General features: G+C 61.4%; 54 protein-coding genes (1 of these 54 running past the window's edge). 18 read left to right on the forward strand and 36 right to left on the reverse strand.

What is annotated here, in order from left to right; genetic code table 11:
- Positions 1-61: 61 nt before the first annotated feature.
- From EX00_RS31270 to EX00_RS23650, 3 genes are all read right to left on the reverse strand, one after another.
- Positions 62-424: a hypothetical protein gene (locus EX00_RS31270; RefSeq protein ID WP_051696832.1), complete on the reverse strand. Its 363-nt coding sequence runs from the start codon at positions 422-424 to the stop codon at positions 62-64.
- A 265-nt stretch (positions 425-689) separates the two neighbouring features.
- On the reverse strand, positions 690-1466 hold the full coding sequence (locus tag EX00_RS23645) for a tRNA1(Val) (adenine(37)-N6)-methyltransferase (RefSeq protein WP_047463588.1): 777 nt from the start codon (positions 1464-1466) through the stop codon (positions 690-692).
- An 8-nt stretch (positions 1467-1474) separates the two neighbouring features.
- Positions 1475-1705, reverse strand: a complete 231-nt coding sequence (locus EX00_RS23650) for a putative signal transducing protein (RefSeq protein WP_047463590.1) — start codon at positions 1703-1705, stop codon at positions 1475-1477.
- 108 nt (positions 1706-1813) lie between these two features.
- On the opposite strand from EX00_RS23650, the gene EX00_RS23655 reads away from it, so the two are divergent.
- From EX00_RS23655 to moaB, 4 genes are all read left to right on the forward strand, one after another.
- The gene (locus tag EX00_RS23655; RefSeq protein WP_047463592.1) at positions 1814-2830 is read left to right on the forward strand and encodes a polyprenyl synthetase family protein; all 1017 of its coding nucleotides are present in this window, start codon (positions 1814-1816) and stop codon (positions 2828-2830) included.
- Between the two features lie 125 nt (positions 2831-2955).
- A complete protein-coding gene (locus EX00_RS23660) occupies positions 2956-4812 on the forward strand; it encodes a tetratricopeptide repeat protein (protein ID WP_047463866.1) in 1857 nt (618 codons plus the stop codon).
- A gap of 8 nt (positions 4813-4820) precedes the next feature.
- Complete coding sequence (locus EX00_RS23665; protein WP_047463594.1) at positions 4821-5735, forward strand: 4-(cytidine 5'-diphospho)-2-C-methyl-D-erythritol kinase; 915 nt, start codon at positions 4821-4823, stop codon at positions 5733-5735.
- On the forward strand, positions 5735-6289 hold the full coding sequence (gene moaB, locus EX00_RS23670; RefSeq protein WP_047463596.1) for a molybdenum cofactor biosynthesis protein B: 555 nt from the start codon (positions 5735-5737) through the stop codon (positions 6287-6289). The genes EX00_RS23665 and moaB overlap by 1 nt, the downstream gene beginning before the upstream one ends.
- Positions 6290-6333: 44 nt before the next feature.
- On the opposite strand, the gene EX00_RS23675 is transcribed toward moaB, so the two are convergent.
- Together EX00_RS23675 and EX00_RS23680 are read right to left on the reverse strand one after the other, a co-directional pair.
- Positions 6334-6648 carry a hypothetical protein gene (locus EX00_RS23675; protein ID WP_047463599.1) on the reverse strand — a complete coding sequence of 105 codons (315 nt, stop codon included), beginning with the start codon at positions 6646-6648 and terminating at the stop codon, positions 6334-6336.
- A gap of 182 nt (positions 6649-6830) precedes the next feature.
- Positions 6831-7349, reverse strand: coding sequence for a glycosyltransferase family 2 protein (locus EX00_RS23680; protein ID WP_047463601.1), 519 nt, complete (start codon positions 7347-7349; stop codon positions 6831-6833).
- 229 nt (positions 7350-7578) lie between these two features.
- On the opposite strand from EX00_RS23680, the gene EX00_RS23685 reads away from it, so the two are divergent.
- Both EX00_RS23685 and EX00_RS23690 read left to right on the forward strand, forming a co-directional pair.
- Positions 7579-8736 carry a PA0069 family radical SAM protein gene (locus tag EX00_RS23685; RefSeq protein WP_047463603.1) on the forward strand — a complete coding sequence of 386 codons (1158 nt, stop codon included), beginning with the start codon at positions 7579-7581 and terminating at the stop codon, positions 8734-8736.
- 105 nt (positions 8737-8841) lie between these two features.
- Entirely contained in the window at positions 8842-9498 is a 657-nt protein-coding gene (locus tag EX00_RS23690; protein WP_047463605.1) for a ribonuclease HII, read from the forward strand.
- Positions 9499-9504: 6 nt separating this feature from the next.
- On the opposite strand, the gene EX00_RS23695 is transcribed toward EX00_RS23690, so the two are convergent.
- The 12 genes from EX00_RS23695 to EX00_RS23750 all read right to left on the reverse strand — a co-directional run bounded on the left by EX00_RS23695 (position 9505) and on the right by EX00_RS23750 (position 21590).
- Positions 9505-10275: a phosphotransferase enzyme family protein gene (locus tag EX00_RS23695; RefSeq protein WP_234709098.1), complete on the reverse strand. Its 771-nt coding sequence runs from the start codon at positions 10273-10275 to the stop codon at positions 9505-9507.
- Between the two features lie 131 nt (positions 10276-10406).
- Positions 10407-10898: a F0F1 ATP synthase subunit B gene (locus EX00_RS23700; RefSeq protein WP_047463607.1), complete on the reverse strand. Its 492-nt coding sequence runs from the start codon at positions 10896-10898 to the stop codon at positions 10407-10409.
- A 3-nt stretch (positions 10899-10901) separates the two neighbouring features.
- Positions 10902-11495, reverse strand: a complete 594-nt coding sequence (locus EX00_RS23705; protein WP_047463609.1) for a F0F1 ATP synthase subunit B — start codon at positions 11493-11495, stop codon at positions 10902-10904.
- 81 nt (positions 11496-11576) lie between these two features.
- Positions 11577-11804: a F0F1 ATP synthase subunit C gene (locus EX00_RS23710; protein ID WP_004109844.1), complete on the reverse strand. Its 228-nt coding sequence runs from the start codon at positions 11802-11804 to the stop codon at positions 11577-11579.
- Between the two features lie 68 nt (positions 11805-11872).
- Entirely contained in the window at positions 11873-12625 is a 753-nt protein-coding gene (locus EX00_RS23715) for a F0F1 ATP synthase subunit A (protein WP_047463613.1), read from the reverse strand.
- A 79-nt stretch (positions 12626-12704) separates the two neighbouring features.
- Positions 12705-13049, reverse strand: coding sequence for an AtpZ/AtpI family protein (locus tag EX00_RS23720; RefSeq protein WP_047463616.1), 345 nt, complete (start codon positions 13047-13049; stop codon positions 12705-12707).
- Positions 13050-13361: 312 nt separating this feature from the next.
- Positions 13362-14540, reverse strand: a complete 1179-nt coding sequence (locus EX00_RS23725; protein ID WP_047463618.1) for a cell wall hydrolase — start codon at positions 14538-14540, stop codon at positions 13362-13364.
- A gap of 171 nt (positions 14541-14711) precedes the next feature.
- Positions 14712-16577, reverse strand: coding sequence for a potassium transporter Kup (locus EX00_RS23730; RefSeq protein WP_404944037.1), 1866 nt, complete (start codon positions 16575-16577; stop codon positions 14712-14714).
- 53 nt (positions 16578-16630) lie between these two features.
- Complete coding sequence (locus EX00_RS23735) at positions 16631-17608, reverse strand: magnesium transporter CorA family protein (protein ID WP_047463622.1); 978 nt, start codon at positions 17606-17608, stop codon at positions 16631-16633.
- A 410-nt stretch (positions 17609-18018) separates the two neighbouring features.
- Positions 18019-19176: an Mrp/NBP35 family ATP-binding protein gene (locus EX00_RS23740; RefSeq protein ID WP_047463623.1), complete on the reverse strand. Its 1158-nt coding sequence runs from the start codon at positions 19174-19176 to the stop codon at positions 18019-18021.
- Between the two features lie 617 nt (positions 19177-19793).
- On the reverse strand, positions 19794-20534 hold the full coding sequence (locus tag EX00_RS23745; protein WP_404944038.1) for a helix-turn-helix transcriptional regulator: 741 nt from the start codon (positions 20532-20534) through the stop codon (positions 19794-19796).
- Between the two features lie 318 nt (positions 20535-20852).
- Positions 20853-21590: an IclR family transcriptional regulator gene (locus EX00_RS23750; RefSeq protein ID WP_080761323.1), complete on the reverse strand. Its 738-nt coding sequence runs from the start codon at positions 21588-21590 to the stop codon at positions 20853-20855.
- Positions 21591-21815: 225 nt separating this feature from the next.
- Between EX00_RS23750 and EX00_RS23755 the strand changes: the two genes are divergently transcribed.
- From EX00_RS23755 to EX00_RS23775, 5 genes are all read left to right on the forward strand, one after another.
- Positions 21816-22586: an SDR family NAD(P)-dependent oxidoreductase gene (locus tag EX00_RS23755; RefSeq protein ID WP_047463625.1), complete on the forward strand. Its 771-nt coding sequence runs from the start codon at positions 21816-21818 to the stop codon at positions 22584-22586.
- Positions 22586-23518: a 2-dehydro-3-deoxygalactonokinase gene (locus EX00_RS23760; protein ID WP_047463627.1), complete on the forward strand. Its 933-nt coding sequence runs from the start codon at positions 22586-22588 to the stop codon at positions 23516-23518. Before EX00_RS23755 ends, EX00_RS23760 begins: the two co-directional genes overlap by 1 nt.
- Positions 23518-24153 (forward strand): 2-dehydro-3-deoxy-6-phosphogalactonate aldolase, encoded by a 636-nt coding sequence (locus tag EX00_RS23765; protein WP_047463629.1) that lies wholly within the window; start codon positions 23518-23520, stop codon positions 24151-24153. The genes EX00_RS23760 and EX00_RS23765 overlap by 1 nt, the downstream gene beginning before the upstream one ends.
- 4 nt (positions 24154-24157) lie before the next feature.
- The gene (locus tag EX00_RS23770; protein ID WP_047463630.1) at positions 24158-25045 is read left to right on the forward strand and encodes an SMP-30/gluconolactonase/LRE family protein; all 888 of its coding nucleotides are present in this window, start codon (positions 24158-24160) and stop codon (positions 25043-25045) included.
- 321 nt (positions 25046-25366) lie between these two features.
- Positions 25367-25987: a PRC-barrel domain-containing protein gene (locus tag EX00_RS23775; RefSeq protein ID WP_047463870.1), complete on the forward strand. Its 621-nt coding sequence runs from the start codon at positions 25367-25369 to the stop codon at positions 25985-25987.
- A gap of 74 nt (positions 25988-26061) precedes the next feature.
- Here EX00_RS23775 and EX00_RS23780 read toward each other — a convergent pair whose 3' ends face one another.
- A complete protein-coding gene (locus tag EX00_RS23780) occupies positions 26062-27285 on the reverse strand; it encodes an argininosuccinate synthase (protein WP_047463632.1) in 1224 nt (407 codons plus the stop codon).
- Positions 27286-27418: 133 nt separating this feature from the next.
- Between EX00_RS23780 and EX00_RS23785 the strand changes: the two genes are divergently transcribed.
- On the forward strand, positions 27419-27886 hold the full coding sequence (locus EX00_RS23785; RefSeq protein WP_047463871.1) for an Lrp/AsnC family transcriptional regulator: 468 nt from the start codon (positions 27419-27421) through the stop codon (positions 27884-27886).
- A 40-nt stretch (positions 27887-27926) separates the two neighbouring features.
- Here EX00_RS23785 and EX00_RS23790 read toward each other — a convergent pair whose 3' ends face one another.
- Together EX00_RS23790 and EX00_RS23795 are read right to left on the reverse strand one after the other, a co-directional pair.
- Positions 27927-29252: a putative bifunctional diguanylate cyclase/phosphodiesterase gene (locus tag EX00_RS23790; RefSeq protein ID WP_047463872.1), complete on the reverse strand. Its 1326-nt coding sequence runs from the start codon at positions 29250-29252 to the stop codon at positions 27927-27929.
- Between the two features lie 114 nt (positions 29253-29366).
- Positions 29367-31109 carry a response regulator gene (locus tag EX00_RS23795; RefSeq protein WP_047463634.1) on the reverse strand — a complete coding sequence of 581 codons (1743 nt, stop codon included), beginning with the start codon at positions 31107-31109 and terminating at the stop codon, positions 29367-29369.
- Between the two features lie 345 nt (positions 31110-31454).
- Here EX00_RS23795 and mutL point away from each other — a divergent pair, with 345 nt between their 5' ends.
- Both mutL and EX00_RS23805 read left to right on the forward strand, forming a co-directional pair.
- Positions 31455-33272: a DNA mismatch repair endonuclease MutL gene (gene mutL, locus EX00_RS23800; protein ID WP_047463636.1), complete on the forward strand. Its 1818-nt coding sequence runs from the start codon at positions 31455-31457 to the stop codon at positions 33270-33272.
- An 83-nt stretch (positions 33273-33355) separates the two neighbouring features.
- A complete protein-coding gene (locus EX00_RS23805; RefSeq protein WP_047463639.1) occupies positions 33356-33586 on the forward strand; it encodes a DUF2093 domain-containing protein in 231 nt (76 codons plus the stop codon).
- A 25-nt stretch (positions 33587-33611) separates the two neighbouring features.
- Here the strand turns inward: EX00_RS23805 and lpxK are convergent, their stop codons facing one another.
- The 6 genes from lpxK to EX00_RS23835 form a co-directional block, all read right to left on the reverse strand.
- A complete protein-coding gene (gene lpxK / locus EX00_RS23810) occupies positions 33612-34709 on the reverse strand; it encodes a tetraacyldisaccharide 4'-kinase (RefSeq protein WP_047463641.1) in 1098 nt (365 codons plus the stop codon).
- A 95-nt stretch (positions 34710-34804) separates the two neighbouring features.
- Positions 34805-35533, reverse strand: a complete 729-nt coding sequence (locus tag EX00_RS23815) for an HAD family hydrolase (RefSeq protein WP_047463643.1) — start codon at positions 35531-35533, stop codon at positions 34805-34807.
- 17 nt (positions 35534-35550) lie between these two features.
- The gene (gene waaA, locus EX00_RS23820) at positions 35551-36870 is read right to left on the reverse strand and encodes a lipid IV(A) 3-deoxy-D-manno-octulosonic acid transferase (protein ID WP_047463873.1); all 1320 of its coding nucleotides are present in this window, start codon (positions 36868-36870) and stop codon (positions 35551-35553) included.
- Positions 36871-37050: 180 nt separating this feature from the next.
- Positions 37051-37290, reverse strand: coding sequence for a DUF4170 domain-containing protein (locus EX00_RS23825; RefSeq protein WP_047463645.1), 240 nt, complete (start codon positions 37288-37290; stop codon positions 37051-37053).
- A gap of 61 nt (positions 37291-37351) precedes the next feature.
- Entirely contained in the window at positions 37352-38161 is an 810-nt protein-coding gene (locus EX00_RS23830; protein ID WP_047463647.1) for a 3'(2'),5'-bisphosphate nucleotidase CysQ, read from the reverse strand.
- Between the two features lie 80 nt (positions 38162-38241).
- Positions 38242-39591 (reverse strand): TldD/PmbA family protein, encoded by a 1350-nt coding sequence (locus EX00_RS23835; protein ID WP_047463648.1) that lies wholly within the window; start codon positions 39589-39591, stop codon positions 38242-38244.
- A gap of 150 nt (positions 39592-39741) precedes the next feature.
- On the opposite strand from EX00_RS23835, the gene EX00_RS23840 reads away from it, so the two are divergent.
- Positions 39742-41562, forward strand: a complete 1821-nt coding sequence (locus EX00_RS23840; RefSeq protein WP_047463874.1) for a monovalent cation:proton antiporter-2 (CPA2) family protein — start codon at positions 39742-39744, stop codon at positions 41560-41562.
- A gap of 47 nt (positions 41563-41609) precedes the next feature.
- Here the strand turns inward: EX00_RS23840 and EX00_RS23845 are convergent, their stop codons facing one another.
- From EX00_RS23845 to EX00_RS23855, 3 genes are read right to left on the reverse strand one after another with little or no spacing between them, the layout of a single operon-like run.
- Positions 41610-42476 (reverse strand): patatin-like phospholipase family protein, encoded by an 867-nt coding sequence (locus EX00_RS23845; protein ID WP_047463651.1) that lies wholly within the window; start codon positions 42474-42476, stop codon positions 41610-41612.
- A gap of 18 nt (positions 42477-42494) precedes the next feature.
- Complete coding sequence (rsmD, locus tag EX00_RS23850; RefSeq protein ID WP_047463653.1) at positions 42495-43061, reverse strand: 16S rRNA (guanine(966)-N(2))-methyltransferase RsmD; 567 nt, start codon at positions 43059-43061, stop codon at positions 42495-42497.
- A 6-nt stretch (positions 43062-43067) separates the two neighbouring features.
- A complete protein-coding gene (locus EX00_RS23855) occupies positions 43068-45080 on the reverse strand; it encodes a pseudouridine synthase (protein WP_155294128.1) in 2013 nt (670 codons plus the stop codon).
- 72 nt (positions 45081-45152) lie between these two features.
- Between EX00_RS23855 and EX00_RS23860 the strand changes: the two genes are divergently transcribed.
- Positions 45153-45611: a nucleoside deaminase gene (locus tag EX00_RS23860; protein ID WP_047463655.1), complete on the forward strand. Its 459-nt coding sequence runs from the start codon at positions 45153-45155 to the stop codon at positions 45609-45611.
- A gap of 40 nt (positions 45612-45651) precedes the next feature.
- Here the strand turns inward: EX00_RS23860 and EX00_RS23865 are convergent, their stop codons facing one another.
- The 7 genes from EX00_RS23865 to chrA all read right to left on the reverse strand — a co-directional run bounded on the left by EX00_RS23865 (position 45652) and on the right by chrA (position 54794).
- On the reverse strand, positions 45652-46284 hold the full coding sequence (locus EX00_RS23865; protein ID WP_047463658.1) for a hypothetical protein: 633 nt from the start codon (positions 46282-46284) through the stop codon (positions 45652-45654).
- A gap of 133 nt (positions 46285-46417) precedes the next feature.
- The gene (ileS, locus tag EX00_RS23870; RefSeq protein ID WP_047463660.1) at positions 46418-49300 is read right to left on the reverse strand and encodes an isoleucine--tRNA ligase; all 2883 of its coding nucleotides are present in this window, start codon (positions 49298-49300) and stop codon (positions 46418-46420) included.
- 298 nt (positions 49301-49598) lie between these two features.
- Positions 49599-51074 (reverse strand): monocarboxylate uptake permease MctP, encoded by a 1476-nt coding sequence (mctP, locus tag EX00_RS23875; RefSeq protein ID WP_047463663.1) that lies wholly within the window; start codon positions 51072-51074, stop codon positions 49599-49601.
- A complete protein-coding gene (locus tag EX00_RS23880; RefSeq protein ID WP_007699805.1) occupies positions 51064-51261 on the reverse strand; it encodes a DUF3311 domain-containing protein in 198 nt (65 codons plus the stop codon). Before EX00_RS23880 ends, mctP begins: the two co-directional genes overlap by 11 nt.
- A 135-nt stretch (positions 51262-51396) precedes the next feature.
- Positions 51397-52380, reverse strand: a complete 984-nt coding sequence (locus EX00_RS23885) for a bifunctional riboflavin kinase/FAD synthetase (RefSeq protein ID WP_047463665.1) — start codon at positions 52378-52380, stop codon at positions 51397-51399.
- 15 nt (positions 52381-52395) lie between these two features.
- The gene (locus EX00_RS23890) at positions 52396-53244 is read right to left on the reverse strand and encodes a TIGR01459 family HAD-type hydrolase (RefSeq protein WP_047463666.1); all 849 of its coding nucleotides are present in this window, start codon (positions 53242-53244) and stop codon (positions 52396-52398) included.
- Between the two features lie 104 nt (positions 53245-53348).
- Entirely contained in the window at positions 53349-54794 is a 1446-nt protein-coding gene (chrA, locus tag EX00_RS23895) for a chromate efflux transporter (RefSeq protein ID WP_047463876.1), read from the reverse strand.
- Positions 54795-54961: 167 nt separating this feature from the next.
- On the opposite strand from chrA, the gene groES reads away from it, so the two are divergent.
- Positions 54962-55258: a co-chaperone GroES gene (groES, locus tag EX00_RS23900; RefSeq protein WP_034508496.1), complete on the forward strand. Its 297-nt coding sequence runs from the start codon at positions 54962-54964 to the stop codon at positions 55256-55258.
- Between the two features lie 75 nt (positions 55259-55333).
- On the forward strand, positions 55334-56431 hold the 5' portion of the coding sequence (groL, locus tag EX00_RS23905) for a chaperonin GroEL (RefSeq protein ID WP_047463669.1). The gene runs 543 nt beyond the window's last position; only the first 1098 of its 1641 coding nucleotides appear in the window; it begins with the start codon at positions 55334-55336; its stop codon lies beyond the right edge, outside the window.

Consider the following 56431-nt stretch of genomic DNA (forward strand, 5'->3'; position numbering starts at 1 on the left):
CGGACGGCCTGAGGCAGATGGAGATCTGCTTATTAATTCCGGGGGTGGATGCCCTCAGGAATTAGGCTGCTTCCATCATGCAGCACATCATCATATTGCCGCACATCATCATCATCGGCATGCCGGACGACATCATGCGCTTGCAGCATTCCATGAACATGTCCTTGTCCATGCCTTCCATCGGCATCATTTCGCAGACCATGCCCTTCGGTGTCATCTTGCAGGTCATCTTGCTCATCATCATCTGCATCATGGGCATCATGCCGTTCATCATCGGCATCTGACCCATCATCGGGTTCATCATCCCGCCCATCATGGGATTCATCATCGGCATCATCATGCCGTTCATCATCGGATTCATCATACCACCCATCATCGGGTTCATCATCGGCATCATGTTCATGGCGGGGTTCATCTGGGTCATCTCCGGTGCTCGGCCGTATTTCGGCTTTCAATGAAAATTGAGGTAGAACAACTAAAAATAACGTTCAAGATAAAAAAACGTTCCAATAATCTTTCCTCCAACAGAATGGAAACCTGTCCGCTTGATGTCGAACAACGTTCGTTATCACGGATATTCCTCCGCTATCACGGACTATACCAACGCCTTGGTCGAAATGAATGAAACCGGGAAAGATTATTCTTGCCGCGAACGAATCGCGTGGTCATCACCCGCCAAGGGCGACACGTCATTTCCGCGCGTAGGCGGCACGGCCATTGTTCAGATCATCGACGAAATCGGAGAACTTGTGCGTCCCTTCGCCATGCATGATCAGCGGCGCCCGCAGCGCCAGCCGCGCCCGTGAGCCCTTGATCGCCGTCACCAGGATGCGAACGGCGTTTTCGCCGTCGCGCGGATGGACCGGCGTGATCTCGATGCCGCCGAAGCGGCGGCCGCAGGCGGCGATGATCTCGTCGATCGATTGCGGCCGGGCAATCAGCGACAGCTGACCGCCGGGGATCGTAATCGCGCCCGCCGTGCGCACCCAGCTTTCGAAAAGGCCGGCGGTCATGGCATGCGCCTCGGCCTTCAGCGCGTCGGGCGTCAGCCGGTCGCTGGCGTCGTTGAAGGGCGGGTTCATGATGACATGATGGAAACTTTCGTCGATCAGGCCGGCGGCGTTGCGCTCCTTGCCGATCAGGGTCACATCGGCTTCGATCACCGAGACGCGGCCCGCGAATCGTGCATTTTCGGCAAGGACCAGGCTTTTGCGGGCGAACTCGGCCATTTCGGCGGAACGCTCGAACAGCACTACCTCGGCCAGCTCAAGCCGCGAGGCTACCGCCATTCCGGCCGCACCCGCGCCGGCGCCGAGATCGGCCACCTTGATGCCGTGCTCATCGGCCACCAGAGCCGCGAGCAGCATGGCGTCCATGCCGGAACGATGTCCCCGGCCCTTGGGCTGGACGACATGGAAAGCGCCACGATGAAAGGCGTCGATCGTTTCGGAGGAATGGCCGATCATCGCAAACCTCAGTCGCCCGCGGAGCGCAGCTCGTCGCCGAGACCGGCATCAGTGAGGATGCGCCGGGCTTGATCGGCGCGGTCGGTCTCCACCAGGAAGCGGCGCGGCAGCATGCCGAGTGAACCCTCGAGAATGCTCATGGCCTGATCCGCGACAAAGCAATGAATCCCGGCGTCCTTCATCAAGCTCTCGGCGAAAGAGAGGAGAACGGGATCGTTCGTGCGGATGAGTTCGTGCATAAGCCTCGGGTTTCCTGTCAAATTTACGCGACGAGACAATTCGCCTCTTGCCGCCCCCTGCGCCCCTTCTTATTGTGGTTCGCAGGAAATGAACAGGAGTCCGGACAGTTGGGCGTCGTGATACCGCTTGAAGAAAGCAAGAATAAACAGGCATCCATCAAGCCATTGGTGGACCTGACCAAGGCGGATATGGAGCGCGTGAACCAGCTGATCCTGTCGAAAGCCGGTTCCGACGTGCAGATGATTCCGGAAGTCGCGGAGCACCTGATCTCGTCCGGCGGCAAGCGCTTGCGGCCGATGCTGACCATCGCCTCCGCCGCGCTCTACAACTACCAGGGCGACAATCATATCAAGCTCGCGACCTCGGTCGAGTTCCTGCACACCGCGACCTTGCTGCACGACGACGTGGTGGATGAAAGCGATCTGCGGCGCGGCAAGTCCACGGCCCGCATGATCTGGGGCAACCAGGCCAGCGTTCTCGTCGGCGACTTCCTGCTCGGGCAGGCTTTCCGCATGATGGTCGAAGTCGGTTCGCTCGAGGCTCTCGACGTGCTGTCGTCGGCAGCCTGCGTCATCGCCGAGGGCGAGGTGCTGCAGCTCTCCGTCTCCAAGAACATGGAGACCACCGAAGACGATTATCTCTCCGTCATCCGTGCCAAGACGGCGGCACTTTTCTCGGCCGCCGCCGAAGTTGGCCCGATCGTCGCCAATGCCGGCAAGGCCGAGCGTAATGCGCTGAAATCCTACGGCACCAATCTCGGCCTCGCCTTCCAACTGGTCGACGATGCGCTGGATTATGGCGGCAAGGCCGCCGATCTCGGCAAGAATGTCGGCGACGACTTCCGCGAGGGCAAGATCACTCTTCCCGTTATTCTCGCCTATCGCCGTGGCACCGAGAAGGAGCGCGCTTTCTGGCGCGAGGCCATCGAGACCGGCGATAACAGCGACGAGAATCTGGAAAAGGCACTGGGTCTGATCACCAAATATGGTGCGCTCACCGACACCATTGCCCGCGCCGTTCACTACGGCACCATCGCCCGCGACGCGCTGGCGCCGCTTCCGGAAACGCCATGGAAATCCGCGCTCATGGAAGTGATCGATTTCTGCATCGAACGCGTGAACTGATCGGCAGCGGCCCGAATTTCTTGCGCGGCCGCTTCAAAAAAGCCATCCTGTTGTGAATCAGTTGACACGAACGACTTTGTGTCGCCGGCGTCCTCGCCGGCAATCCCTTGATGAAAGGCCTTCTCATGCGGCAGAGACTTGCCATCCGTTTCCTCTCGGGCGCAGCCTTGGTGGCGATCCTTTCGGTGGCGGCGCTGAATAGCGCGCGCGCGGAGGATGCTCCTGCGGCGCCGGACACCAAGAACGAGGTAGTCTTCGACGCGGAAGCCGTCGACACCTTTGCTGGCGCCTTCCTTGCCGCCCGTACCGCCGATGTGGACCATGATTACGACACCGCGATCGCGCTCTACAAAAAGGCCCTGATGCTCGAGCCGGGCAATCCGGAGATCCGGCAGCGGCTGATGATTTCGCTGCTGCTCAACGGCAATCTCGAAGAGGGCGTGAAATACGCCAACGAACTGAAGAGCGATCCTTCCGTCGAGCGCGTCACCACGATCGTCCGCGGCATGGATGCCATCCGCCGGCACGAATACAAGACCGCGCAGGAGATTCTCAAATATAGCGGTCCGAACGATCTCGACCGGATGATGAACAATCTGCTGCTTGCCTGGGCGCGCGCTGGCGCCGGCCGTGGCAAGGAAGCCATCGCCATGATCGACAAGATGAAGGGACCGGACTGGTTCAACATCTTCAAGAACTATCATGCCGGTGCCATCGCCATCACCATCGGTGATGTGCGATCCGCCCGTTCGCATCTGAACGACGCCATTCTCGACAAGGCCGGCGGCGCAACCGCCCCTGATACATTCATGCGCGCCGTCATGGCGCTAGCGCGCCTCGAAGCCAAGGCCGGCGACAAGCAGAAGGCACTGGACACGGTTTCGGTCGGCGACAACCTGATCAACAACTACGCGCCGCTGAACGCGCTGCGCGACAGCATCAACAAGGGCGAAAAGCCGGAGCAGCAGGTGACCGACGCCAGCCAGGGTGCCGCCTCCGTGCTCTTTACCATCGGCGCGGCATTGAACCGCGACGGCGCCGAAGATGTCGTCTCGCTCTATCTGCAAATCGCCAACACGCTTGATCCCAAGAGCGCCGATACGCTGGTTCTCCTCGGCGGGCTTGCCGAAAAGCAGGAACAGGTCGACCGCGCCATTTCCTTCTACAAGAAGGTGCCCGACAATTCGCCGATGGCGCGCATCTCCGAGCTGCAGCTCGGTCTCGCGCTGGCCCAGGCCGGCAAGGTCGACGATGCGCGCAAGCACCTGAAGACACTGATCGATTCCGACCCGAAGGATATCCGCAGCTACCTGGCCTATGGCAGTGTTCTCTCCGATGCCAAGGACTTCCAGGGCATGGCCGACAATTACGACAAGGCCGTTGAGATCATCGGTCCCGTGCCGAAGCGCAGCGACTGGGCCGTGTTTTTCCAGCGCGGCATCGCCTATGAGCGGCTGAAGAAGTGGCCGCAGGCGGAGCCGAATTTCAAGCGGGCGCTGGAGCTGAACCCCGACCAGCCGCAGGTGCTGAACTATCTCGGCTATTCCTGGGTCGACATGAACACCAACCTCGACCAGGGCCTCGACATGATCCGCAAGGCCGTCGATCTGAAGCCGGATGACGGCTATATCGTCGACTCGCTCGGCTGGGCCTATTTCCGCCTCAACCGCTTCGACGATGCGGTGACCGAGCTGGAGCGCGCCGCACAGTTGAAGGCCGGCGATCCCACGATCAACGACCATCTCGGCGATGCTTACTGGCGCGTCAACCGCAAGCTGGAAGCGGTCTACCAGTGGAACCGTGCGCTGGCCTCCAAGCCGGAGGAAACGGATATTCCGAAGATCAAGGAGAAGGTCGAAAAAGGCCTGCCGGCGCTCGATACCGACCCCAGGACGGTCGACAAGACCAAGCAGCCTGATCCGGCTCCGCCGCCGGCGGCAGACCCGAATACGAACACTCCGCCCGTCGATAAGAAGTCCTAAGACCACCGATGATCATGATCTCAGCGGCGGGCGATTTCAGCCTCACGGAGGAAGCGCCCGCCAAGATCAATCTGGCGCTGCATGTTACCGGCCAGCGGGCCGACGGATATCATCTGCTCGACATGCTGGTGACCTTCGCGCGGCATGGCGACCGACTTGGTTTTCGCGCCAGCGAGCGCGACGAATTCAGCCTTTCCGGACGCTTCTCCCCTCTTCTTTCCGCTGACGCGGATGTCGGCGGCAATCTGGTGCTGAAGGCGCGCGACCTGCTGCGGCAGGCCGCCCATAATGCCGGGTTGGACGCGCCACCGGTGCATATCCATCTGGAAAAGAACCTGCCGATCGCCTCGGGCATCGGTGGCGGCTCGGCGGATGCGGCGGCGACCTTGCGCGGATTGGCAAGGCTCTGGGGCGTTGCCCTGCCCTCCAATATGATGACGGTGCTTGCTCTGAAGCTCGGCGCCGATGTTCCCATGTGTCTCGCCGGCCGACCGCTGATTGCGCGCGGCATCGGCGAGGCGATCGAATTGCTCCCGGATTTCCCGTCCTTCGCCATGGTCCTCGGCAATCCCCTGGTCGGCGTTTCAACGCCGGAGGTGTTTCGCAAACTTGCCCGCAAGGACAATCCGCCGCTTGCGCTCACCTCGCGGACGTCAAGCAACCGCGCGCAATGGATCGCGGCAATCAGCGGGTTGCGCAACGATCTCGAGCCGTCGGCGCGGTCGCTCTGCGGCGAAATCGCAACGCTGTCGCAAATGATCAGCGATGAAGGCGCGCTTGCGACCCGCATGTCCGGCTCCGGCGCCACCTGTTTCGGCCTGTTTCGTAATCTTGAGCAGGCAACAGCCGCGGCTGCGGCGCTTCACAGGCTGCGGCCGGACTGGTATTTCCAGGCAACGGAAACAATCAAGGGAGATGCATGATGGCTGGCCCAGGTGAAGCAAGACCCTTCATTCCCGTCGGCATCGCCGTGCTGACCGTCTCCGATACACGCACGCTTGCCGACGACAAATCCGGCGACACACTTGTCGCGCGGATTGCGGAGGCCGGCCACAGGCTGGCTGCCCGCGCCATCGTCCCCGATGACAAGGAGCGTATCCGCAGCCAGGTGGAAACCTGGACGCGCGACAAGACAATCGACGTCGTCATCACCACCGGCGGCACCGGCTTTACCGGCCGCGACGTGACGCCCGAGGCGCTGGAGCCGCTGTTCGAAAAGCGGATGGACGGTTTTTCCGAAGTATTCCATCGCATCTCCTACGACAAGATCGGCACGGCGACCATCCAGTCGCGGGCAACCGGGGGCGTTGCCAACGCCACCTTCATCTTCGTGTTGCCCGGCTCGCCCGGCGCCTGCAAGGATGCCTGGGACGGGATCCTGAAAGCCCAGCTCGACTATCGGCATATGCCCTGCAATTTCGTGGAGATCATGCCGCGCCTCGACGAGCACCTGAAGCGTGGCTCCGCCTCCAACTGAGATTGGCGTTTCGCTGAGATAAAGTCGCTCGGCCTTCTGGACTGCTATGCCTTTGGCCCGCGAAGAACAGGAATAGAATCCCAATTCTGGCCGGTAAGAATGACGCAGCTGCGACCGGAGACATCGGTGATCATCATTGTCCAGCTGCCGCTTTCAGCGGCGAAGATTTCAACGATCGTCTTTGCATCGAGCTGACCGATGGCCGAAGGTTTCTCGGCATAGTTCCCGTCAAGGAAAGCGACAATCTCGGCGCGCTTGGCGCAAGCCAGTGTCGCCTGCGCGGCGGCTATATTGGGGAGAAGGATTGCCGTTGCCAGGACGGCCGTTCCGATAAGGCGGTTGAACATCGTGCGTTCCATGACGCACCTCCTTTCGCCGGAAATCCGGCAGAAGAGGAGAGTTCTGCTGACCTGTTCTGCCGCATACCGGCATCTTCATGGTCAACCGCCCGACGCGACACGCGAAAGCGGCCGCCACGAGAAAATTATGACAGCTATTCCAGTATTTACAAATGGAATCTGGATTGGCGGCACGGCAATGCCTACCGCGCCGAGCGTGCGACCCAGGAGGGGATGAGTTCGCTGGACAGGCGGCGCCCCTTCTGCCCCTTGGCGAATTCGGCAAGCCGCATGCCGGACTTTGCAACCGCAATGGCCTGTCGCTTGGAAAGCAGCAGCCCGAGCTCCAGCGGCGGCGAACTGCGGCCGATGCGCTGCAACAATGGCCGGCGATAGCCGCGCGAGGCGGTGAAGCGGGCCGGCACCTTGTTCAGCGAGACATATTCGGCGATCTCATCGATCCAGCCCGCCTGCGGGCGCGCGCCGGGCTCGACCAGAAGCAGCCACTCGCCCCGCGCCGAGCGCAATATGTCCTTGATATCCCACTGCGAATAAAAGCGGCAGCCGGCGGCGTCAGCAACCCGCGAGGTGCCATCGCGCGAGCCGTGATCAAGCACGACGACATCGGAGACGAGGCCTTCGATCGCCCCCACCACCAATGCCGCCAATGTCTGTGCCAACTCAGGTTCCTGATCCTGGCATTCTATGATGACCGTCAACATTGCCCATTTATAGAGCGCCGCACAATTTATTGCCAGCGGCTAAGCCGAAAACCAGAGCGTTTAAGAAAAGAATCATATGCAACTTTGAAAATGCTGTTCCGGCCTCCGGCCGACCCTCGAATGAGGGTAACCCTCTGCATTTTGTTCTTGCATTGTTCTCATTTGTCGGATAGGAATTTAATCAGCCTAGACGCGGCATGCAACGTCATAAACCGCCCCGGAGTTACCGATGAACGAGCAGTCCCTTGCAGGGCAGGCCGCGTTTGCGCCTGCCAATACGGCAGATATTGCCAACGCGTTGATCGCCGACACTGGTCTCAGGGTCGAGATCGACCGCAGGCGTGGCCGTGGCGCCGGGCTCAACCCGAGCGGCCGGTTCGAGCCGTTACAGCGCGAGACATTCGATGACGGCTGGCAGACCCTCGAAGATCTGCCGCCCTTCAAGACCGAGGTGCAGATCGAAAAGCCACGCACGGCAATCACCCGCAACGAATCCCCCGACATCCCATTCGACCGCTCCATCAATCCCTATCGTGGCTGCGAGCATGGCTGCATCTATTGTTTCGCGCGGCCGACGCACGCCTATATGGGCCTGTCGGCAGGGCTCGATTTCGAAGCGAAGCTGTTTGCCAAGCCGGATGCGGCGAAGCTTCTGGAACGAGAGCTGGCAAAGCCCGGCTACAAGCCGCGCGTCATCGCCATCGGCACCAATACCGACCCCTATCAGCCGATCGAGAAGGAATGGCGGATCATGCGTCAGATCCTCGAAGTGCTGAACAAGGCAAACCATCCGGTGGCGATCGTCACCAAGTCGGCGCTGGTCATGCGCGATATCGATATCCTGAAAGAAATGGCCGCCAAGAATCTGGTGCGGGTCGGCCTCTCCGTGACGACGCTCGACCGCAAGCTGGCCCGCACCATGGAGCCACGCGCGGCGACGCCGCAGCGGCGGCTGGAGGCGATCCGGGCGCTGAGCGAAGCGGGCATCCAGACCGCGATCATGGTGGCGCCGATCATCCCTGCCCTCAACGATCATGAGATCGAGCGCATCCTCGATGCCGGCAAGGCCGCCGGCGCCATGGAGGCGAGCTATGTCATCCTGCGCCTGCCGCTGGAGGTCAGCCCGCTGTTTCGCGACTGGCTGCTGCAGAACTATCCGGATCGCTATCGCCACGTCATGTCGCTGATCCGCTCGATGCGCGGCGGCAAGGATTACGACGCGGATTTCAGCAAGCGCATGAAGGGCGCAGGCCCTTATGCCTGGCAGATCAGCCGCCGCTTCGAAATGGCGACCAGGCGGCTGGAACTCACGCGCCGCAATATCGCATTGCGCGACGACCTGTTCGTGCCGCCGGATGGCAGCGGCGTGCAGCTCTCGTTGCTGTAACCCCTTTCCTCGCGGGTTTCCCTGCCCGCTGGAAGAGCCCCCCGGTTCGCCGCCATGATCCACCGGGGGCTTGCAGGAGATCGGGTGGTGTGCGAGCGTTGCCGCATGCCACGCAGACCACCCGATTCTCCCATGCTTTTCGACGAAGCCCCGATCGTTCCGAGCTTCGAGCTGGAGCTGATAGCCCGCCGTGCCGGACATTGGCCCGTTGCCGGCGCCGATGAGGCGGGGCGCGGCCCCCTGGCGGGGCCAGTCGTCGCCGCCGCCGTTATTCTCGACCCCGAGCGTATTCCTCAGGGATTGAACGATTCCAAGCAGCTTTCGGCTGCCCGGCGCGAAGCGCTCTTCATCGAGATCCTTGCTACAGCGACCGTCTCCATCGCCTCATCGAGCGCTACCCGTATCGACGTCACCGATATCCGCAAGGCGAGCCTCGATGCCATGCGCCGCGCCATCTGCGGGCTCGCCATGCCGGCAAGTTACGTCCTGACCGACGGGCTGGATGTGCCAGCCGGGCTCGCCTGCCCGGGCAAGGCCGTGGTCAAGGGCGATGCTCGCTCCTTTTCCATCGCGGCGGCCTCGATCGTCGCCAAGGTGACGCGCGACCGAATGATGACGCGTGCAGGCGACGTCTTTCCCGTCTATGGCTTCGCCGCCCATGCCGGCTACGGCACGGTCCAGCATCGCGCCGGCATCGAGAAGCATGGTCCCTGCTCGCTGCATCGCATGAGCTTTCGGCCCTTGCGAAGGGATGAAGCCTGACGGCTATCATCCGACAAGGCCAGCGACGATCCTCCCCCGGTTCTCGCTGACATAGGCGATATCGTTCCGGTAGATTCTATCGTGGCCGTCCTGAAGATCGCGACGATATTTCTCCACCCCGCGCATCGCTTCGCTTTCCATGAAACCGACCAGGGCATTCAGCCGTTCGACGATCATGTCCGGCAATGCCGGGCGCTGCTCCGCCTCCAAGCCATAAGCGTCGAGGAAGATGCGGGCACGGCGGATCTGCGCGTCCAGCCCGCCCAGGCTTTCCACCGCGATACCGGTGGAGAGAGGCGCCCAACGATAGAGGGCATAGGCCAGATCCCAGCCGCGCGGACCGGGATGAGCCGTCTCAAAATCGATGATGCCGGTCACGGCGCAGTCGTTCAGAACAACATTGTAGGGCGCGAAATCGCCGTGGCAGATGACCTCGATCGGCATGCGCGGCGACATTTGCCATTCCTGCTCCGTAGCCAGCGCCGGCAAAAATAATGTCGTACAGTCGTGATAGCGACGCAACAGAGCAGCCGCCGACCGCAAGGCCGTCTCGGATCTCATATCCTCGCTGTCATCCAGATCGCCGGTCAGGCCGGGAAGAAAGCTCACCCTCTCCCACACCGGGTCATATCCGGCTGGCAGCGGCGCATACGGAAAACCATGTCCATGAAGCGCCGCAAGCAATGCCTGCACGTCCGCCGTCCATGGACGAACGGGCCGAACGATGAAATCGCCCCTCCGAAACGGGCCGTCGCCCTCCTCCATCGTCAGCACCATCGCCTCTCCTGCCAAGCCTGCAATCTAGTTTCGATCGCCGGCCATCGTCAAACGTTGAGAAATGGAGAGTGGTCCGAAAACAAAAAAAGCCCCGCCGAAGCGGGGCCTTTCAAAAATGATCGCTTACGCGCTTAGTTCAGCCGGGTCTTCACTTCGCTGACAGCGGTGTTGAACAGCTCGGACTGGACCTTGCCGCCGGTCTTCTTGGCGAGCACGGATTCGGCGGCGGAGATGGCCAGGTCGACGGCAGCGGAACGAACCGCCTTCATCGCATCGGCTTCCGCCTGCTTGATCTTCTGCTCGGAGAGCGCCGTGCGGTTGGCGACGAATTCCTCGGTCTTCTTGCGGGCTTCCGTCGTCAGCATCTCGGCTTCGCGCTCGGCGGCGGCAACGATATTCGCCGCGTCCGCTTCGGCTTCCTTGCGCTTGCGCTGATATTCCGCCAGCAGATGCTGGGCCTCTTCGCGCAGGCGCTTGGCTTCGGCCAGTTCGTTACGGATCTGATCGGCACGGTCGTCCAGCGACTTTGCCATCATACCCGGAACCTTCAGGTAGACGACGAGGCCGATGAACAGGAGCAATGCAACGAAAGCAAAGAAAGTTTCGTCAAGAGCAAATGACATGGATCAACCCTCCCGCTTGGCGGATGCTTCGGCAACGGCCGAAGCGACATCAGCCTTGCCAGCGACGTTGCCGACGAGCTGCTCGACGACGGCCGAAGCCGTTTCTTCCGCAATCGCGCCGACGTCAGCGAAGGCTTTCGTCTTGATCTCGCCGATGCGCGCTTCAGCGGCTTTCAGCTTTTCGGAAAGGCTTGCTTCGATCGCCTTGCGATCTGCCTCAGCCTTGGCCTTGGCGGCATCGCGAGCGGTTGCACCGATCGAATTCGCCTTGGCGCGGGCTGCGGCCAATTCGCTTTCATAGGTTGCGACAGCTGCATCGGCCTCGGACTTCAAGCGCGAAGCTTCCTCGATATCCTGGGCGATACGGTCATGCCGGCTTTCCAGAATGTTGCCGACGCGCGGAATGACGATCTTCTGCATGGCTATGTAGAAGATGACGAAAGTGATCACCAGCCAAAGCAGCTGTGACGGATAGGTCGTATGGTCAAACGGCGGGAATACGCCTGCGTGATGGCCCTGTTCGGGCGCACCGGTTTCCGTATGCACCGCGCCGGCTGCCGGCGGTGCTTCGTCAGCGTAAGCCGGGGTCACAAACATGCTCACCTCCAGGTGGTCTGCAAATACAAAGAATCACGGCTCGCTGTCTCGCGAACCGTGATCTATTAGACGCCGCTGAAATCAGACGGCGAAGAGCAGAAGGAGAGCGATGAGCAGCGAGAAGATGCCCAGAGCTTCCGTAACGGCGAAACCGAATACCAGACGGCCGAACTGGCTGTCAGCGGCAGACGGATTGCGCAGTGCGCCGGACAGGTAGCTGCCGAAGATATTGCCGAGGCCGAGAGCCGTGCCGGCCATACCAAAGCAAGCCAAACCTGCGCCGATGAACTTTGCTGCTTCCGCGTCCATGTTGAACTCCTTTGAAATGGTTGTTGCGGTGAATGACTGACGCCCTGCAGACGCCAATGTCTTAATCCTTAGTGGCCGCCCGGATGGACTGCGTCGTTGAGGTACATGCAAGTCAGCACCGCAAAGACGTAGGCCTGAAGGAAGGCTACGAGGAACTCGAGACCGGTCAGGGCGACGGTCATAATGAGGGGAAGAATGGCACCACCGATGCCAAGCGCGCCAAGGGTTCCGAGCGAGGCGACGAAGCCTGCGAACACCTTGAGCGTGATATGGCCAGCGAGCATGTTGGCGAAAAGACGAACGGAGAGCGAAATCGGCCGGGACAGGAAGGAGATGATTTCGATGATCACCACCAGCGGCAGGAGAATGCCGGGAACGCCCTGCGGCACGAAGAGCTTGAGGAAGCCGAAGCCATGCTTGATGAAGCCGTAAAGGATGACCGTCAGGATGACCAGAAGTGCCAGCGCAAAGGTGACGATGATCTGGCTGGTAACGGTGTAGAAATAGGGAACCATGCCGAGCAGGTTGGCCGTCAGCACGAACATGAAGAGCGAGAAGACCAGCGGGAAGAACTTCATCCCCTTGGTTCCCGCCCCTTCTTTCAGCATCGAGGCAATGAACTCATAGGCCATCTCTGCGACCGACTGGGAGCGGCCCGGAATGACGCTGCGCGCCGAGGTGGCGAAATACAGGAAGCCGGCGGAAATCACTGCCGAAGCGACCATGAACAGCGAAGCATTGGTGAACGAAAAATCAATTCCGCCGATATCGATCGGGATAATCTTGAAGATCAGGAACTGATGGGTAGGACCGTTTGCCACCGCTTGTTCTCTTTCATTTTCCCGCTCGATCGAGCGGATGCCTCTCACCAGGAAACCACGCCTCAGCGCCGCCTCCGCCTCATTTTTTATCGAGCCCGTGCTTCTCGAGCATAGGTGTCGCCACCTTGCCCGCGGAGCGCAGAACATTCAGCACGCCGGCACAGAATCCGAGAAGCAGCAAAATAATCATGCCCCACGGCGCCGTACCAACAAAACGGTCGAAAACATAGCCCAAAACAGCACCAACGATGATCGCAGCGATAAATTCACTGGAAAGCTTCATTGCCTGGGCATAGCCTTTGCGGCTCACCTCGGCGCGAACTTCCGCGCGTTCATCATCTCTCATCTCGGCGCGCTTGCTTGCCAGCTCGGCTCCCAAGTGCTCCCGACGCTCTTCCAGACTTTCGTCGCGGTCGTCCGTCATGGTGATATCCTCCCCCTTTTCGCTGCGCGCAGTCCCATTTCCCCGGTCAACGCGTAAACGAACAGGAGGTTTCCCCACCTTTCGGCCCGTTTTGAAGTCGCGCGCAACATAGTTTTAGGAAAAAGCATAGTCAAGGCGTAGACGTCATCTGTCCAGCCATAAATTAGCCGAATTAAATCATAACCTTAGCGTGAAGGTGCGATGCAAGGCGAAATCTGAGCCGAAGAATCCTCTTCAGGCCGCGCATTACTGCGGCTTTTTTGCCTGCCGCCCATCACCTGCGGTGGCGGACAACCCTCTCCAGCAACCACTTCAACTCCAGCCGCCGCCATAGGTGCGATAGAAGATGTGCATGCCGATACGGCCGACCTTCACCATCTCCGCCGCCCATTTCGGCCTGACGTAGACCGCGTGATAGTGTGTGGCGGAACCGACTTCCGGCAACCAGATCTTGCCAGCGGTCACGGCCATCGCCACCTGACGGGCAATTCTCCAATGGTCCGTCGAATTGACCCGGTCCTTGACGTTGTCGCAAGCGAAGGAGAACTGGCAGGCATTGTGCCAGTCGTCATTCTGATAGACGACGCCGCAAATGGTCTTTGGATAGGCCGGATTGCGGACGCGGTTGAGGATGACCTGGGCGACGGCCGCCTGGCCCTTTACCGATTCCCCACGCGCCTCGAAATAGATGCCGGTCGCCAGGCATTGCTGCTCGTCGGAGGAAAAGACCGAGGGCGGCAAGACACTCGCGGCCCAGGCATGATCCTGTGGCCCAATCTGCGGCACGAAGCGACCGTCATTGTCCTGATCCTTGGCCAAAATCGAATCGAAGGGCGAAACATTGGCGTAGTCCGGCGACGGCGATGCATAGGCGGCGGCGAGAACATCGCCATCCTGGCTGGTCACTAGGCTCGCCAGATAGGATGGCACGCTGTCGTCCGGCTTCGGCGGCTGCTTCTTATAGAAGGCCGTGGCGATCTGGATTTCCTTGCCGCCCATTCTGGGCTTCAGGAAAGCGGTTCTGTCCCTGGTGTCAAACTCCGGGCGGAGCAACATGCTCTGACGCTGCAGCACGGAACCGGCGGAGAAATCCTTCGGCGGCTGCATCGGCGTAACGGCAACCACTCGGCTCTTCTTGTCCTCGCGATTGATGCGGTCTTCGTCCGGCCTGGGATCGCTCCCCTTCTGCTCCGACGTGAAGGCAACACGACCGCCGTCGGGCAGGACAAGACCGCCGTCACCAATGGCGGCCGCCGTCGATGCATCGCCGAAGGCAAGCTCGGCCTGATGCGTCGAGCCGGCCGGGGAATTGGTGATTACCATGCGCCAGTTGCTGCCGCCCCTATCGATGCCCGCCAGAAGGCCGGCAAGATCGGCATAGGCCGCGCTCGACGGAAAGACGAGCCACGCGCAAAACCCGAAGACGGCAGGAGACGTCCAGTTTTTCGGCACCAGGCCAAACTTGCGGAAAGCACGACGCGGACGAAACAATACCGGACTCCAAACGGCACTCGGGACTAGGAGCCGGAATAATCTCCCATTAACCTTGATGGATGGTTAATTCAGGCTTTTGCATGTCCACGAATACATTCGGAAAGATTGCAAGCAAAAGGCCCGGCGGAAATCCACCGGGCCTCTTTTAAGACAATGCTTTGGTTCGCATCAGATAATGACGTGCGAGCCCAATTCCACCACCCGGTTGGCCGGCAGGCGGAAGTAGTCGGAGGGATCGGTCGCGGCGTTGGCCAGCGCGATGTAGAGCCGGTCCTGCCAGTGCGGCATGCCGGATTTGGCGTCGGGCACCAGCTTGCGGCGGCCGAGATAAAAGGAGGTCGACATGATGTCGAACTTCAGCCCGGTCTTGCGGAGCGTCGCCAGCGCCTGCGAGACGTTCTGCGATTCCATGAAGCCGAAGCGCAGTTCGACGCGCGAGAAGCGGTCGGAAACCTTTTCGACCGAATAGCGGTCTTCCTGGGGCACGCGCGGCTTGTTGGTGGTGCGGATGGTCAGGATGACGTTCTTGTCATGCAGGACGTGGTTGTGCTTCAGATTGTGAAGAAGTGCGGCCGGCGCCGATTCCGGATCGCTGGTGAGGAAGATCGCCGTGCCCGGCACATGCGCCGGGGAATGATCGCTCTTGCGCTCGATCGAGCTGACGAAGGACGACAGCGGGATATCCGTATGCCGCGTCTTCTCCATCAGGATGGCGCTGCCGCGACGCCAGGTCCACATGATCACGGTGAAGGCGGTTGCGATCAGCACCGGAACATAGCCGCCGTCGTGGATCTTCAGCAGGTTGGCGCCGAGGAAGACGAACTCCAGCAATAGCAGCGGCGTCAGCACGGCAATCGCCATTGGCAGCGTCCAGTTCCAGCGAACCCGGACGAATTCGAAGGCCATGATCGAGGTAACGACCATGGCACCGGTCACCGAGATACCGTAGGCCGTTGCCAGCGCATCCGAGGTCTTGAAGCTCAGCACCAGGAAGATGACGCCGAAGAACAGCACGGCGTTGACCGAGGGCAGGAAGATCTGGCCGGTATTGGTTTCGGAGGTGATGAGGATTTCCATACGCGGCAGGAAGCCGAGATGGATAGCCTGGCGCGTCAGCGAGAAGGCGCCGGTAATGACCGCCTGGCTGGCGATGATCGTTGCCATGGTGGCGAGAATGACCACCGGCAGAAGCGCCCAATGCGGATACATCAGGAAGAACGGATCGGACATGGCGAGCGGCTCGCGCAGCACCAGCGCGCCCTGGCCGAGATAGTTCAGCGTCAGCGACGGAAATACCAGAACGAACCAGGCCCACTGGATCGGCCGCCGGCCGAAATGGCCGAGATCAGCATAAAGCGCTTCAGCACCGGTGACGGTCAGGAAGACCGCGCCGAGCACCACGACGCCCAGAAAGCCCTCGTTCATCAGAAAGTTGACCGCATACCAGGGATTGAGGGCCGCCAGGATGCCGAAATCATCGGAGATATGCATGATGCCGGCAATGCCCATGACGAGGAACCAGATCACCGTGATCGGGCCGAAGAAGCGCGCAACCGCGCCTGTGCCATGCGACTGGATGGCAAAGAGCAGTGCCAGGATCGCGACCGAGATTGGCACGATATAGTCCGACAGCGTCGGCGTGACCAGCTTCAGACCTTCGACGGCCGAAAGAACCGACAGGGCCGGGGTGATCATCGCATCGCCGAGAAAGAGCGCAGCACCCAGAAGTCCGAGAAGCATGAGAACGGCGGTATGGCCGTTCGCCGTCTTCATCAGCAGCGCCAGAAGCGACAGCGTGCCGCCTTCGCCGTCATTGTCGGCGCGCAGCAGAAAAAGGACATATTTCATGGTGACGATGATCGTCAGCGCCCAGAACATCAGCGAAACGAGGCTGATGACCTCACCACGCGTCAGGCCATCGGCGGCCACCGGCTTCAGCGCCTCGCGAAAGGCGTAAAGCGGGCTCGTACCGATATCGCCATATACAACGCCAACAGATCCGATGGCGAGGTAGGACAGTTTACGGATGCTCATTTTCCCGTCGGGAGAATGATGGGTTTCGTCAGACATTCAGGATCACTAGACTCTCAGAGCCAGCCTTTCCAGCGAAAAAAGAAAAACGGGACAACGGCGGACACCACCATCAACAACAACGATGCCGGGTAACCGTAGGCAAAACGCAATTCTGGCATGAGATCGAAGTTCATACCATAGATCGACGCCACAAGCGTCGGAGGCAGGAAAACCACGGAGGCGATCGAGAAAATCTTGATGATCGAGTTCTGCTCGATATTGATCAGGCCAAGCGATGCATCCAGCAGGAAGGTAATGTTGCCCGCCACGAAAGAGGCATGCTCCGAAAGAGACTGCACATCTCGCGAGACGTTGCGGCACAATTCCTTGGCCTCGCGGTCCTGCTGCATGGCAGGGATGGCATTGAGGAAGGTCAAAAGCCGCGACAATGAACTCAGGCTATCCCGCACCTTGCTGATCGTACGATGGTAGCCTGCAATGTCTTTCAGCTTCTCTTCCAGATAGTTCGCCGGACGACGTATTTTCTTCATGCGGTCGCCGAATACATGCGCTGACAATATATCGATGCCGGCGACCGTTTGTTCAAGAACCTCGGCGGTGCGATCGATAATTGTTTCGAGAAGTTTCGCCAGCAGCGAGATACCCGTCAGCCGATCTTGCTGAACTCGCTGCAGGGCGGCGATGAACAGTGCAAAGGATTTCGGCCGGGCATAGCGGATCGTGACCAGGCGATGCCCCGTCAGGATGAAGGCGACATCGGTCAGCGCCGGCAGATTGGTATCGGCCTTCCACAACAGCGAAGCCGTTAGGAAGACCGCGTCATTCTCGACATAGAGCCGGGCCGACGGCTCGATATCCTTCATATCCTCCCGGGTCGGAACCTCGAGCCCCAGCAGGCGCTCGATATTCGTCTCCTCTTCGCGCGACGGTTCGACCATGTCGATCCAGACGGCATTGTCCGGCAATTGGGCAAGCGTCGAAAGGTTTGCCAGTTCGAGCGAGGTACAGTCGGAACAGTAGGCCGTGATCAACGCATCGCTCCCGGCACCACGGAGACAAAGCTATAGCCAAGGCGCTTTATGCGCTCCGGCTGCAATCCTACCAATGGCCAATGAAGAAAGCTCATAAAACTCCGGGCGTATCCCGCCGATCCGGCTGGGAATCCGTGTCCATGCTGATTGCGCTGCTGTACCAATTCTTCGCTCGTCATAAACAACGCCGATCGCTCGGGCGAGACGAAGATACCATGCGGCGGGCGACCGTCATCCAATATGCCCGACCAAATTCACGTCGGCGGCGCATATGCAGCAAAGCGCGCAAAGAATCAAGCCACAACCCCTTCAATGCGCGTTTTCACGGCAACTTTCCGATTTGCGAAGTCATAGCACATGGCGCGTGCAAGGCAATCACACCGATCGTCGCCGGCACGAACCTTCACGAATTATTCAAAGACGATGGAGGGTGCGGCGCGCAGGGGCGTGTTGCTGACCTGCGCCCAGACCTTGGCGGCGATCTCGCGATAAATACCGGCGACGACGCCTTCGGGGTCGGAGGCGACCAGCGGCGTGCCGGCATCCGACGTCTCGCGGATGCCCATGGTCAGCGGCACTTCGCCAAGGAAGGGCACGCCGATGCGCTCCGCCTCCTTGCGCGCACCACCATGGCCGAAGATATCGTAGCGGGCGCCGGTGTCCGGAGCGATGAAATAACTCATGTTTTCAACGATGCCTAGGACGGGGACTTCCACCTTGCGGAACATGTTGAGGCCCTTGCGGGCGTCGATCAGCGCCAGGTCCTGCGGCGTCGAGACGATGACGGCGCCGGCCAGCGGCACCTGCTGCGCCATGGTCAGCTGCACATCGCCGGTGCCTGGCGGCATGTCGACGACGAGAACGTCGAGTTCGCCCCAGGCGACCTCGCGCAGCATCTGCAGCAGCGCCGACTGCACCATCGGCCCGCGCCAGATCATCGCCGTTTCCTCCTCGACAAGGAAACCCATCGACATGACCTTGAGACCGTAATTCTCCATGGGAACGATGATGCGGCCATCGATCTGTGACGGCTTGCCGGAGATCTTCAGGAGGCGCGGCATGGACGGGCCGTAGATATCGGCGTCCAATATGCCGACGCGCAGGCCGTTGGCCAGCAATCCAAGCGCCAAATTGACCGCTGTGGTCGACTTGCCAACCCCGCCCTTGCCGGAAGCAACCGCGATAATGGCGCCAACACCGGGAACGCCGATCTTGCCGGCGCGGGGCTGCTGTTGCGGAGCAGGCGCGTGGGAATGAGCATGGGCATGCGGCTGTGGTTGCGGTGGAGCGGGACGCGCCGTCGGTGCGCCGCCGGCTTTCTTGTCTGCGGTCAGCGCGACCATGGCACCCTTGACGCCGGGCATCTCCTTGATGACGCGCTCGGCGGCAAGGCGCATCGGCTCCAGATCCTTGGCGCGTTCGGCCGGAACGGTGATCGAGAAATACACCTTGGCGTCGGAAATGAAGACGTCCGACACCATGCCGAGCTCAACGATATTGTGCTCCAGGTCCGGTCCGCGAACGGTCCTCAGCGTATCCAGAACCTGTTCCTTGGTGATGCCAGCCATTCCATCCTCACTGCGCGATTTCCATCCTCAGCGCGCCTCATCGGGCAAACACTCCGGATCTCTCAGGCTTAGATAGTGGAGTGGCGGGGCTTCGCCAAACAAAATTGAGGGGAGGATCGACAAAAGTGGCTGAGTTCGTTGCGGCCGGCAGGTCCGCCGGGTTTTATAACCCTACCAGCCGCAACGCTCGCTTGGAGACGCAAAAGATTGCGGAGGCCGAGATAAAGCAAAGCTTGGTAAGGAATAGGGCAAGTTCACGGAAAACCGCTTCGCAATGTCCGTTGAACTCAAGGACGTGCCAAATAAGCAACAGCCGCCGCCGAGACCTGTCGCCGGGAGAGCAACGACACTGGTATCGACGACGGCTGCCTGATCCGCGCGCATTAATCGGCGCTGTTATCAAAGTCCCCTCTGGACCTCTGTATATTGCGAAGCAGAAAGCATGCCAGTTTCAGGAAATCGAAAAAACCGTTCATTTTCCGATAGTTGAATTGAGGTCATCAATTCCGACCCGCGGAGCACTGCAAATCATGCCAGCAAATTTTATAGGCAGCGCACAAAATTCGCGCAGAAAGCTGCCCGAATTCCGTTCGCTCTCGACCCAGTTCGTATGCGATCTATTTTATCAACCCGATGCGCAGCGCCTTGGCGACCGCCTGAGTACGGTTGACGGTATCCAGCTTCTTGGTGGCGCGGTTCAAATAGTGATTGACCGTATGTTCCGAGAGCGTGAGGATTTCGGCAATTTCGGCGCTGGTCTTGCCCGCCGCCGTCCAGTTCAGACAATCGATCTCGCGGTCGGTGAGCTTATCGACGATACGGACGTCAAGGTTGCGGATTTCAGCGAGCCTGTCGAAGACATGGATCGCGACATAGTAGAGGTCCTTGGTCTCCTCAGCCGTGAAGGGCTCGCGATCGCCCGAGAGTATGACAGCGCCGCGAATGCCGGATGCATCGTGGGTTGGCAAACAGATGCTCCGCGCCATCCGAAAACGTTCGAACAAAGAAGTCCTGAGCTGAATCTTGTTGTCGTCGCGATTGGTGTTTGCCTCGGTGTCGTAGACAAAGGGCAATGTCGAAACGCGCAGGCGCCGCGACACGGTGCTGTTGCGCAACAGACCTTCCTGATCGTAGACCGTCAGCAGTTCGGCCGGCCAGTTGTTGATCACCGAATTGCTCTGCAGTTCGAAGGACGTAAGCGACGGCAGGTTCACGACCATGAACGCCCGGCAACGATAGGCTTCGGTCAGGCGCTTCATGAAACGAAAAACGTCGAACTGGGTTTTCAGACCGGCAATTTCATCAATGTAATCTTCACCGCGAGGGGACCGTCCCACCTGCACCAATGCTGCCATCATCAGTCTTCTTTATGTAAAAGAGAGAACGGGGAAACTCGAAATCACCGCCTCCTGGCCCCGGATTACCGTACGAACGTCGACAAGCTGGCGTTCGACGAAATAAACGAGATCTCGCCCGCTGCGGCACTGGTTACGGCGGCGCCCGATAAAGCATTTCACCAAACTCCCCGAGGATGGCATGGGCACTTGTAGAGAAATGCAGACCATCGGCACATCTCTACAAGTAATACAGAATAAACGTGTAAACCGGCCAAGGTCCAGTGCACGTAAACGTTAAATCAATCGATTTCGCATGACTATCGAGGAAAATCGACAAAACTAGCGCTTCGGACCCAGCCGGCTGTGCATATCCTGCATGATGGAGGTTGCAGCCACCCTGACCAGGGGCGCCCATTCCTCTAATTTTTCCGTTGTGACGCGATAAGCCGGTCCGGTCACCGAGACACCGGCCAGCATATTGCCGTCATCAGAGCGAATCGGCGCGGCAACGCAGCATATGCCGCTCTCATGCTCCTCGCGGTCAAAGGCATAACCACGCGCCCTGATGACGGCGATATCGGCAAGAACAGCCGCCACGTCGCGATGGGTATGCTCGGTATAGGCGTGAAACTGAAGACCGGCGAGGCTTGCCTCGATGCTGCTGTCATCCAGCACGGAAAGCGCCGCCTTGCCGACGCCGGTGCAATAGGCCGGCGAGGCGTTGCCGATCTGCGAGTACATGCGCACGGACTGCCGGCCCTCGACCTTGTCGAGATAGATAACCTCGATGCCGCGTAGGACGCCGAGGTGTACGGTTTCCCCGGTCCGCTCCTGCAGAAGCCGCAGATGCGGATCCGCAATCGCGCGGAATTCATTGCGCGCCCAACTTCGCGAGGCTAGACTCAACAGTCTGATGCCGGGCAGATAACGTCCATCGCGATCAATCTCCAGCAGCCCCTCCTCGACGAGGTGCGACAATTGCCGGTGCAGCGTGCCGCGCGGCTGGTCCGATAGAGATAGAATGTCGGTGAAGCGCATGGGATAGTCGGCGAGTGCGACGAGATCAAGCAGCGTCATGAGCTTGCCGAGCGTGCCGGTTTCCCGAACGCGATGGACATTGCCGATGATATCGTCCTGCTTCACATTCACGATCGCCTCATTGCGTCCTCGGCGCACCGTCACGTCCTTGACATGGCTGAAGCGTAATCCGATAATTCCACATAGTCAAATCCGGTTCCGAATAATGGAACTATCAGCAAAGAAACACCAGAATCTATCACCGATCCAGGGAGGGAGAGGAATTTGACCGAGGCACAGGCACAATTTCCCGATCTGAAGGATCGCACCGTCCTGATCACCGGCGGTGGCTCCGGCATCGGCGCGGCGCTTGTCGAGGCTTTCGCGCAACAGGGCGCCAAGGTCGCCTTCATCGACATTGCCGAGGAGCCGAGCAAGGCGCTTGCCGCCAGGCTGTCAGCGCAATCGGCGCATCCCGTCGCCTTCTATCATGCCGACCTGCGTGATGTCGGCAATATCAAGAGCACGGTTGCCGCCGTCGAGTCCGATCTCGGCTCGATCGGCGTGCTCGTCAACAATGCCGCCTGGGACGATCGCCACGACTTCGATACGACGACCGAGGAATACTGGGACAACAGCCAGGCGATCAACCTCAAGCAGGTCTTCTTCGTCTCACAGGCGGCGGCACCCGGCATGAGGGCATCCGGCGGCGGATCGATCATCAATTTCTCTTCGATCGTCATCAAGATGAACCAGCCTCAGCTTTCCTCCTATGCGACCGCCAAGGCAGGCGTCATTGGCCTCACCAAGAGCCTCGCCGGTCGTCTTGGCCCGGAAAACATCCGCGTCAACGCTGTTCTGCCGGGCATGGTCGTTACCGAACGGCAGATGGAACTCTGGCTGACCGAGGACGGTATTGCCAAGACAATCGAGCGCCAATGCCTCAAGCATGTTCTGAAGGCCGCCGATCTGGTCGGCCCTACTCTCTTTCTCGCATCCAACTGCTCGGGCAGCATCACCGCGCAGTCCATCATTGTCGACGGAGGCATTTTCTAATGACAAGGCCCGCATATGTAGCGGTAGACTGGGGCACCAGCAGTTTTCGGCTGTGGCTGATCGGCGAGGACGACAGCGTTCTTGCCGAGCGGCGCAGCGGCGAAGGCATGACATCGGCGGCGCAGGCCGGCTTTGCCCAAGTGCTGCAGTCGCATCTGACCGCCCTCTCCGCCCCGGACGATCTTCCCGTTATCGTGTGCGGCATGGCCGGGGCGCGCCAGGGCTGGGTGGAAGCCGGCTATATCGACACGCCGACCTCGCTTGCCGCCATTCTCACCGGCGCCGTCTCCGTGCCGGGTCAAACGCGCGACGTCCGCATCCTGCCGGGCCTGGCGCAGCGCGCCAAGGATGTGCCTGACGTCATGCGCGGCGAGGAAACGCAATTGCTCGGTGCCCTCAAGGCCGATGTCAAGGGCGAGCAGATCGTCTGCATGCCGGGCACGCATTCGAAATGGGTGCGCGTGGTCGACGGCCAGGTCACCGGTTTTTCCACCTTCATGACCGGCGAGCTGTTCGACGTCATTACAAAGCACAGCATCCTCTCCCACGCGGTTGCCGGCGCTGCCGACATGCCGGCCGACAGTGCCGTCTTCGAAGCCGCGATCAAGGCCGCCTTCGAGAGACCAGCGCTTGCCACCAACCTGCTCTTCACCGCCCGTGCCGGCCAGCTTCTGCATGGCCTGACGGCGGCTGGTGCGCAGGCGTTGATTTCCGGCACGCTGATCGGCGCCGAAATTGCTGGCGCCTTGTCGTCGGCCGGCCAAGGGGCAACGATTACCCTTGTCGCCTCCGGACGCCTACAGGCACTCTATGAGGATGCTTTCCGCATCCTGTCCCTCACCTATACGACTGTTGACGCCGATGCCGCTGTCCGCCGTGGGCTTTCCGCCGCCGCCAAGGCAATCTGGCCGAACAACGAAAGAACAAGCTGATGACGACCCGTGTTCCCTTCCCTTCGATGAAGCGCCCTCTCATCGCCATTCTCCGTGGCATCAAGCCGGAAGAAACCGCCGATATCGTCGGCGCGCTGATCGAGGCTGGCCTGACAGCCATCGAAATTCCGCTGAACTCGCCGGAGCCTTTCCGCTCGATCGAGATCGCCGCCAAGCTGGCGCCCGCCGATTGCCTGATCGGCGCTGGCACGGTACTGACCGTCGAGGATGTCGACCGGCTGGACGCCGCCGGCGGCAAACTGCTGGTGACACCGAATGTCGAGCCGGCGGTCATCAGCCGCGCCCGCGACAAGGGTATGGTGACGATGCCCGGCGTCTTCACCGCGACGGAAGCGCTTGCCGCCGCCCGCGCAGGTGCCACGGGCCTTAAATTCTTCCCGGCAGGCGTGCTCGGCGCCTCCGGCATCACCGCCATCCGCGCCGTGCTGCCGCCAGAGCTCGTCATCGCCGCGGTCGGCGGCGTTTCGGACAAGAATTTCGCCGATTACACCAAGGCCGGCATCCTGGCATTCGGTCTCGGCACCAGCCTCTACAAGCCGGGAATGACGACGACAGAGGTTGCCGAACGCGCCAAGGTGACCATTTACGCCTATGACGCCGCCGTAGGAGCTTGAGCATATGACCGCGATTCACGATTTCCAGGGCACCATTCTCTCCGACACCGCTTCGGTGCTGGGCGAAGGGCCGACCTATGATCCGGATACCGATACGGTCTGGTGGTTCAACATCCTTGGCAAGGAGTTGCACGAGCTGCATCTTTCGACCGGCAAGAAGGAAGTTCATGACCTCCCGATGATGGCGAGCGTGCTTGCCCGCATCGACGCCGGACGGCAGCTGATCGCCACCGAAGAGGGCCTGTTCCTTCGCGACGTGGCGACCGGCGAACTGACCTTTTATGCCGCCATCGAAGCGGACAAGCCGGAGAACCGCTCCAATGACGGGCGCACGCATATCTCCGGTTCGCTCTGGATCAGCACCATGGGCAAGCGCGCCGAAATGCATGCTGGCGCCATCTATCATGTCGCCGGCGGCAAGGTGACGAAGATCTTCGATCAGATCAGCATCCCGAACTCTATCTGCTTTTCGCCGGACGGCACGATCGGTTACTTCAGCGATACCCGCATCAGCCAGCTGATGCGGGTACTGGTCGACCCATCGACCGGACTTCCGGTCGGCGAGCCCATCGTCATGGTCGATAGCATGGACGATCCCGGCGGCATCGACGGCTCGGTCTGCGATGCGGACGGCTATATCTGGAACGCGCGCTGGGGCTCCGGCTTCGTCGACCGCTACAGCCCAGACGGCCTGCGTATCGAACGCTACCGCGTGCCCGCCATGCAACCCTCCTGCCCGGCCTTCATCGGCAAGAATGGTGATCGCCTGGCGGTAACAACAGCCTGGGAAGGCCTGGACGAAGATGCCCGCTCGACGCAGCCGCAGGCCGGAGCGCTTCTCGAACTCGGCCTGACGGTGAACGGTGTTTTCGATCCGGTCTACAAGATCTGATCGAGCCGCACCTTCTCTCCGCCTCCCTACAGACAAGGCGGAGAGATTGGGACTTGCAGCGCGCGCAGAGAGCACCTTGAGACCGTTATGGTCGGCGCATGGATGCATCATCCCGGTTGCGGCGAACTATCATTAACTATCTAATTTTAAGTTTTATTTTTATCGAACCGGGATGGTGCAGCGCCGTTTTCTGCAACTTTTGCCGGAACCAAACCTCCTTTCGGTCATTTTCCTTAACGAACCGGCATGGTGATGGTTAGCCAAAACGTGGTGCCGCCCAAGCCGGCGAACATGCCCATCAGAATGAAAGGTAGGTTCACGATGACCGGCAAATTGTTCACATCCGTCGCTGCTGGCGCGGTCTTTGCCACAGCATCGGTTCTTTCGCCGATGGCCTTCGCCCAGGCGCAGCAGCCATCCGATAACAACGCGCAGCCGACACAGACCGCCCCGGCAACGCCTGATGTCACCAAGCCTGCACCCCAGATGCCGCAGAACGATGCCCAGGCGCCAGCTCCGGCACCGACCACCACCACAGCGCAGGCCGGTGGCTATCTGACCGAACAATCGGCAGACCAGATCAGCGCCAGGACCTATATGGGCCAGTCGGTCTATAATGGTCAGAATGAAAGCATCGGCAGCATCAACGACCTGGTCCTGATGAAGCAGGGCGGCGTTGTCGCCGCGGTCGTCGGCGTCGGCGGTTTCCTTGGCATGGGCCAGAAGAACGTCGCCGTTCCCTTCGAGAAGATCACGGCGACACAGAATGCCGAGGACGGCACCATCAAGCTGACGACCACCGAAACGGCCGACACGCTGAAGTCTGCCCCTGAGTTCAAGACACTTGCGGCGCAGGCCGCCGAAAAGGCCGCACGGATGCCGGCAACCGCTGCGGTGCCCGGAACCGACAGCACGACGACCTCGTCAACGACCAACAAGTGACGAAGGTTCTCGCACCATTGAGAAACGGCGGCCCGCATGGGGCCACCGTTTAGCATGCACGACAGGTTGGGCCTTCAATTTCCCAACTTCTGACTACGCGCCGCCAAAGTCTTCAGTCGCAGCCCATTGAGCTTGATGAAGCCCTCTGCGTCGTGATGATCGTAGCTGCCCGACCCCTCCTCGAACGTCACCAGATCCATTGAGTAGAGCGAATTGGGGGAGCTGCGCGCAATCACGCTCACCGAGCCCTTATGCAGCTTTACCGTCACCTCGCCGGCAACATGGGTCTGACTCCAGTCGATCAGCGCCTGCAACATTTCCCGCTCCGGTGCATACCAGAAACCGTTATAGATCAGCTCGGCATAACGCGGCATGATCTCGTCCTTCAGGTGAGCCGCACCACGGTCGAGTGTGATCGATTCGATTCCACGATGCGCGGCAAGCAGGATCGTGCCGCCCGGTGTCTCGTAGACCCCGCGCGATTTCATGCCAAGGAACCGGTTCTCGACCAGATCGATCCGCCCTACACCATGCTTGCCACCCAGTTCATTGAGCCTGGTCAGCAACGTCGCCGGCGACAGCTTGACGCCGTTGAGAGAAACCGCGTCACCCGTCTCGAAGCCGATGGTGATGATTTCGGGCACGTTAGGCGCGTCCACGGGATCGACCGTGCGCTGATAGACATAGTCCGGCGCGATATCGGCCGGATCTTCCAGAACCTTGCCCTCGGACGAGGTGTGCAACAAATTCGCGTCGATCGAAAACGGCGCTTCGCCGCGCTTGTCCTTGGGGACCGGGATCTGGTTCCGTTCGGCATACTCAATGAGATGCGTGCGGGACTGAATATTCCATTCCCGCCACGGCGCGATGACCTTGATGGACGGATCGAGCGCATTGACGGTCAATTCGAACCGGACCTGATCATTGCCCTTGCCGGTGGCGCCATGGGAAATGGCATCGGCCCCCACTTCCTGGGCGATCCTAACAAGATGCTTTGCGATAAGCGGACGGGCAATGGAGGAACCGAGCAGGTATTGGCCTTCGTACACCGTGTTGGCGCGGAACATCGGGAACACAAAGTCACGCACGAATTCCTCGCGCACATCGACGATGCGGATGTCCTTGATTCCGAGCATTTCAGCCTTCGCGCGCGCTGGTTCAAGCTCCTCGCCCTGACCCAGATCGGCGGTGAACGTCACTACCTCGCATTTATAGGTCTCCTGCAGCCATTTGAGGATGATCGAGGTGTCCAGGCCGCCCGAATAGGAGAGCACGATCTTCTTGATATCTTTGACCATGAGTGATTTTCGTTCCCAGTTTAATTGTCTTGGAACGATAGGCCAAAGCTGGCGCAATTGGCTTGCGAAGACAGTCGCAAGCTTGCATAATGTTGGCATATTATAGCGTCTGTATCGGATATAGGAGCAGATGATGCCACCAACACTCGACGCTATCGATCGGCGCATACTTCGCGCGCTTCAGCGCAATGGGCGAATTCCGAATGTCGAGCTGGCCAAGGAAGTGGGGCTTTCGCCCTCACCCTGCTTGCGCAGAGTACGGCTGCTGGAAGAATCGGGCGTCATCGATCGCTATGTTGCCGTGCTCGATCCGGCAAAGGTCGGCATGGGACTTACCGTGTTCGCTCGCGTTTGGTTCAAAACGCAGGACGCCGAGATTACCCATCAGTTCGCGGAGGCAGTCAGAAAGTTCCCCGAGGTCGTCGAATGCTACCTGACGACCGGTGAATGCGACGCCATCATGCGGATCGTAACCGCCGATCTCCACAGCTATTGGCGCTTCCAGGCCGATCATCTGACGCGCATACCCAGCGTCCAAAGCGTCAAGACCGATGTTCCGATGGAAACGATCAAGCAGGGCCACGAACTGCCATTGCCATAGGTTTGACGACACGCTGAGGCGCGCGCCGTCTGGCTCGTGATCAATTTCCGTGGAGATAGCGTAGAGTGGCGGTGCTATCGACGGGCTTGCCGTAATAGTAGCCCTGCCCCATGGCGCAGCCGAGCGATTTGAGTTTGGCCGCCTCGGCATGATCCTCGATGCCTTCCGCGACGACTTCGAGGTCGAGCCCCTCACACATGGCGAGAACCGCCTTGACGATGTGTTCGGACGCGCGGTCCGAATTGATACGCGAGACGAAGGCGCGGTCGATCTTGACCTTGTCGAAGATGAATTCGCGCAGGCGGCCAAGGCTGGATTGGCCGGTGCCGAAATCGTCCAGAGAAATGCGCACGCCGGCGGCCCTAAGGTCGGCGATAATACGATTTGCGGTTTCGGCCGAGCTCATGACGGCGGTTTCGGTGATTTCCAGCTCCAGACGATGCGGATCCAGCCCGACGCGACCGAGAATGGCAAGGATGCTGCTGCTCGTGCCGGGATCCATCAGTTGCGCCGAGGACAGGTTGAAGGAGAGGAACAGCTCACGCGGCCAGGAGAGTGCCGCCTCCGCTGCCTTGCGCAGCAAGGTCTCGGAGAGGGCATCGATGAAACCGCGCTCCTCGGCGAGCGGCACGAAGACGGCGGGCGAGACGAAGCCGAGATCGGCGTCGTTCCAGCGCGCCAGGGCCTCGAAACCGAGAACCGCACCGTTGGCAAGCGAGACGATCGGCTGGAAATGCACGTCGATAGCATCCGAGATGATGGCATTGCGCAGCGCCTGTTCGAGCTGTGTCGCGCGCTTCATCTCCTGGGCGATTTCCTTGGAATAGACGGTGATCTGACCACGGCCGCGACGCTTGGAGCGATAGAGCGCGGTCTCGGTGTTTTTCAGCAGATCGTCAAATTCCTCGCCGGCAAAGGGATAGATGGCAAAGCCGAAAGAGGCGGACAGGCGAACGTTGCGATCGCCGAGATCATAGGGGGCCGACAGCACTTCGCGGATCATCTGGCCGAATTTCTCCGCGCCGACGCGCTCGAAGACCAGCGGCAGCACGAAAGCGAATTCGTCGCCGTCATGACGCGTCACGGTGGCGCCGTCGGGAATGCAGGCCTTGAGGCGGTGGGCGACCTGACACAGGATCTCGTCGCCGGCCTCGACGCCGAAGAGGTCGTTGATTGGCTTGAAGGAATCGAGATTGACGATGCCGATGGTAAAGGGGGCGGGATCGCTGGCGCGCTCGACCGAAAGCAGCCGCGCACGGTCGCGCATGCGGTGGCGGTTACCCAAACCCGTCAGCGGATCGGTATAAGCCATCGCCTGCAACTCGTTCTGACTGACTGTCGCGAGCGGTATTTCAGCCGATTTCATGTTCAGTCCCGACATTTTCTCCACCCGCAAAAGAGCATGACGGCGAAGTCTTAACAAAGGATGGCGGGGCTCCGGTCATTCCAAACGGACAATATCTCTTCATCGAGGCAGCAACTACGAGACCTGCCTGGCTAGAGCGTTACGGCCACCACGCATGTGCTTCTGGAACACGGTCTCGAGAATATCCGGGCTGACGGGCTTCAGGATGACATCGTCCATGCCGGCATCGGCGCATTCGTTGCGGTCACGCTCGAAAGCCTGGGTCAGCACGCCGATGATCGGCGTGTGCGATCCGCTGTCTTTTTCGGCATTGCGGATCAGCCGCGCTGCCTCGAAACCATTGAGGCCCGGCAGGGAAATATCCATCAGGACCAGCTCCGGACGATGCTCGCTCCAGAGCCGCACGGCCTCGTCGCCGCTCGGGGCGATCATGTAGCGGTAACCGAGCCCCTCTAAAATCTGCGAGAAGACGATCTGATTGATGTCGTTGTCCTCTGCGACCAGGATCTGCAAGCCGTGCTCTTCGCCGCCAGCCGTGATCTGCCAGTCCTCCACCCCGCCTTCGGCACTCTCGCCCGGCTTGCGGCGGATATTGCGGTTGAAGTGCCGCGCAATCAGGAAGGTGAGTTCAGAGGCAAGCTGTGAGCCATCCAGCGACAGCGCCGGGATACTCTGACGCTCCGCCAGTTCGACGCCGCGATTGCCGAGCTGGTTGTCGACGATCACCAGATCGATCTTGACCCCGAGGGAACTCGCAACATCCAGGAACGCCGCCTCCTCGTTTTCATTGTGGACCGAGCAGGTGTCGAAGCCGTATTTGGCGAGCATCTTCAGCGCGGCCGTTTCAGCTGCGAGATCGCTGGTCACCACCAGGATCTTGCGGCCGGAAAAATTCTCGGGAACGAAGGTCTCCATGGCCGGAGGGCGGCGCGATATGGTCTGAAGCGCCGCCATCGGCACATAGGCGCGCCGGTAGGAGCGATCGCCATTCTCCTTGATCTCCGAGGCGAGCGCGAATTCGTCGAAATCGGCTCCGTCCTTCGGCAGGTCCTGCATGGTGGCAATGAGGAAATAGCGGCCGGGCTTGCCGATGCGCTGCTTTCTGGTGACAACGTCGCGCTCGATGCCGTCGCGTGAGATCTGCCGCTGGTGCGTGATTGACATTTCGCCGGTCTCGATGACATGCCGGTCGCTTTCCTCGAAGCGGTTGGCAAGGTCGGTGGAGAAGAGATCGGCGCCCTTGCGGCCCAGCACCTCCTCCGGCGTGGTCTGGTATTTGTCGCTGAACGCCCTGTTGACCGCGACATAGACCATGTTGCAGTCCTTGACGAAGAGCGGAAACGGCAGGTTGTCGAGAATATCCTCGGTGAGCTGCACGCGCTCCATATCGATGCGCCACTGCTCCTCACGTTTTTTCACCTCGGAAATATCCGAAAGGATGCAGACGCCGAACCCCGATGGCAGCCGGCGCTTGACGAAGCGGACCCAGCGATCCGCGCCGAGGCGCTCCGTCGTCTCGAACCGCTCGCGCCAATGAGAGGCAATGCACTGCGAGATCCAATCGTCGCGCGTCATCGTCGATTTCGCCTGGCCGTTCGGATGCCGCATGCCGGTATCGAAGACCGCGCCGAGATAATCCCGCAGTCGGGTCGACGGTTGCAGGAATTGCGGCGGGATCGGGAAGAAATTCAGGACCTGGCGGCTGGCGAACAGCAACAGGTCGTTCTTGTCATAGACGAGGACGGCGCTGGAAAGTCCATCGCAGACGGCATCGAACAGCGCCGCCTGCAGATTGCCGTCCGACGGCACATCTTCAGTCATCACTGCAAAGGCTGCCTTGCCAATCTCGGCAGTCATTCGTCCGCTTCCTACATCTATCCGATTACGGCACGCCAAAGCTTAAGAGCCGCGACAGCTCTCAAGATCAATTTGTGGAGACATCATGCTGGCATGGGTACTTGAAACAGGCGGAAGCCGGCTCATGAAGAAATGACGGCCACCAACCTGCCGCCAAGAGCCGTATGCGCGCAAAAAGCGCGCCGCCTGCAATCATTTCAAGTTTTCCAAGGGCAACGTGTCATCTTTCCCTTAATCATTGATTAAATTTATGAACAAAGTCCCCCCAACCTGAATCGGGTGGATGACCAAAGGCGAACAGCGATTTCTCTTTCCAGTTCGCCCCGAATCCACGAAAATGCAAAGATGACCATCAAACAACTCTCGGAAACCCTGATCAACCAGATCGCCGCCGGCGAAGTCATCGAGCGACCGGCGAGCGCTGCCAAGGAACTGATCGAGAATGCGTTGGATGCCGGCGCAACCCGCATCGAAATCGCGACGGCCGGTGGCGGCAAGGCGCTGCTGAGGGTCAGCGACAACGGCTCCGGCATGGAGCAGGCGGATCTTGAGCTTGCCATCAAGCGGCACTGCACCTCGAAGATTTCCGATACGCTGGACGATATTCGCACGCTCGGTTTTCGCGGCGAGGCCCTGCCCTCCATCGGCTCGGTGGCGCGGCTGTCGATCGCCAGCCGCAGGATCGGCAGCGCCGGCGGCGCCGAGATCGCGGTGGCGGGCGGCAAGGTGCTGCATCTGCGCCCGGCAGCGGCCAATCCGGGCACGATCGTCGAGGTGCGCGACCTGTTTTTTGCGACCCCGGCGCGGCTGAAATTCCTGAAGACCGAGAAGGCCGAGGCAGCGGCGATCACCGAAGTCGTCAAACGCATGGCGATTGCCTTTCCGCAGGTGCGCTTCGTGCTCTCCGGCAGCGACCGCTCGACGCTGGAATTTCCGGCGACCGGCGACGACCGTCTCGCCCGCATGGCGCAGGTACTTGGCAAGGACTTTAAGGACAATGCGATCGAGCTTGATGCTGCCCGTGAGGATGTGGGTCTTACCGGCTTTGCCGGCGTGCCGACCTTCAATCGCGGCAACTCGGCGCATCAATACGCCTTCGTCAACGGCCGGCCGGTGCAGGACAAGCTGATCCTGTCGGCGATCCGTGGTGCCTATGCCGAGACCATCCCGTCTGGGCGCTATCCCATCGCCGTCCTGTCCATCACGCTCGATCCAGCCCTTCTCGACGTCAACGTGCATCCGGCGAAATCCGATGTCCGCTTCCGCGATCCAGGCCTGGTGCGCGGTCTGATCGTCGGCGCCATTCGCGAGGCTTTGGCGCGCGAGGGCGATCGCGCCGCCACAACAGGCGCCGACGGCATGCTGCGCGCCTTCAGCCCCGGCTTCCAGCCGGGGTGGCGGCCCTCCGCTCCGAGCACGCCCTGGACGCCCGAGGCTTCGCCATCGCGGCCCTATCAGCCCACGGCCAACGGTTATGGCTTCAGGGAACGGCCGCAAGCCGCCTTTGACGGCCTGACCATGCCGACCGCCCGGGCCGAGAGCGCCTCGCCGATCGAACCTGTCCGCATGGAAGAACCAGCCCGGTTCCCTCTTGGGGCGGCCCGCGCGCAACTGCATGAGAATTACATCGTCGCGCAGACCGATGACGGTCTCGTCATCGTCGATCAGCATGCGGCGCATGAGCGGCTGGTGTTCGAGGAGATGCGCAAGGCGCTGCATTCCAAGCGCCTGTCCTCGCAGGTCCTTCTCATTCCCGAGATCATCGACCTGCCGGAAGAGGATTGCGACCGGCTGATGGTATTTGCCGACGAGCTGGGCGAGCTCGGCCTTGCCATCGAACGCTTCGGCCCCGGCGCGATCGCCGTGCGCGAGACGCCGGCCATGCTCGGCGAAGTGGATGCGCAAGGGCTGGTCCGGCAGTTGGCCGACGAAATCGCCGAGTGGGATACGGCCTCCGGTCTTGCCGCAAAGCTCGAATATGTCGCCGCCACCATGGCCTGCCATGGCTCGGTACGCTCCGGGCGGCGGCTGAGGCCGGAAGAGATGAATGCGCTCCTACGCCAGATGGAGGCAACGCCGGGCTCGGGCCAGTGCAATCACGGCCGACCCACCTATATTGAGCTGAAGCTCTCAGACATCGAACGGCTGTTCGGACGAAGCTGAGCGCCGGTATCGCCAAAAGAGCTGGAAAAATCCGGTCGGGCGCGTTATGGCAAACAAGTGATAAAGATTGAGGACGACAGCAGATGAATCTTTTTGAGGGACACGGAAACCGCGAGGCGAAGGTTCGCTATCTCGACGGCGATTTCCAAATCCTCATGCCGGGCTCCTATGTCGTTTGCGCCATGACCGGCCGGCATATCGCGCTTGATGAGCTGCGCTATTGGAGCGTCGCCCGGCAGGAGCCCTATGCCGACGTGATGTCGTCGCTCGAAGCCGACAAACGCGCCGGCGTGCTTCCGAACCAGAAGCGGTAGTCTCACCTTCCCCGGCCGCGCGGCGCTATAGCGCCTCGCGCCCCTCATCCGCCCTGTCAGGCTCCCCGCTGGGGAGAAGGGGTTTTCCGGCCCAACCTTCCCGCAGGCGGCGCTCCCGTGCCGCTGCAATCGCCCGGTCGATGATCAGCTCCGGCGCGTGAGGGTCATCGAAGACCATCGCGATTTCGATGACGCGGCAGCGTGCCAAGAGTTCGTCGGCCCGACCGTGGTGACCGATCAGGCGGACATAATCCTTCGAGGTGGTGACGATCTCGAGACCGTCATGCGCGGCGATGTCGAGAATATCAGCAATATCGTCGTCGCCGGGATGTTCGTGATCGCCGAAGGTACGGCGCACGGCGATGTTGGCGCCCAGTGACTCGACCGTGCGAAAGAACTTGGCGGGATCGGCGATGCCGGCAAAGGCGAGCACCTTGCGCCCGCGCAGATCCTCCTGCCCCAGCACCTTGATCGAGGCGGAGAAGAATGGTTTCCCGGCTCTTGCCGCCAGCCGCACGATCCGGTCGGCGGCGTTGCCATCGCCGACTTTCAGCAGCGCCGAGGTGTAACCCAACTGCGTCCGCAGCGGCGCGCGCACCGGACCGCCGGGAACGAGATGCCCGTTACCGATGCCTCGCGTGGCGTCGATGACGACCAAGGCGTAGTCGATGGCGAGCTGCGCGCTCTGGAAACCGTCATCCATGATGATCAGATCCGCGCCTTCGCGCACCAGTCGCTCCGCGCCCTCGGCGCGGCGGCGCGCGATCACCGTCAGCGCCTCGCGGGCGAGCAGCAGCGGTTCGTCGCCAACCGCGGTCGCGTGATGATCATCGGGATCGACCACCGTCGTCACGTCGAGCGAACCGCCATAGCCACGACTGAGGAAGCCGGGTTTCAAACCCTTGGCCTTGGCGGCGCGCGCAAGCGCCAGCGCCGTCGGCGTCTTGCCGGCGCCGCCGACCGTGAAATTGCCGACGCAGATGACTGGCACCGGAACGGAGGCGCGGCGGCCATGCACCATGCGATGGCCGGCCACGCGGCCGTACAGGAAGGAAAAGGGCGAAAGCCCCCAGGCCCGCCAATCCGGCTTCCGCCACCAGAACGGCGGTGCTTCCGATACCATGCTCTAATCCCGTCTCGCGCCGACTATTGCCCATACGATCCCGGCAAGGCGGCAAGAAAGGGCAGATCAGATGAAAAAGCAAGCCTGTGCCGAACTTACGCCGGCTGGGCGGCCGGCAACAGGCTTTCCAACTCGGTGATGTCGGTCAGGCAATAATCGGATGCGGCGGCCAGCGATTCACGCGAACCAGTGCCCGTCAACACGCCGACCTTCAAACCCACCCCGGCATTGTGCCCCATGTGCAGATCATGATTGTTGTCGCCGACGACAGCGATCTGCGCGGGAGAGAGGCCGGTCGCTTTCGCGAAGCCGAGCACCATGCCCGGCTCCGGCTTGGTGCCGAAACCGCTGTCGTAGCCGGCGATATAATCGACATAATCCAGGAAGCCGAAGCGATGCGCCGTCTGGCGGATCGAACGCTCATTATCGCTGGAGGCGACGCCGAGCCTGTAGCCCCGCTCATGCAGGCGGCGGAAGAACGCGGCGAGATCCGTGACCGGCGAGGAGAAATCGGCGGCATGGGAAAAGAGCGCATCGAGCTTTTCCGTCAGCTCCGCCACATCCACCTTGGAGCCGGCGGCGACAAGACCCTCGGAAATCTGGCGGGTATTGCCGGCGGCAAGCAGGCTGTCAGGCACGATATGGCCGGTGACCGGATCCATGCCGCAGGCCGAAAGCAGATGATCGGCAAGCGTTGCGTCACCCTGTGCGGCAATGCTGGCAAGCTCGCGGTTGACCGGCAGCCAGCTCGCGTCATAATCGAGCAACGTGCCGTCCTTGTCGAACAGAATGCCCGCGATCGTCTCCAGCTTTACCGCTGCCATGTAGTGCTCCCCTGCCCTTAGCCCTGTGCCATTGTCTTCGGCATCAGCCGCGCTTTTACAGTCAGCGGGTTGATGTAGGGCTCCAGTCCCTTGATGGTGGCGGCCAGTGCGCCGCGCATCTCATGCACCGCAATGAAGCCGGCATCAATCATGGTGCGCCGCGCCGCGTCGTTGGTCAAAAGATAGTGCACGCCGCGCGCCAGCATCTCGGTATCGCGCACCATGCGGGCACTGCCGCGACGAGCGAGCAATTGATAGGCGTCGCGAAAATTCTGGACATGGCCGCCCGTCAGGATGGCACAGCCGAGCATGGCCGGCTCCAGCGGGTTCTGTCCGCCTTCGTTCAGCAGCGACTTGCCCATGAAAGCGACGTCGGTCATGCGCAGATAAAGACCCATTTCGCCGATCGTGTCGCCAAGAAAAACGTCGACATCCGGCGAGAGGACGTCGTTGCGAGTGCGGCGGGCGACCTTCAGCCCCTGTTCGACGAGCATCGCCTCTATCGCGTCGCAGCGCTCGGGATGGCGCGGCACGATGATGGTGAGCTGGCCGTCATGTTCCGTCAGTGTCTTGTGGACGACGGCGGCGGCATTCTCCTCGCCCTCGAAGGTCGAGACGGCAGCCCAGGTCTTGCGAGTGCCGATCTGCTTCATGTAGCGGGCGAGCGTCGGCGCATCATGGGGCGGCGCATCGGTATCCACCTTGAGATTGCCGGATTTGATCACCTGCAGCGCGCCAAGATCGCGGAAACGCTCGGCATCGAGATCGGATTGGGCAACGACCAGCGCGAGCTTTTCGAACAGCGCCTCGGAGAGCGAAGGATGTTTGCTCCAACGGCCAAAGGAGCGATCCGACATGCGGGCGTTGACGAGAATCTGTGGAATGCGCCGCCGCTCGAGTTCCAGCACGGTTGCCGGCCAGATTTCGGATTCGGCGAAGATGGCGCAATCGGGCTGCCAATATTCGAGGAAGCGGCTGACGGCCGGTTTCAGATCCAGCGGCACATATTGGTGGATGACCTCGTCGCCAAGACGTTCCTTCGTCACCTTGGCCGACGTCATCGTTCCCGTGGTCAAAATGACGTGAATATCGCGGCGGCGGATTTCGCGGATCAACGGAACGACCGCCGAGGTTTCCCCGACACTCGCGGCATGGAACCAGACCAGCGGTCCCTGCGGACGGTTGGCGCTGGCATAGCCGGAACGCTCCAGCCGACGGGAGCTGTCTTCCTTGCCCTTGGCGGCACGGAACGCAAGATAGGGTCCAATCAGGGGGTAGATCACAATGCCGCCGAAGCGATAGGCACCCAAAGCGAGGCGCGCCCTGAGGCTGCTCATCTTGACTGCCTCCGATCCAAGCTGATCGTCATCAATGCCAAATCCCAACTGTTCAACGGCCGAAAGATCGGCCGATTCTTCATTCTGATTGCGTCAAAAATACCGCGTGATAACCGGATTGAAAGCGACAATGCCCCTCCGGACGGAAATATCAAATGTAAAATGGAGCGAAGCGCCGCTTCAGGATGCCTTGTCCGGATCAAGCAAGCGATGCAGATGGACGATGAAATAACGCATGTGAGCGTTGTCGACGGTCTGCTGCGCCTTCGACTTCCAGGCCGTCAGCGCGGTCGCGTAGTCAGGATACATGCCGACTATGTCGAGTGCGTTCAGGTTGCGGAATTGCACTTCCTCGAGATTTTCCAATTCCCCGCCGAATACGAGGTGCAGGAGCTGTTTTTTATCGCTGGTAACAGTCATTTTCGTCTCTTTCTGCTATCGTCCCCCTCCGCACTTCCTCTGCGGGATTTTGACCCAAACGTCAACCGTCTCGTCTGTGGGCAAGCTGGCGCAAGAGCTCCGGCAAGTGGACGGCCGGTGCGCCGCAGAGTTCGCCGTGGGAGACATCGGCACGATTGTAGTTGAGGGGCTGACCCGAGAGATCGACCAGAGCGCCGCCCGCCCGTTCCAGTATGAGATCGGCGGCAGCAAGATCCCAATCGTGGGAATTGCGCTTGACGATCGTCCCCTCGAGCCGGCCGTCGGCGACCATGGCAAGGCGATAGGCGAGCGAAGGCACATGCTTCACCCGCTCAATGGTCTTGCGGAAGTCTGGGCTTAGTCCGTTGAGAGCGTCTTCGGCGGTGGCCAGCCTGTGGACGTCATGCCCCATCCTGTCGGAAACAGCGATCGGCTCGCCATTCTTCAATGCCGGGCCGTCAACGGTTGCGACGAACAATTCGCTCAGCGCCGGCGCGTAGAGCACGCCTGCCGTCGGGCGCCCATTGGTGACGACGGCGACGCTGACGCACCACAGTTCAAGTCCCGACAGGAAGCCGCGCGTGCCGTCGATCGGATCGACGACGAAAACGGTCTTATGCGACAGCCGCTCGGCATCGTCATCCGTCTCTTCCGAAAGCCAGCCATAGGCGGGGCGCGCCGGACGCAGAATGGAGGCAAGTGTCTCGTTGGCGGCAAAATCGGCGGCGCTGACGGGCGAACGCCCCTCGTTCTTCCACCAAACCTCGGGCGACTGCCGAAAGAAGCCAAGGGCGACTTCGCCGGCCTGACGCGCCGCCTCGACGATCAGGTCCAGGTCGCTCGATGCAGCGCCCTTCTGGCTATCATCCATTCACAAAGTCCAATCTCTGGGTGGCTATGTGCTGGCTATGATCTTGTCCGAAAACCGCTGCGCACTTTTCGGGATCATAGTCAACGCCCGGCCAGCGTCATGCCCTCAATGGCGAGCGTCGGCGCGGCAACGCTGAAATCGCGGTCGATATCGTTGGCCGGCGTCACGCGCATGAACATATCCTTGAGGTTGGAAGCAATCGTCACCTCCGAAACCGCGAAAGTCAATTCACCGTTCTCGATCCAGAAGCCGGTGGCGCCTCGGCTGTATTCGCCGGTGAGCATGTTGACGCCCTGCCCGATCAGCTCTGTGACGTAGAAACCGTTGCCGACATTGCGGATCAGCTCTTCCGGCGAGATATCGCCGGGCTCCAGCGCCAGATTGGTGGAGGTCGGAGAAACCGAGGTACCACCGCGCGCGCCGCGGCCGTTGGTCTTGAGACCACCGATCTCGCGTGCCGTCGAGGTCGACAGGAACCATTGCTTCAGCACGCCGTCCTCGATCATCACCAGCCGCTTGCCGGTAACACCCTCGCCATCGAAGGGACGCGAGGCGGAGCCGCGCACGATCAGCGGATCATCGGTGATCGACAGGCCGGCTTTCAGCACCTGCTGGCCCATCTTGTCGCGCAGGAAACTGCTCTTGCGGGCAACGGATGCACCATTGATCGCGCCGGCGATATGGCCGACGAAACCGCGCGCGACGCGCGGATCGAAAACGACGGTCACGTCCTTGCCGGTCGGAACCTGGCGCGGATTGACGCGCTTGATCACCCGTTCGCCGGCGCGGCGGCCGATATCCTCGGACGCATCCAGATCGGAAAAATAGAGACGGCTGTCGAAATCATAGTCGCGTTCCATACCGGTGCCTTCACCGGCAATGACGCTGACGGAGCGGCTAAAGCGCGAGCCCATATAGTGACCGGCAAAACCATGCGACGTGACAAGCACCATGCCACCCATGCCGGCCGACGCGCCCGAACCCGACGAATTGCTGACGCCGGGAACGGCAAGCGCCGCTTCTTCCATCGCAAGCGCCGCCTCGCGCAGCTCAGCCGACGAAACCTCGGTCGGATCGAAGAGGTCGAGGTCTGGGTAGCTTTTGGCGAGATCGGCTTCGTCGGCGAGGCAGGCGAAGGGATCTTCCGGCGAGACCTTGGCCATGGTGACGGCGCGTTCGGCAAGTGCCTGCAGGTTGAAGCCGGGATTGGCCGAGACGCTGGCGACACGGTTGCCGACGAAGACCCGCAGCGAAAAATCATCGCTTTCGGAGGATTCGGTGCCTTCGACCTTGCCGAGACGAACGCTGACGGATTGTGAACGCGAGCGCACGACGACGGCATCGGCCGCATCCGCCCCGGCTTTCCGGGCGAGGTCGATCAACTGGCTGGCGCGGGAGAGCAGAGTGGCGGAATCGATTTCTGAGGACATGATTTGGCCTTTCCTTCGCGTTCCATTTATTGTGCACTACATAAAGCTACAAGGGCGGCCAAGCCGATTCTTGTCTTAATGTCGTCACGCATGGTTGTTTCCGACGATCATGCGCTGCAACACCGCCTGCCCTACAGAAAGAAACAGACGATGTCCGCGCCCAATGCCCTCTTTACCGAAACCCTGATGCTGCTCGGAGGCGCCGTCGTCACCGCGCCGATCTTCAAGAAATTGGGGCTTGGCACCGTGCTCGGCTATCTCGCCGCCGGCGTCGTCATCGGCCCGGTGCTGCATGGCATCGGCGACAGCGAAGCCGTGCTTGCGGTGGCGGAGCTCGGCGTCGTCTTCCTGCTGTTCATTATCGGCCTGGAATTGAAGCCGTCGCGCCTTTGGCAGATGCGCCGCGACATTTTCGGCCTCGGCACGGCGCAGGTTGTCCTCAGCGGACTGGCGCTGACGCTTGCCGCCTATCTCGCCAATATCACCGGCTGGCGCGGCAGCATCATCGTCGGCTTCGGCCTGGCGCTGTCGTCCACGGCATTCGCCATGCAGATCCTCGAACAGGAGGGCGACGTCAACACGAAATACGGCCAGCGCTCCTTCTCCATGCTCTTGCTGCAGGATCTGGCGATCGTGCCGCTGCTTGCCCTCGTCACCGTACTCGACGGGCCGAAGGAGGCTTCCAATCCGATACCGGACCTTGCCATTGCCGTCGGCGCCGTCGCGGCGATGATCATTGCCGGGCGCTACCTGCTGACGCCGCTGTTCCAGGTTATCGCTCGCACCGGCGCGCGGGAGGCGATGATCGCGGCCGCTCTTCTGGTCGTCATGGGGTCGGCCACCTTGATGCAGCTTGCCGGCCTCTCCATGGCAATGGGCGCCTTCCTCTCCGGCGTGATGCTGGCCGAATCCTCCTATCGCCACGAGCTGGAGGCGGATATCGAGCCCTTCCGCGGTATCCTGCTCGCCATCTTCTTCATCGCCGTCGGCCTGTCGCTGAAGCTGGACGTCATTGCCGACAACTGGGTGCTGATCGTGCTTGCCGTGCCGGTGCTGATGGTCATCAAGGGCGTGGTCATCTATGCGCTCTGCCGCATGACCGGCTCCTCGCACAATGATGCCATCCGTATCGCCTGCCTGCTGCCGCAAGGCGGCGAATTCGGTTTCGTGCTGTTCAGCACGGCCAGCGCCAGCGGCGGGCTCTTCTCCGCCAGTACGGCCTCGATGCTGATCGCGATCGTGACGCTCTCCATGGCGCTGACACCGCTGGGTTCGGCGCTTTCGAAGCGCCTGCTCAGCGGCGACACGCATGAGGAACTGGACGAGGATTTCGAGGGCGCGGGCTCCGACGTGCTGATGATCGGCTTCTCGCGTTTCGGCCAGATCGCCGCGCAGATCCTGCTTGCCGGCGGCCGCGACGTAACCGTCATCGATTTTTCGGCCGACCGCATCCGCCAGGCATCCAACTTCGGCTTTCGCATCTATTTCGGCGACGGCACCCGCAAGGATGTGCTGCGCTCGGCCGGCATCGACCACGCCAAGGTCGTCGTCATCAGCACGCATCAGCGCGAGGTCACCGACAAGATCGTCGAGCTGGTGCAGACGGAATATCCGCACGCCAGCATCTTCGTCCGCTCCTACGACCGCATCCACTCGATCGAGTTGCGCAACAAGGGCGTCGACTACGAGCTGCGCGAGACGCTGGAATCCGGCCTGCTCTTCGGCCGCCGCACGCTGGAAGCCCTCGGCGTCAGCGAAGCCGATGCCTACGAGATTGGCGAGGATATCCGCAAGCGCGACGAACAGCGGCTGGTGCTTCAGGCAAGCGAAGGGCTACAGGCCGGGCGCGACATGCTCTATTCACGGCCGGTCAAGCCGGAACCGCTGGTCAAACCCAAGCGCGCCGCCGACGTCTTCAGCGATGACGACGATCTCTCGGCATTGCCGGCGGAAGAGCCGGAACGGGTCTAGGACGTTTCAACGCTTCACGGAAGCGCAGAAACATTCCTGGAATTACTCTAATTCTTCGCCGTAATCACCCGGTCAAGAGCGAACTTCAGTTCGTCCTTGACGCCTGCGGACATGGCCAGGATTTCGCGGGCCTTCAGGAAATCGAGCACGCCGGTGCGGCCGACGGACGGCCGCAGGAAGATTTGCGGGGCGAGCAGCCGCAGCTTGAGTGCAATGTTGGACTGCATGGTCAGCTGGCCTGCGCCGAACAGGCTCTCAATGCGGTTCGGAAACTGGGTGCCGTCGCCTTCCGGGCCGCCGACAACGTCGATGCCGATGATGATATCGGCAAGGCCAGCCAGATGCTCGTAGGGAACCGGGTTCATGATGCCGCCGTCGATCATCACCCGCTCGCCGACCTTGACCGGCATGAAGACGGCGGGAATGGCGGCGGAGGCGGCCAGCACCGGAAAGAGCTCGCCCTTTTCGGTCAGCACTTCAGCCTGGCTGTAGTAATCCGTCGTCACCACCTTCAGCGGGATGTGCAGCTCGGAGAAATCCTCGGGAAAGGCCGGCGGCATGAAGGCGCGCAGAATGCGCTCGAGATTGAACTGGCCGAACCGGAATTTACGAACGCTCGCCGGCCTGAGACCCCAGAGCTTGTTGAGCACGGCCGGGCGATTGCCGACGGTGGCAAGCGTATAGTCGCGGATTTCCGCGCCGCTCAAGCCTGCCGCCATCGCCGCGCCCATGATCGCGCCGATGGAGGAGCCGGCGATCGCCACCGGGCGGATGCCGAGCTCGTCCAGCGCCTCGATGATGTGAATATGGGCAAGACCACGCGCGCCGCCGCAGCCGAAGGCGACCGCGACGCTCGGCGTGCTTGATGTCGCGAGCGTATAGTCGCTCCCGACAAAATCAGCATAATCGCCCATGGTCGTCTCCCACCGCCGCTAGGCCTGCCGGGGCTGATAACGGAAGAAATGCATCTTGCTGTCGCCGAAGGTCCGCTCTTCGAGGAAGAGGAAATCGGGGACGACGGTCACCGCGACGTCGGCACGCTCCTCAAGGATCGCGAGCGCCCCCGGCACCAGCCAGCGGCCCGCAGCGGCGGCGGCGAACGTCTTCTCGCCCAGACCCTTGCCATAGGGCGGATCGGCGAAGAGGAAATCGAAAGGCTCGAGATTGCCGACGCTGCCGAGATCGGTCGCGTCACGCCGCATCATACGCGTGCGGCCATGCAGGCCGAGCGCATCGATGTTTTCCCAGAGCAGGCCACGGCCCTCGACGCTGCTTTCAACGAAGAGGACGTGACGGCAGCCGCGCGAGGCGGCTTCCAGGCCAACAGCGCCGGTGCCCGCGAAGACATCCATCATTCGCGTGCCGTCGAGCGCCTCGGGATAGGCATGGCTCAGAATATTGAACAGGCTCTCGCGCGTGCGGTCCGCCGTCGGACGAATATCGTTCGACTTCGGCACCGCAAGCGACCGACCGCGAAACTCACCGCCGACGATCCGCACCGCGCCTTAACCCCTTCCGCCCTTCGGGCCGCCCTTGCCGGGGCCACCACGGCTCGGACCGCTGCGGCTAGGACCACCGGACGGACGTCCAGCGCCACCGGGCTTGCCCGAGAAGCTGCGTGCACCGCCGGGCTTTCCAGACGGCTTGCCGCCAAAGGACTTGCCGCCGCCCGGCTTCTTGCCGAAAGACTTGCCAGCCGGCCGGTCACCTGTAGGACGCTCACCTTGCGGGCGGTCGCTACGGGGAGGACGATCACCGAATGGGCGATCGCCGCGAGGACGCTCGGAGCGCTGCTCGCCATCGAAAGACCGGGCGCGCGGACGCTCGTCACCCTCGGCGCGCGGCCGACGGTCACCAGTGGGACGATCGCCACGTGGGCGATCACTGAACGCACGATCGCCACGGGGCTTGTCACCGTAAGGGCGGTCACCGCGCGGCTTGTCACCGAATGGCCGGTCGCCACGAGGACGTTCCGAGCGTGCTTCGCCCTGGAATGATTTCGCACGGGGGCGATCGCCAAATGCCTTATCGCCGCGGGGCTTGTCACCATACGGACGATCACCACGGGGCTTGTCGCCGAAAGGACGGTCACCGCGCGGCGGACGGTCGCCTTGGGGGCGATCGCCACGGAGACGGTCGGAGCGCTTGCGGTCGAAACCGTCGTCATCGCCACGCCCCGTACGCGGTGCTTCCTCGCTCGCGCGGATCCATTCTCCATCCGCCTCGGCAACCCGATTGACGCGAACGCGCGGGCCTTCGTCCGGACGGTCGAAACCGCTGCGCTGCGGGCGCTCGGGCTCACCGCGCTTGGCGGCAGTCCTGATATTCTTGGCGGCTTTCGCGGCAGCCTTCTCGCCGAGCGGACGGGCGCCGGGAGCCATCCAGACATTGGCGTTGCGGCGCGCGCCGAGCGGCGGACGCTTCGGACGGTCGTCTTCCTTGTGGCCGCCTTCACGACGCCCCTCGTCACGACGATCGTCGCGCTTGGTGTCGAGACGGCTCAAGGCACGTTCGCGCTTGTCCTCGGGACGCTCGCGGTCGCGCCTCGGGCGCTCCTCTTTCGCGGCGCGCTCCGGCTTGGCTTCAGCTTCATCGTCACCGGCAACTGCCGTGGTGTTGTAGAGCGGCGCGTCGAAATTCGCCTTGGCGTCTTCGACCAGACGGGGGCCAAGCTGATCGCGCAGCGTGCGGCCGCGCACTTCCACCACACGGCCTTCCGGCAGGTCACCGAGCTGGAACGGACCGTAGGAAATGCGGATCAGGCGATTGACCTCGAGACCGAGCGCGCCCATCACGTTCTTGATTTCGCGGTTCTTGCCTTCGCGCAGACCCATGGTGATCCAGACGTTGGACCCTTGCGTGCGGTCGAGCGTGGCTTCGATTGAGCCGTAGAGCACGCCATCAACGGCAATGCCGTCCTTCAGCTTGTCGAGCGCATCCTGATCGATCTCGCCATGGGCGCGGACGCGGTAGCGGCGCAGCCAGCCAGTGGTCGGCAGTTCCAGCACGCGGGCGAGGCCACCGTCATTGGTGAGCAGCAGCAGGCCTTCGGTGTTGATATCGAGACGGCCGATCGACATGACGCGCGGCAATTCTTCCGGCAGATTGTCGAAAACGGTCGGACGTCCTTCCGGATCGGCATTGGTGGTCACCAGGCCGGCCGGCTTGTGATAGAGCCACATGCGCGTGCGCTCGATGCCGCGGATCGGCACGCCGTCCACCTCGATCTTGTCGGCGAGCGTCACGTTGACGACCGGGCTATCCAGCAGCACGCCATTCAGCCGCACGCGGCCGTCCATGACCATGCGCTCGATATCGCGGCGAGACGCCACGCCGGCGCGCGCCATCACCTTGGAAATGCGCTCGGCCTTTCCATCACCGCCGTCGGTTTCAGCTGCCGCCTTGGCAGGCGCTGCCTTCACCGGCTTGGTGTCGTCGCGCTTCGTCGGCGCCTTCGTCTTGACGTCGCGGGTAAAGGGCTTGGACCCAGGCCGCTTGGGCTTGTCATTCATTGTCATTTGTTGTTTGCCTGAATTTTTAAGGCGTGTTCCTATCAGGTCACGCCCCTGCGGTTAAGTGGAAAATCTTAAATGGCGAATACAAATCACTTCATGAAGCTGGCGCTCGCCGAAGCACGAAGCGCCGGAGCGCGTGGTGAAGTGCCGATCGGAGCCGTTCTCGTGCTCGACAACACCGTCATCGCCAAGGCCGGCAACCGCACCCGCGAGCTCAACGACGTCACCGCCCATGCCGAAATCGCCGCGATCCGTATTGCCTGCGAAGCGCTCGGCCAGGAGCGCCTGACGGGCGCCGATCTCTATGTGACGCTGGAGCCCTGCACCATGTGCGCGGCGGCCATTTCATTTGCCCGTATCCGCCGCCTCTACTACGGCGCGGAAGATCCGAAGGGGGGCGGGGTGGACAATGGCGTGCGTTTCTATCGCCAACCGACCTGCCATCACGCGCCGGAAGTCTATTCGGGCATCGCCGAACGGGATGCGGCTGACATTCTCAGGGAATTCTTCCAGCTGAAACGGCAGGAAGACTAAAAAGCGACGGTTTTGGCCGCCGCTTCATGCTCGGGAAAGCTTACTGGAACGGCTTCCACCAACTGCTGCTGTTGGACTGCTGCGCTGCCTCGGCATCCTTCTTGCGCTGCTTTTCCTTCTTGCTCTCCGGCGTGCCGACATCGCTCAACGCCGTCGGGTCGGAAACCTGACGATATTGCTGCGGCGGATCGATCAGATAACGGCGCTGCTCATAGGTCCCGGCCTGATCCTGGCGCGCGGCGCGATAGGCTGCCGTCTGCTCCACTTCCGTCTTGCGGTTGCGGCCGCTGTCTGCCTGAGCGAGCGGCGAGCGATAATTGACGTCGTTCTTGTTCTGGTCGGCCTCTTCAGCCAGACGCTTGCGCGCGTCTTCCGGCGATTCCAGCCAGGCCGGGTTATCCTTGCTTGCCAGCGTCTGTTGCGGCGCCGTCAGGGCTTCCCTCTGGTTTTCAGCCGGCAGAACCAAGCCAGGGCGATTCGGATACGTCACACCCTTGTCCTTCGGCGTGGCGGCCGAAATGGAGGCGATGTCGCCGAGGTCGTCGAGAAGCTGAACGCCGGCGGTCTTGTCCGTGCCGTAACGCGGGCTGCTCAAGCAGCCGGACATCAGACCGCAGCCAACCACGAGTGCCGCCAAGCTGACGCCAACACGAACCCTATGCATCGCTCTCATGAAAACCCTTCCCAGCCATGCCGGTACATCTATAGCAGACCCCAATTCATGCCAACTGCCGCAAAAATCGGGCCATTTTCAGGCAGCTTTTACCGGATGAACGCCTCGAAGGCAATTCACCCGGCAATTTTCTTCAGTTGACGGCCGCCAGCTCGCGCAGGGCTGCTGCATCACGCGCCGAAACGTCGGGATAGTCCGGATCGGAGCCGACATCGGTGGTGATGCGCCAGGAACGGGCGCATTTGCGGCCTTCCGCCAGTGCGGGCACGACGCCTACCTTGGCGGCGTCATCCAAACGGAAAGCATCCGCCGGGCCTTCGCCAGCGTTGACGGCGATGCCGGAGGTGATGCAGATTTCCGCCAGGTCCTGCCCTTCCAGCGCCTTCAGGAGCTCCGGATCGGCGACGTAGACGACGGGAGCGGCTTCCAGCGAGGAGCCGATACGCTTGTCCTTGCGCTCGATTTCGAGCGCGCCGGTGACGACGCTGCGCACGGCGCGGATCTTCTTCCACTTCTCGGCCAGCGCCTCGTTCTTCCATTCGGCAGGAACGGCGGGGAACTGTTCGAGATGCACGGAGACCGCCGACGGATTGCGCGACAGCCAGGCTTCTTCCGTCGTAAACGGCAGCATCGGCGCAAGCCAGGTCACCATGCAGTCGAAGATCGTGCGGATGACGGCGAGCGACGCGCGGCGGCGCAGGCTCGACGGGGCGTCGCAATAAAGCGCGTCCTTGCGGACATCGAAATAGAAGGCCGAAAGCTCGACATTCGAGAAATCGATAAGGGCGCGGGCGATGCGCTTGAAGTCGAAGGCGTCGTAGCTTTCGCGCACGAGCTCGTTCAGCTCGGCGAGACGATGCAGCATCAGCTGCTCCAGCTCCGGCATATCGGCGTAGGCTATCACTTCGCCCTTGTCATGCGCCAGCGTGCCGAGCATCCAGCGGATGGTGTTGCGCAGCTTGCGATAGGCATCGACGTTGGTCTGGATGATCGCCTTGCCGAGACGCTGGTCTTCCCAGTAGTCGGTGGTCATGACCCAGAGGCGCAGGATATCCGCGCCGCTGTCCTTCATCACATCCTGCGGCGCAACGACGTTGCCGAGCGACTTCGACTGCTTGCGGCCCTGTTCATCCATGGTGAAACCATGGGTGACGACCGTGTCATAGGGCGCACGGCCACGCGTCGCCGCACTTTCGAGCAGCGACGAATGGAACCAGCCGCGATGCTGGTCTGAGCCTTCGAGATAGACGTCCGCCGGCCATTTCAGGTCCGGACGGTCTTCCAGCGTGAAGGTATGGGTCGAACCCGAGTCGAACCAGACGTCGAGGATATCCATGACCTGCGTCCACGGCTCGTTGGCCTTTTCGCCAAGGAAACGCTCGCGCGCGCCTTCGGCAAACCAGGCGTCAGCGCCTTCGGCATCGAAAGCTTCAAGGATGCGGGCGTTGACGGCGTCGTCCTGCAGGATCTCGCCGTCATCGTCGACGAAGATCGCGATCGGAACGCCCCAGGCGCGCTGGCGCGAGAGCACCCAATCCGGGCGCTGCTCGATCATGGCGCGCAGGCGGTTCTGGCCGCTAGCGGGCACGAAACGGGTATCGTCGATCGCCTTCAGCGCGCGCGACCGCAGCGTCGTGCCGTCGGCAAGGTCCTTGTCCATGTAGACGAACCATTGCGGCGTGTTGCGGAAGATGACCGGCTTCTTCGAGCGCCAGGAATGCGGATAGGAATGCTTCATACGTCCGCGCGCGAAGAGCGTGCTGGTCTCGATCAGCGCCTTGATGACGAGATCGTTGGCATTGCCCTTCTTGCCGTTGTCGTCCATGACGCGGCCGCCCTCGAAGCCGGGGGCGTCAGTGGTGTAGAAGCCGGCGTCGTCGACCGGGAACGGGATGCGCGACGAGATCCCTCGCGCTTCCACCTCGCGGGCATTGGCCATCCAGACGTCAAAGTCCTCGCGGCCATGGCTGGGTGCGGTGTGCACGAAGCCGGTGCCGGCATCGTCGGTAACATGATCGCCGTCGAGCAAGGGAACCTTGAAGTCATAACCGAGCGAAGCCAGCGGATGGGCGCAGATGATCGCGCCGAAATCCTCGGCGGTCACGTCGCGCAGGCGCTTGTACTGCAGCTTTGCCTTGGCAAAAGCTTCCTCGGCAAGCTTGTCGGCGAAGACGAGCTTTTCGCCCGGACGCGGACCGAAATCATTCGCGGCTTCCGTCACTTCGTAGAGGCCATAAGAGACCCGCGACGAATAGGCGATCGCCCGGTTGCCGGGGATCGTCCAGGGGGTCGTGGTCCAGATGACGACGAAGGCATCGGCAAGCGCCGCCGGACCTTCCACGACCGGGAATTTCACCCAGATCATGTCGCTCTCGACGTCGGCATATTCGACTTCGGCTTCCGCAAGTGCCGTGCGCTCGACCACCGACCACATGACTGGCTTCGAACCGCGATAGAGCTGACCGGTCTTGGCGATCTTCAGCAGCTCGCCGGCGATGCGGGATTCGGCGTGAAAGTTCATCGTCAGATAGGGATTTTCGAAATCGCCGACGATGCCGAGACGCTTGAACTCCTCGGACTGGATCTTGATCCAGCCGGCGGCGAAGTCACGGCATTCCTGGCGGAATTCGTTAACCGGAACCTCGTCCTTGTTCTTGCCCTTCTCGCGGTATTTTTCCTCGATCTTCCACTCGATCGGCAGGCCGTGGCAGTCCCAACCCGGAACGTAGTTGCTGTCATAGCCGCGCATCTGGAACGAGCGGGTGATGACGTCCTTGAGGATCTTGTTCAGTGCGTGGCCGATATGGATGTTGCCATTGGCGTAGGGCGGGCCGTCATGCAGCACGAATTTCTCGCGGCCGGCGGCCGACGCGCGCAGCACCTTGTAGAGGTCCATCTCCTGCCAGCGCTTGACCAGCTCCGGCTCCTTCTGCGGCAGGCCGGCGCGCATCGGGAAATCGGTCTCGGGCAAATAGAGAGTCTTCGAATAGTCGAGTTTTTCAGCGGTATCGGTCATGGTTCAGACAATTGCCTCGGCGTCTCGGGCATATCGCGCCAAGAAGGCGCAGCCATAAGGGGATTTTTTCGGCGGCGGTAGCGCCTCGGGAACGGGCGCCAGGAACCCGGACCTTCCGGCAGCTTAAAGCGCGCGGAAGGCCGGGCCAATAATTCGTATCGATAGGCTCAGCCGAAATTGGGTCATAATGGGCGGTTCATAAGCGCTTTTTGAGCGGAAAGGAAGAGGATTCCACCGCAACAAGGCACAGAAAAGCCGCGGGCGTTTCCACCCGCGGCTGATTGAGGAGCCGGCCCGATCAGGCGCGTGCCGTCGCCCGGGCCGGCATGACCGCGTTGAGGATCACCGACACCGCGATATTGGCGGCCAGCGCAAGCAGTCCCGTGTAGACGGTGAAGCTCGTATCCCCGAGAGAGACCATGTGCAGCGGCTTCCAGCCGGCATCCCAGACGAGATAGGTACCGCCGAAGAAACCGACGACCCAGCCGACAAGCAGAGCCGGTGCACGGAACCACTTGGTATAGAGGCCGAAAACCAGCGCCGGCAACGTCTGCAGGATCCAGATACCACCCAGCAATTGCAGGTCGAGCGCGAACTGCGTCGGCAGGAAGATGATGACGAGAAGCGCGCCGACCTTGACGACCAGCGAGGTCATCTTGGCGACCTTCGCCTCGCCGGCATCGGACACCTGCGGATTGATGTAAGCCTTCCAGAAGTTGCGGGTGAAGAGGTTGGCAGCGCCAATGCTCATCACGGCAGCCGGCACCAGCGCACCGATGGCGATGGCCGCGAAGGCGAAACCCGCAAACCAGCTGGAGAACAGCGACTGGAACAGCGCCGGCACGACATCATTGGGGCTATCCAGCTTCAGATTGGCCGCATGGCCCATATAGCCGAGCAGGGCCAGCAGGCCGAGCAGCAGCGTATAGGCCGGCAGCAACACCGCATTCTTGCGGATGGTGTTGCCGCTGTTGGAGGCGAAAATACCGGTCAACGTATGCGGATACATGAAGGCCGCGAGCGCCGAGCCAAGCGCCAGCGTCGCATAGGCGACATACTGGTTGCCGCCGAGCACCAGGCTGCCAGCCCCCTTGGCCTGGAAAGCCGCATCGGCGGAGGCGAAGACATTGGCATAGCCGCCAAGCTTGGCCGGGATGAGCGCAATGGCGGCGATCACCACGATGTAGATCATGATGTCCTTGACGAAGGCGATCAGCGCCGGGGCGCGAAGTCCCGCCGAATAAGTATAGAGCGCCAGGATGATAAAGGCGACGGCGAGCGGGAATTCGCCATGCAGGCCCAGAGCCTTGAACACAGCCGTCATGCCGACAAGCTGCAAGGCGATATAGGGCATGGTGGCGATGACGCCGGTCGCGGCAACTGCCAGTTCGAGCGCCCGCGAACCATATTGGCCATGCACGACATCGCCCGCCGTGACGTAGCCATGATCCTTTGCGCGCTTCCAGAGAAGCGGCATCACCATGAAGACGAAGGGATAGACGACGATGGTATAGGGCAGCGCGAAGAAGCCGTAGGCGCCGACCGTGTAGACCAGGGCCGGGACGGCAATGACGGTATAGGCGGTGTAAAAGTCGCCGCCGACGAGGAACCAGGTGATCCATGTGCCGAAGTTGCGGCCGCCAAGGCCCCATTCGTCGATACTGGCAAGGGTCTTCGGCCTGCGCCAGCGCGCGGCGACAAAGCCCATGACGGTTACCAGCACCATGAAGAAAATGAAGACGGCAAGTGCCGTCGGGTCGATATCAGTCATCATGGCGCATGCTCCGGTAGGCGATCCAGGTCAGGAAAGCGGTGATCGGTACCCAGGCAAGCTGGTACCAATAGAAGAAGGGGAAACCGAAGAGAACCGGATCGTGACTGTTGTAAAAGGGGACCCAGAGCAGGCCGATATAGGGAATGACGAGCAGCCAGCAGGCCGCCGTTCCAAAGCGTTTATCCATTTCGAGTGCCTTTCGGAGACTGGCGCGCCGACTCACGCCTCATCACGGATAAGGATTAACGCATATGACGATTGGCTCAAGGCAAAAAAATGCTGCGGTGCAGCACGTTTCGCCTACCCAACCCCTTGCGTAACATCAGGAAAAGGCGATGGCCCGATCGATGTCGCCGAGTGGGCGGACGCCGGCAAGCAGCGCCCTCGCCTCTTCCTCGTCCTTCCTGATCTGCGCCACCAGCGGATCGAGGCCATCGAACTTCAGTTCGGGGCGAAGATAACCGAAAAAGGAGACGGAACAGATCTGGCCGTAGAGATCGCCGCTGAAGTCGAAGACGAAGGTTTCGAGTAATGGTGCGCCATTGTCGGTCACCGTCGGACGCCGGCCATAGCTGGCGACGGCATCGCGGATGACGCCATCGGCGGCACGGAAACGGACGGCGTAGATACCGGGTTTCAGCTCCACTTCAGGCGGCAACCTCATGTTAGCCGTGGGGAAACCGAGCGTGCGGCCAAGCTGTTCGCCGCCGATCACTTCCGCTTCGACCGTATAGCGATAACCGAGCAGGCCGGCGGCCTCGGCCACCTCCCCTTCGGTGAGCAATGTCCGGATGCGGCTCGACGAGACCACATCGGCATTTTCATCGCGGAAGGCGTCGATCAGCGTCACGCCGAAGCCATGCTTGCTGCCGGCATTCATCAGGAAGGCCGGGCCGCCCTGACGATCGTGGCCGAAATGGAAATCGAAGCCGGTGACGACTTCGGAGGCATGCAGCCAATCGATCAGGATGGAGTGGACGAACTCATCGGCGGAACGCTGCGAAAAGGCCCGGTCGAAGGGATATTCGATGACGGCGCTGAAACCCATCGCCTCGAGGAGGCGCGCCTTTAGCGGCGCCGGCGTCACCCGGAAAACCGGCTGGTCGGGTTTGAAGACGGTGCGGGGATGCGGCTCAAAGGTCAGGACCAGTGCCGGCACGCCGCGCTCCCGGGCGATCTCCAACGCGCGATCAAGCACGGATTGATGGCCACGATGCACACCGTCGAAATTGCCGATGGCGATGACGCCGCCCTTCAGATTATCGGGCAGCGGCTCACGGGTCTCGTTGCGATGGAAAACGGTCATCTGCTGCCACTCTCCTCAGACAAGGCGCGGCATCCACCACCTCGGCGACGCCTGTTCGCGCGCCAGGAAGGCGCCAAGCGCTGCCTCGTCGGTGTGACCGTCGACGACATATTCGCGGGCATGGATGCCATGGCTGATATAAAGAAGATCGAGACCGTAATCGAGCGCGCCGCGCACATCGGTCGGCATGCCATCGCCAATGGCGACGACGCGCGACAGCGGAAATTCACCGCGAACCTCGCGGGCGGCTGCGATCGAGGCATCGTAAATCGGCTGATGCGGCTTGCCGGCAATCCGCGTCTCTCCGCCGAGGCGGTCGTAATAGGCGGCCATGGCGCCTGCGCAGGGGATCATGCGGTGACCGCGCTCGACCACGAGATCGGGATTGGCGCAGATCAGCGGCACCTTGCGAGCCGCCCAGGCTGCCAGCATCTCGGTATAATCGTCGGGCGTTTCGGTTTCGTCGTCGAAGAAGCCGGTGCAGACGATGCTCTCGGCCTCTTCCGCCTCGACGCGCACCACGTCCAGCCCCTCGAGAATGCCGGTGTCGCGCTCGGGACCGAGCAGGAAGACCTTCTTCGGTCCCTCAGCGATCAGGCGGCGGGTGACGTCGCCGGAGGTAACGATGCGGTCGTAGGCGCTGTCGGGAATGCCGATCTGGCGCAACTGCTCGACCACTCTCGGCGCGACGCGCGGGGAATTGGTGATGAGGACGACGGTCAGGCCTTCGCCGCGTGCCGCCTCGAGCGCGGCCGGCGCGTCCGGATAGGCGGAGACGCCATTGTGCAGCACACCCCAGACATCGCAGAGCGCGACATCATAATGTCCGCCGATCTCGCGAAAGCTTTCGATACGCTTGCCCATGCAGTCCTCGCACTCAAAGAAATCACGGGCTGACATCGCAAACCGGCTAGCAAATTACAAGAGCGCAGCGCAGGTTTTTGCATTGCACACGCGCCGCATGCGCCTCAATGGGCAAGGCGGAGCAGACAGCCGGCCAAAGCGGAGACACCAAGCACGGTTGCCACGCCTGCCTTCTGGCGGAAGACCAGCACGACGGCAAGCATGAAAAGCAGCAGTGCCGAGACGTCGAGCGTCGCCCATGTCGGCCAGGCGATGCCGGCGATCGGGACATTGACGTAGTCGCTACCCTGGACCCCGACGCGGCGACTCCAAAGGACCAGCCGGCCGACATCGGCAAAAAGCACATGCAGGCCGAACCAGAGCGACAGATTGGTCATGACCCCGACAATCGCCGAGGTGATCGCCGCAAGAGCGGCCGACAGGCCGGCGTGACCGCGCAGCCGCTCGATATAGGGCGCGCCGGCAAAGATGAAGAGAAAGCTCGGCGCGAACGTCGCCCAGGCCGCGAGACTGGCGCCGAGGAAGCCCGCCGTCAGCGGATCGAAGCCGAAGGGATTGCGGAAGCCGGCCATGAAGCCGACGAAACAGAGGACCAGCACCAGCGGCCCCGGCGTCGTCTCCGCCAATGCCAGCCCGTCCAGCATCTCGCCCGGCCGCAGCCAGGCATAATGCTGCACCGCCGTCTGCGCCACATAGGCCAGCACCGCATAGGCGCCGCCGAAGGTGACGACCGCCATGCGGGAAAAGAAAGAGAAGATGGCACCGAAGACATTGGTTTCGCCGCTCAGGGTTTCGGCGATGATATCCTTCGGACCATCGAGGCCGTGGATCAGCAACAGCGGCGCCTGCCAGATCGCCAGCCAGCATAGAAGCGTGAGAAGGGTTTTTCGCACGCGGACACTTCGCAGAACGCTCTTGCCGATGCCGGCAAGGGCGAGCCGAGGCAGTCGCGGACGCCATTGATCATCACGGTAGGCGCGGTGGAGTACCCGACCATAGCCCGCAAGTCCGGCCAGAAGCACCACCAGCGGAAACGGCAGGTCGAAAACGAAGAGCAAAAGGAAGCTGGCGACCGCGACGCCGACATGAAACCGCGTCTTCAGCGCCCGGCTGCTCAGCCGGATCAGCGCCTGCAGCACGATCGCCAGCACGCCAGCCTTGATGCCGAAGAAGACGGTCGCCAGCAGGCTCGTATCATGAAACAGCGCGTAGAAGGCCGAAAGCCCCAGGATGACGACGAAGCCCGGCAGGATGAACAGCAGCCCGGCGACCAGGCCGCCGCGCACGCCATGCAGCAGCCAGCCGATATAGGTGGCGAGCTGCTGCGCCTCCGGTCCCGGCAGCAGCATGCAGTAGCTCAGCGCATGCAGGAAGCGCTCTTCATCGACCCAGCGCTTCTCATCGACCAGAACGCGATGCATCAGCGCGATCTGCCCCGCTGGGCCGCCGAAGCTCAGAATGCCGATGCGCGCCCAGACGCTGACGGCCTCAGAAAAGGCCGGTTTTGGCGCTATGTCGCCTGGCGTGGAAACTCCCATCGCGCCGGTCATCGCGCCCTGCCTTGGCTTTTCGCTAAAAAATTCGTCACGAGCGTCCTTGACTCGCTTGGAGCCCAACCCTAAATCTCCGTCGCTAGCACTCGCCGAGGCTGAGTGCTAACAAGCCCCATACGGATCCCCCGCTGATCCGTGAAGTCATTTGATCGAGGGATTAGACAATGGCAAGCACCAATTTCCGCCCCCTTCATGACCGCGTCGTCGTACGTCGCGTCGAGTCCGAAGCAAAGACCAAGGGTGGTATCATCATTCCCGATACCGCCAAGGAAAAGCCGCAGGAAGGCGAAATCGTCGCCGTAGGCTCCGGCGTTCGCGATGACTCCGGCAAGATCGTCCCCCTGGACGTCAAGGCTGGCGACCGCATCCTGTTCGGCAAGTGGTCGGGCACCGAAGTCAAGCTTGATGGCGAAGACCTTCTCATCATGAAGGAAGCCGACATCATGGGCATCATCGGCTAATCCAGCCGGTTCCCCTTTTCCGATACAGCTGACGGGCCACAAACCCGGATAACGCGAATTCAGGAGTTTTTAGACATGGCAGCTAAAGAAGTAAAATTCGGCCGCACCGCTCGCGAAAAGATGCTTCGTGGCGTCGATATCCTCGCCGACGCAGTCAAGGTAACGCTCGGCCCGAAGGGTCGTAACGTCGTTATCGACAAGTCCTTCGGCGCACCGCGCATCACCAAGGACGGCGTTACCGTCGCCAAGGAAATCGAACTCGAAGACAAGTTCGAAAACATGGGCGCCCAGATGCTTCGCGAAGTTGCATCGAAGACCAACGACATCGCCGGCGACGGCACCACGACCGCAACCGTTCTCGCCCAGGCCATCGTTCGCGAAGGCACCAAGGCAGTTGCAGCCGGCATGAACCCGATGGACCTGAAGCGCGGCATCGATCTCGCCGTTGCTGAAGTCGTGAAGGATCTCCAGGCCAAGGCCAAGAAGATCAGCACTTCGGAAGAAGTCGCACAGGTCGGCACGATCTCCGCAAACGGCGAAAAGCAGATCGGTCTCGATATTGCTGAAGCCATGCAGAAGGTCGGCAACGAAGGTGTTATCACCGTCGAAGAAGCCAAGACCGCTGAAACCGAACTCGAAGTCGTCGAAGGCATGCAGTTCGACCGCGGCTACCTCAGCCCCTACTTCGTGACCAACCCGGAAAAGATGATCGCCGACCTCGAAGACGCGTACATCCTGCTCCACGAGAAGAAGCTCTCGAACCTGCAGGCAATGCTCCCGGTTCTCGAAGCCGTCGTTCAGACCGGCAAGCCGCTCCTCATCATCGCTGAAGACGTCGAAGGCGAAGCTCTTGCTACGCTCGTCGTCAACAAGCTGCGCGGCGGCCTGAAGATCGCTGCCGTCAAGGCTCCTGGCTTCGGCGATCGCCGCAAGGCCATGCTGGAAGACATCGCCATCCTGACGGGCGGCACTGTCATCTCCGAAGACCTGGGCATCAAGCTCGAGTCGGTTACCCTCGACATGCTCGGCCGTTCCAAGAAGGTTTCGATCTCCAAGGAAAACACGACGATCGTCGACGGCGCTGGCACCAAGTCCGACATCGAAGGCCGCGTTGCCCAGATCAAGGCTCAGATCGAAGAAACCTCTTCCGATTACGACCGCGAAAAGCTGCAG

It is taken from the genome of Martinezella rhizogenes (assembly GCF_000799715.1).
GTDB classification, from domain to species: Bacteria; Pseudomonadota; Alphaproteobacteria; order Rhizobiales; family Rhizobiaceae; genus Rhizobium; species Rhizobium rhizogenes_C.

What these genes read in the sequence shown, in the direction of transcription:
- EX00_RS31270 (WP_051696832.1), bottom strand. Translation starts at nt 424, where the DNA reads ATGACCCAGATGAACCCCGCCATGAACATGATGCCGATGATGAACCCG.
- EX00_RS23645 (WP_047463588.1), bottom strand. Translation starts at nt 1,466, where the DNA reads ATGATCGGCCATTCCTCCGAAACGATCGACGCCTTTCATCGTGGCGCT.
- EX00_RS23650 (WP_047463590.1), bottom strand. Translation starts at nt 1,705, where the DNA reads ATGCACGAACTCATCCGCACGAACGATCCCGTTCTCCTCTCTTTCGCC.
- EX00_RS23660 (WP_047463866.1), top strand. Translation starts at nt 2,956, where the DNA reads ATGCGGCAGAGACTTGCCATCCGTTTCCTCTCGGGCGCAGCCTTGGTG.
- EX00_RS23665 (WP_047463594.1), top strand. Translation starts at nt 4,821, where the DNA reads ATGATCATGATCTCAGCGGCGGGCGATTTCAGCCTCACGGAGGAAGCG.
- moaB (WP_047463596.1), top strand. Translation starts at nt 5,735, where the DNA reads ATGGCTGGCCCAGGTGAAGCAAGACCCTTCATTCCCGTCGGCATCGCC.
- EX00_RS23675 (WP_047463599.1), bottom strand. Translation starts at nt 6,648, where the DNA reads ATGGAACGCACGATGTTCAACCGCCTTATCGGAACGGCCGTCCTGGCA.
- EX00_RS23680 (WP_047463601.1), bottom strand. Translation starts at nt 7,349, where the DNA reads ATGTTGACGGTCATCATAGAATGCCAGGATCAGGAACCTGAGTTGGCA.
- EX00_RS23685 (WP_047463603.1), top strand. Translation starts at nt 7,579, where the DNA reads ATGAACGAGCAGTCCCTTGCAGGGCAGGCCGCGTTTGCGCCTGCCAAT.
- EX00_RS23690 (WP_047463605.1), top strand. Translation starts at nt 8,842, where the DNA reads ATGCCACGCAGACCACCCGATTCTCCCATGCTTTTCGACGAAGCCCCG.
- EX00_RS23695 (WP_234709098.1), bottom strand. Translation starts at nt 10,275, where the DNA reads ATGGTGCTGACGATGGAGGAGGGCGACGGCCCGTTTCGGAGGGGCGAT.
- EX00_RS23700 (WP_047463607.1), bottom strand. Translation starts at nt 10,898, where the DNA reads ATGTCATTTGCTCTTGACGAAACTTTCTTTGCTTTCGTTGCATTGCTC.
- EX00_RS23705 (WP_047463609.1), bottom strand. Translation starts at nt 11,495, where the DNA reads ATGTTTGTGACCCCGGCTTACGCTGACGAAGCACCGCCGGCAGCCGGC.
- EX00_RS23710 (WP_004109844.1), bottom strand. Translation starts at nt 11,804, where the DNA reads ATGGACGCGGAAGCAGCAAAGTTCATCGGCGCAGGTTTGGCTTGCTTT.
- EX00_RS23720 (WP_047463616.1), bottom strand. Translation starts at nt 13,049, where the DNA reads ATGACGGACGACCGCGACGAAAGTCTGGAAGAGCGTCGGGAGCACTTG.
- EX00_RS23730 (WP_404944037.1), bottom strand. Translation starts at nt 16,577, where the DNA reads ATGAGCATCCGTAAACTGTCCTACCTCGCCATCGGATCTGTTGGCGTT.
- EX00_RS23740 (WP_047463623.1), bottom strand. Translation starts at nt 19,176, where the DNA reads ATGGCTGGCATCACCAAGGAACAGGTTCTGGATACGCTGAGGACCGTT.
- EX00_RS23745 (WP_404944038.1), bottom strand. Translation starts at nt 20,534, where the DNA reads ATGATGGCAGCATTGGTGCAGGTGGGACGGTCCCCTCGCGGTGAAGAT.
- EX00_RS23750 (WP_080761323.1), bottom strand. Translation starts at nt 21,590, where the DNA reads ATGACGCTGCTTGATCTCGTCGCACTCGCCGACTATCCCATGCGCTTC.
- EX00_RS23760 (WP_047463627.1), top strand. Translation starts at nt 22,586, where the DNA reads ATGACAAGGCCCGCATATGTAGCGGTAGACTGGGGCACCAGCAGTTTT.
- EX00_RS23765 (WP_047463629.1), top strand. Translation starts at nt 23,518, where the DNA reads ATGACGACCCGTGTTCCCTTCCCTTCGATGAAGCGCCCTCTCATCGCC.
- EX00_RS23770 (WP_047463630.1), top strand. Translation starts at nt 24,158, where the DNA reads ATGACCGCGATTCACGATTTCCAGGGCACCATTCTCTCCGACACCGCT.
- EX00_RS23775 (WP_047463870.1), top strand. Translation starts at nt 25,367, where the DNA reads ATGACCGGCAAATTGTTCACATCCGTCGCTGCTGGCGCGGTCTTTGCC.
- EX00_RS23780 (WP_047463632.1), bottom strand. Translation starts at nt 27,285, where the DNA reads ATGGTCAAAGATATCAAGAAGATCGTGCTCTCCTATTCGGGCGGCCTG.
- EX00_RS23785 (WP_047463871.1), top strand. Translation starts at nt 27,419, where the DNA reads ATGCCACCAACACTCGACGCTATCGATCGGCGCATACTTCGCGCGCTT.
- EX00_RS23790 (WP_047463872.1), bottom strand. Translation starts at nt 29,252, where the DNA reads ATGAAATCGGCTGAAATACCGCTCGCGACAGTCAGTCAGAACGAGTTG.
- EX00_RS23795 (WP_047463634.1), bottom strand. Translation starts at nt 31,109, where the DNA reads ATGACTGCCGAGATTGGCAAGGCAGCCTTTGCAGTGATGACTGAAGAT.
- mutL (WP_047463636.1), top strand. Translation starts at nt 31,455, where the DNA reads ATGACCATCAAACAACTCTCGGAAACCCTGATCAACCAGATCGCCGCC.
- EX00_RS23805 (WP_047463639.1), top strand. Translation starts at nt 33,356, where the DNA reads ATGAATCTTTTTGAGGGACACGGAAACCGCGAGGCGAAGGTTCGCTAT.
- lpxK (WP_047463641.1), bottom strand. Translation starts at nt 34,709, where the DNA reads ATGGTATCGGAAGCACCGCCGTTCTGGTGGCGGAAGCCGGATTGGCGG.
- EX00_RS23815 (WP_047463643.1), bottom strand. Translation starts at nt 35,533, where the DNA reads ATGGCAGCGGTAAAGCTGGAGACGATCGCGGGCATTCTGTTCGACAAG.
- waaA (WP_047463873.1), bottom strand. Translation starts at nt 36,870, where the DNA reads ATGAGCAGCCTCAGGGCGCGCCTCGCTTTGGGTGCCTATCGCTTCGGC.
- EX00_RS23825 (WP_047463645.1), bottom strand. Translation starts at nt 37,290, where the DNA reads ATGACTGTTACCAGCGATAAAAAACAGCTCCTGCACCTCGTATTCGGC.
- EX00_RS23830 (WP_047463647.1), bottom strand. Translation starts at nt 38,161, where the DNA reads ATGGATGATAGCCAGAAGGGCGCTGCATCGAGCGACCTGGACCTGATC.
- EX00_RS23835 (WP_047463648.1), bottom strand. Translation starts at nt 39,591, where the DNA reads ATGTCCTCAGAAATCGATTCCGCCACTCTGCTCTCCCGCGCCAGCCAG.
- EX00_RS23840 (WP_047463874.1), top strand. Translation starts at nt 39,742, where the DNA reads ATGTCCGCGCCCAATGCCCTCTTTACCGAAACCCTGATGCTGCTCGGA.
- EX00_RS23845 (WP_047463651.1), bottom strand. Translation starts at nt 42,476, where the DNA reads ATGGGCGATTATGCTGATTTTGTCGGGAGCGACTATACGCTCGCGACA.
- EX00_RS23855 (WP_155294128.1), bottom strand. Translation starts at nt 45,080, where the DNA reads ATGACAATGAATGACAAGCCCAAGCGGCCTGGGTCCAAGCCCTTTACC.
- EX00_RS23860 (WP_047463655.1), top strand. Translation starts at nt 45,153, where the DNA reads ATGGCGAATACAAATCACTTCATGAAGCTGGCGCTCGCCGAAGCACGA.
- EX00_RS23865 (WP_047463658.1), bottom strand. Translation starts at nt 46,284, where the DNA reads ATGAGAGCGATGCATAGGGTTCGTGTTGGCGTCAGCTTGGCGGCACTC.
- ileS (WP_047463660.1), bottom strand. Translation starts at nt 49,300, where the DNA reads ATGACCGATACCGCTGAAAAACTCGACTATTCGAAGACTCTCTATTTG.
- mctP (WP_047463663.1), bottom strand. Translation starts at nt 51,074, where the DNA reads ATGATGACTGATATCGACCCGACGGCACTTGCCGTCTTCATTTTCTTC.
- EX00_RS23880 (WP_007699805.1), bottom strand. Translation starts at nt 51,261, where the DNA reads ATGGATAAACGCTTTGGAACGGCGGCCTGCTGGCTGCTCGTCATTCCC.
- EX00_RS23885 (WP_047463665.1), bottom strand. Translation starts at nt 52,380, where the DNA reads ATGACCGTTTTCCATCGCAACGAGACCCGTGAGCCGCTGCCCGATAAT.
- EX00_RS23890 (WP_047463666.1), bottom strand. Translation starts at nt 53,244, where the DNA reads ATGGGCAAGCGTATCGAAAGCTTTCGCGAGATCGGCGGACATTATGAT.
- chrA (WP_047463876.1), bottom strand. Translation starts at nt 54,794, where the DNA reads ATGACCGGCGCGATGGGAGTTTCCACGCCAGGCGACATAGCGCCAAAA.
- groES (WP_034508496.1), top strand. Translation starts at nt 54,962, where the DNA reads ATGGCAAGCACCAATTTCCGCCCCCTTCATGACCGCGTCGTCGTACGT.